The following is a 56,454-nucleotide window of genomic DNA, read 5'->3' on the forward strand; positions in this document are numbered from 1 at the left end:
GCCGTTGCCGACTGAGGGGCCGTTACCGCACTCTACCTGCGGTTTCTCACTGTGGGCGCGGACGGTTTCGAACCGCCGACATCTGCTTTGTAAGAGCAGCGCTCTACCCCTGAGCTACGCACCCGTGGAATGAGGCAACAGCGTACATGGCCCACCGGTGGGTCCCGCAAACCGGGCGGGTTCGGGGGTTAGCCCCACCATCGGGGCTGTGGGTCGCCGGATCGAATCGGGGTGGGGCGGGTCCGTACCTTGGGGGGACATCAGCGTGTTACCTGGGGGTTCTCGTCATGGCCGCTCGTCGTCGCAGCCGTATGTTCCTCGCCTCTTCCGGGGCCGTCGCCGTCGTGCTCGGGGTCGGTGGGTGTGGGAGTGCCGATGTCGACGGGGCTCCCGTCGAGCGGAAGAGCTTCGCCTTCTCCGGGGACGCGCTCACCGTCGACTCCGGCGACACCGACCTGGAGATCGTGCCCGCCGACATCGAGGAGGTGCGGGTCAGCCGGCAGGTCGACGGGTGGGTGTTCATGGGGGAGGGTCCCGACGCCACCTGGCGGCTCGAAGACGGGCGGCTCACCCTGCGGGTGGAGTGCGACGCCCTCGCCGCCGACTGCGACTCCCTCCACCGGGTCCAGGTCCCCCGCGGTGTCGCCGTGACCGTCGAGGACGACAACGGGAAGGTGACCGCCGAAGGGTTCGCGACCCCTCTGAAGGTGCGGTCCGACAACGGCGCCGTGCTCGTCCGTGGCTCCTCCGGCGCGCTCGATCTGACCAGCGACAACGGGGAGGTCGTCGTCGAGGGCGGCACCACCTCCGGGCAGATCGTCGCGCGATCCGACAACGGGTCCGTACGGCTCGCCCTGAGCGCCGCGCCCGGGCGCGTCGAGGCCGTCAGCAACAACGGCGAGGTCGACATCGCGCTGCCCGACGCCCCGGGCGCGTACGACGTCGACGGGCGCAGTGACAACGGCAGCGTCCGGATCGACGTGCCGACCCGCGAGGGCAGCCCCCACGTCGTCACCGCCCGCAGCGACAACGGGGAAGTCGTCGTCCGAAGCGCGAACTGACGGGCCCGTGTGTTCGTCCTTACCTGGTGGGACAATGAACCAGACCGGGCAGGGCGGACACAGCACGGGAGAGGGACGTGGCGGCGACTCACGCGAGGGGCGGTTTCACGAGCGCCGTGACGACGGGGGCTGAAGCGGAATCCGGGGCGGACGTACGACGCCGGGGCGGCGCCGGGCGGGTCGCGCTCGCGCTGCCGCTGCTCGCCCTCGCGCTTCTTCCCACCGCCTTCGCGAGCGGCGGGAGCGGCGGGTCACGGCGGTGGTTCGGCGGGCGCGGCGAGAGCCAGCGGGCCGAGGCGCAGGCCGCCAAGGACGCCGCGGCCGCCGCCTTCTACGAGCTGGACACCGCCCAGCGTGATCTGCGGATCTCCATCGAGACCATCACCGCCGTCGACAGCTCGCCCGGCGCCCGACGCGCCGTCGAGGGCTTCTCCGCCCTCGGGCAGCGGATCGACGAGGTCAGCCACGCCTACATCTCCGCCGTCGACGCCCATGACCTCGACCGTGACGAGCTCGACTCGGCCACCGCCAACCGCGCCCGCACCGAGCTCACCCGCGCCAAGGACGAGCTCGTACGGGTCAAGGGGGAACTGGACCGGTTCGAGCAGGGGCTCGGGCCGCTGCTCGACAAGGCGGAGACCCAGCTCGCCCGGCTCGCCCCCGCCGTCGAACGGGCGCGACAGGCGCTCCGGAACGCGAGCACCGCTCTCGAAACGGTGCGCCAGTCCGGTCTGCGAGCGGACGATCTCGCCGCCCGCCTCGCCGCCCTCGGCCCCGAACTGACCCGCCTGAACGAAGGCGCCGGCCGCCACGGCGTCCCCGAGACGCTCCAGCGCGCCGACCGCGTCCTGCGTGACGCCGAGGCCGTCCGCACCGAGGCCGAGCGGCTGCCCGAGCGGGCCGCCGAGACCGACAAACGCCTGGTCTCCCTCCGCACCCGCGCCGAGGCACTGACCACCCGGTCCGGTGCGGTCGAGCCTGTCCTGTCCGAGCTCCGCCGCCGGTTCTCCGCCGCCTGCTGGCAGGACCTCCAGCACGTCCCCGAGCAGGCCGGAGAGAACGTCCGGAGGGCCGAGGAGAAGCTCAAGGAGGCGGCCAAGGCCCGCGAGGAGCAGCGCTGGCCCGACGCCACCAGCCTGCTCTCCACGGCCCGCGCCCTGCTCAACACCACCGACGAGGCCGTCTCCGCCGCCGGCGACCGGCTCCGCCGGCTCGAAGCCGTCGCCAAAGACCCGCAACACGAGATCGACCGCACCCGCTTCGCCATCCGCGACGCCCAGCGCCTCGCCATGGACGGCCGCAACACCCCCGACCCCCGCCACGCCCGCCCCCTCGACGACGCCGTCGGCCGACTCGACCGGGCGATCGGCTCGCTGGAGCACCGGCATCCCGACTACTGGCACTTCCTGACCGAACTCGAAGCCGTCCGCTCCACCGCCGCCCACGTCGTCGAGCAGATCCGCGAGGAGCGCGGCGCCGGGCACCACTCCGGCTAGCCTGTCCGTATGCCTCGTTACGAATACCGCTGCCGGACCTGCGGCGACAGCTTCGAGCTCAGCCGCCCCATGGCCGAGTCCTCCGCCCCCGCCGCCTGCCCCGCCGGGCACGACGACACCGTCAAGCTGCTCTCCGCCGTCGCCGTGGGCGGTACGGCGACGGGATCGTCCGCGCCCGCCCCGAGCGGGGGCGGCGGCTGCTGCGGCGGAGGCTGCTGCGGCTGAACCCGATCAGGGTCCGTCACCGTCGGGGTTCGTCACCGTCGGGTCCGTCGCCACCGGGGTCCGTCACCATCGGGGTCCGTCACCACCGGGGTCCGTCACCATCGGGGTCCGTCACCATCGGGGTCCGTCACCGTCGGGGTCCGTCACCATCGGGGTCCGTCACCGTCGGGTCCGTCGCCACCAGGGTCCGTCACCATCGGGGTCCGTCACCGTCGGGTCCGTCGCCACCAGGGCGGCCTGTCGCCGTCAGGGCCTGCCGCCGTCAGGGCCCGTCGCCGGCAGGGCCCGTCGCCGGCAGGGCGGCCCGTCGCCGTCAGGGCCCGTCCGGGCCCCGAACAGCGCCGCCGCGTCAGCTCCCCAGGTAGCGCAGGATCGCCAGCACCCGTCTGCTGTAGCCCTCTCCCCGGCCCGTCAGCTCCAGCTTGTCGAAGATCGCGTTGATGTGTTTCTCCACCGCGCTCTGCGACACGTGGAGCTGCCCGGCGATCGCCGCGTTCGTGTGCCCCTGCGCCATCGCCGCGAGGACCTCGCCCTCCCTCGGTGTCAGCCGGGACAGCGGGTCGGCGTGGGAGGTGCGGACCAGGAGCCGGCGGACGACCTCCGGGTCGAACGCCGTCCGCCCCTCCCCCACCCGCTCCAGCGCGTCCAGGAACTCGTCGACCTGCGCCACCCGGTCCTTGAGCAGATATCCCACCGCCCCCGACTCACCGGTCAGCAGTTCGGTGGCGTACCGCCGCTCCACGTACTGCGAGAGCACGAGCACACCGACGTCCGGCCACTCCCGGCGGATCTCCAGTGCCGCCCGCAGCCCCTCGTCCGTGTGCGTCGGCGGCATCCGGACGTCGGCGACGACCACGTCCGGCGGATCCGCCGCCACCGCCGCCAGCAGTTCGACCGCGTTGCCGACGGCCGCCGTCACCTCATGGCCCTCCTCGGTCAGGAGCCGCAGGAGCCCCTCCCGCAGCAGGGTGGAGTCCTCCGCCAGCATCACGCGCACGGGAGCACCGCCCGTACCACCGTCGGGCCGCCCGCCGGGCTGTCCACGGCGAAGCGGCCGTCCAGGGCCGCCGTCCGGCTCGCGAGTCCGCCGAGACCGCTCCCCGAGGCGTCCGCGCCGCCCCCGCCGTCGTCCGTCACCCTCACGCTCAACTCTCCTTCCGTCAGGACCACATGGACGTCGATCCGGGTGGCGCCCGCGTGCTTGACCACATTCGTGACCGCCTCCGAGACGACGAAGTACGCCACCGTCTCCGCCGCCCTCGGCAGGGGTCCTTCCACCGTGTACGTCAGTCCCACCGGCAGCGGGCTCCGCTCGGCGACGCTCTCCAGGGCGGCGCGCAGGCCGGCCTCGTCGAGGACGGTCGGGTACACCCGCCATGCCACCTCGCGCAGTTCGGTCAGCGCGCGCCGGCTCTCCTCGTGGGCCTGGCGCAGCAGTTCGTCGGCGCGCTCCGGGTCTCGGGCGCGCAGCCGACGGGCCCGACCGAGCAACATGCCGAGGGCGACCAGCCGTTGCTGCACCCCGTCGTGCAGGTCGCGCTCGATGCGGCGCCGCTCGTCGTGCACGACGTCCATGACCTCGGCACGACTGCTCGCGAGTTGGGCGATCCGGGCCTCCAGCGCGTGGGCCTGACTCGGCCCGAGGAGGTGGCGGGCCAGCCGGCCCTCCAGGGAGACGACGCCGAGAGCCCCCTGGACGGAGAGGAAGAGCAGGAAGAACCCGGCGAGGCTGCCGACGGCGACGAGCCAGGGGTGGTCGATCTCGGTGATCAGCCAGCCGTAGAAGCCGAAGGTGCCGAGACCGAGCCCGTACGCGGCGCAGACCAGGACGACACCACCGAGGAGTCCGAGGGGCCAGCGCGCGGCGAGGTGGCGCAGGGCCGCGCCGTCCGCCTGGGCTCCGGGGAGTCTCACGCCGAGGAAGCGGTCGAGCCGCTTCCGCTCCAGTCCGCCGAGGGTGTGGGCGGTCGCGGTCAGGAGCCGCAGAACGGTGGCTCGTCCGCGCGGCCAGGCCAGTACGGGCAGCAGCGCGAGTCCGCCGACGATCAGGCACAGCAGCTCGACGACGGCGGTCGCGGTCCCGAGCGCGAGGCCGGTCGCCACGCGGAGCCAGCGCGTGACGTAACCGGCGAGAGTCCTCATGATCGGCCACGCTAAGGGCAGTCGCCCCCCGCCCGCACTGCGGAAAACCACAACCGGCAATCGAGGAGAGGGAATCCACGGCCGGAGATCCACCACCGGCGATCCCGCGACCGTGGTTCCCGGCCGGAGATCCACCACCGACGATCCGCGACCGAGGTTCCACGACCAGGGTTCCGCGACCGCGCATCGCCTCGCCCTCCCCCCACACCCCTGCGCGGTGCGGTGCGGTCACGAACACCGCCTTCGTGCCGTCCCGTTACGCGCTCGGCGACGACCGGAGGCAGATCACCGGCCAGGTGAGATCACCGGCCAGGTGCCGGTGATCTGCAAGGCGGTGCTCGAAAGCGGTGCTCGTGGCGACCGACCGCGGGTGCGGTGGTGTGCTCCGCGGGGCTGGGGCCGCTCAGGCCGGGTCGGGGAGCGCGGCGGGAGAACCGTTGAGCTGTGTCGGCACCGAGGCCCGGTGCTGGGCCACGGCCGCCCGGAAGCGGCGGAGGATCTCCTCTCCGGCCGCCACGCCGCGCTCGGTGAGGACGTCGACGTGGGGCGCGGTCCAGGCCGTGTCGGCGAGTTCTCCGTGGCCTGGCCGCCAGGCGCGTTCGGCGGCGAGCAGCAGGTCGGCGTCGAGGAGGGAGTCCCCGGCGGCCAGGGTGAGCGTGGCGCCGCAGCGGCGAGCGACCTCGTGCATCGCCGCGCTCTTGGTGAGCGGCTTCGGCACCGCGTAGACCTTGCGGCCCTGGAGGGATACCGTCCAGCCGCGGTCCTCGGCCCAGTCGCCGAACCGCTTCAGCCACTTCTCCGGCAGCCGCTCGCGCTCCACGACGAGGTACGCGAAGAGGTCCTCGGCGACCCGGTGCTTGCGCACCCAGGACAGGTCCGTGGTGGCGGTGAAGTAGGCGCGGATCTCGGCGAGCGGCGCACATTCCTCGGCCAGTCGGCGCACCACCTGCTGGTGCCAGTCGCGGTCGCTGACCCCGTCGACGAGGATGTGCCCGCCGTTGGCGCAGATCGCGTACTTCGGCGCGGGCCCGGGGAGCTGGATGCGCTGGTACTGCTTGCGGGTGCGGGTCGTGGTGGGGACGAAGACGGCTTCGGCGCCCAGCTTCTCCAGCAGCACCGCCGCGTCCTCGGTCATGTACGACAGCGGCTTGGACTCGTGCACCTCGATGCTGAGCAGCCGTGGCGCCTGCGCGTCGGGCATGCCGAGCGCGAGGGCGGCGGAGGAGTAGATCAGCGTACGGTCGAGGTCGCTCGCGACCATCACGGTGCCGGTCACTGGGAGACCACCGCCTTCCCGTCGGCGCCTGTGGCGCCTCTCGTGTACTGGGGGTGGATCAGTCCGACGCAGGTGTACGGGAGTCCGTCGACCTCCTCGACGGGCACCCCGCGCTGTTCGGCGAGCAGGCGTACGTGTGCGAGGTCGGCGCCGGCGCCGCGCTGGGCGAGGATCTTCCAGGGGACGCGGCGCAGCAGGACCCGGGTGGTCTCGCCCACGCCGGGCTTGACGAGGTTGACGTCGTGGATGCCGTACTCCTCGCTGATCCGCTCGACGGCCGCCCAGCCCTCCCAGGTGGGGGTGCGGTCGGCGGCGAGCAGTTCCTTGACGGCGGTGTCGACGTCGTCGGCGACCTCGTCGAAGTGGGCCGCGACGGCGTCGAGGAAGTCGTTGGAGACATCGGCTCCGGCGAGCTCGCGGTAGAACTTGCCGCCGTGGAAGTCGTTCGGGCCGACGAGGTCGGCGCGCAGGACCGTCCGCGATATCAGGCCGGAGACGGTGGAGTTGAGGCAGGCGGAGGGGATGAGGAAGTCCTCGCGGGTGCCGTAGGTGCGCACGCAGGAGCCGGGGTCGGCGAGGACGGCGATCTCCGGGTCGAAGCCGGTGATCCCGGTGGCGCGCTCGAACTCCTCGACAGCCTGGGCGAGTTCGCGGGTGATGGCGCCCTTGCCCGTCCAGCCGTCGACGAAGACGACGTCGGCGGGGTCGTGGTGGGCGGCGAGCCAGCGCAGCGCGTTGGCGTCGATGCCGCGGCCGCGCACGATGGAGACGGCGTAGTGGGGCAGGTCGAGGCCGTGGCGGGCCTGGGCCCAGCGGCGCATGAGGACGCCGACAGGGGTACCGGCCCGGGCGAGGGAGGCGAGCACGGGCGTGCCGGTCTTCTCGGCGAGCACGGTCTCGGTGACGGTGCCGACGGCGCGCGCGATACGGGCGGCGGAGGTCTCCAGGGCGGCGTGGAAGAGCTCCTGGTACCGGTCGCTCGGCTGGTACTCGACCGGCAGCGACTCGGCGTAGTGGGCGCCTCCGCTCTGGATCGCCTCCTCCCGCTCCTCGGTCGGGGCCTCCAACTCGACGTCCGAGAGGTCCTGGAGCAGCCAGCCGACCTCCTCCGGCGCGTACGAGGAGAAGGCGGGGCCGCGGAGGGGCTCGGGCAGCATGGAGCTCCTTTCGGGAGCTTCGGTGGCGGGAGCGGGAATGGCGGGGGCGGGAATGGCGGGAGCGGGAATCGAGGCGGGAGTGGGCCCGTACGAGGGGACGTACGAGGGGACGACGGCGAGGACCACGTGCGGGATGTGCTCCGCGAGCCGGGCCAGCAGGCCGTCGGGGGCGTGCAGTGCGGGGGTGTCGGCGACGGAGTCGACGACGGCGACGACGGCGTCGAAGCCGGCGCCCGCGACGTTGTAGGCGTACCGCTCGCCGGGCCCGTCGGCGGGCTCGTCGTGGGCGGGGAAGACGAGCCGGGTGCGTATGGCGTAGCCGGGGTCGTCCACGGCGAGGACGGGCGAGCGGGTGGTCGTGGAGTACGAGACGTCGAGTCCGCGCGCTTCGAGGGCGATCCCGAGCGCGAGCGGGGCGTACATCAGCTCTTCGAAGCCGAGGACGAGGACGCGTCCGGGCCCGGCGGGCGGGAGGGCGTCGGCGAGCCGGGCCGCCAGGGCCGGGAGGGACGTCTCCAGCCGGGAGCGGTGCTCGGGGGTGAAGCCGTGTCGTCCGCCGTCCGGCACGCCCTGCGGCCAGTCCAGGTCGACGCGGCCCGCGAAGGCGGTCTCACGCGGGCCGGAGTCGGCCGCCGTGTCACGCGGACCGGAACAAGCCGTCTGGGCGGGTCCCGCGGCCTTCTGGGCGGCTTCCGCAGCCGTCTGGGCGGCTTCCGCGGCCTCCTGGGCGCCTTCCGCAGCCGTCTGGGCGGGTCCCGCGGTCTTCTGGGCGGTCGGGTCGGACGCGGTCACCTCGTACCGCGCCACGAGCTCCTGGCCCTTCTCCAGGACGCCCTCCGGCAGGCCCACCGTGCCCGCGGCGAGGGTCAGCAGGTCCACGCGGGCGCCGATCTCGCCCGCGAAGGCCGTGAGCCGGTCCCGGTCGGCGGGGGTCCGCATGTCGACCAGGGCGACGATCACGTACCGGTCGCGCGGATAGCGTTCGTGCAGGTCACGGATGGTGTTGAGGACCGTGTTGCCGGTGGAGAACTCGTCGTCGACGAGGACCAGCGGGCCGTCGCCGGCCAGGAACTTGGGGTCCTCCGGGAGCAGCAGGTGCGAGGTGGCGTGCGAGTGGGACTCCTCGAAGCCGCCGGCCGGGGCGACGCCTGCCACGGGCCGCCGGGTGGAGTGCAGGTAGGGGGCGAGGCCGATGCCGTCGGCGACGCTGTGGCCGAGTCCGGTCGCCGTCTCCGCGTACCCGAGGACGACGGCCCGTGCCGCCTCCGCGTCGCCGAGCAGCTCACGTACGCGTACGCCCAGGTCGTACCCGGCGCCGTGGACCACCGAGGGGCGCTGCGGCACGTGCTTGCCGAGCACGTTGGAGACCAGCAGGTGCGCGCGCTTCGGGTTGCGGCGCAGTGCGAGGCCCAACAGGCCCGGGAGCTCCTCGCCGCCGATCAGTTCGACGCCCAGTCGCTCCGCGACCCACGTTCCCGACCACACCACGTCGTTCTTCACCTTCCGTCAGCCGGCCAGTCCGGCGGTGAGCAGATCGACGAAGCCGACGTCCTCCCGGGCGACGCCGAAGACCTCGGCGCGCAGAAGGGTCCGTTCGGCCCACGCACGATGCGGCTTCACTTCATTCATTTTGTTCGTATAAGCGGAGCGGAGCACCCCGCCACCGCCCCGTTCCGGCCGCAGGATGTCCTGGGCGTCGCTGTACTCCTCGTGGCTGACCACGGAGAGCGCATGCACGGGCACCACGTGCGTGGGGTGGATGCAGGTCTTGCCGAGCAGGCCGTTGGCCCGGTCGAGCTCGATCTCGCGCAGCAGCCCGTCGAGGTCGTGCTCGATGAGCGCGGTGCGCAGGTCCTCCGCGCGGCCTTCGAGGAAGGGGCTGCGGCGCAGCTGGGGCTTGAACATGCGCTCGCCGAGCCGGAAGTACTCCCAGACGGGCCCGGTGATGGTGAAGCCGGTGCCGTCGGAGCGGCCGAGGACGTTGACGACGTCGGCGATGACGTGGGCGACGAGCTGGACGTCGTAGGCCGTCATGTCGGGCGAGCGGCGCAGTCCGTACGCGGAGCAGAAGTCGGTGACGCCGAGCCTCAGGGCGAGGACCCGTTCCCGGTACTTGTCTACGGTCGCGGCGATCCCGGCGAGGGTCTCGGCGCGGGTCTCCAGGTGCAGGAGCTCGGGCGACTCGAGGACGGGCATGGCGAAAAGCCGCCGTCCGCTCGCCTTCTCGGCGGCCGTGAGGGCTTCCAGGAAGGCGTGTCCGCGGGCCTCGGTGAACTTGGGCAGCACGAAGCCGGACAGCAGCCGGACGCCGTCACCGAGCCGGGCGGTCAGGTCGGTGATCTGGTGGGGCTCACGGACCCGGATGAAGAGCAGGGGGACGTCCTGGGGCGCGTCCGCGGCCGCGAGGTCGGCGAACTGGCGGACGAGATTGGCCTCGGCCGCCTCCACGTCGGCGTCGTCGATGGAGTCCTCGAGGCACAGCACCATGGAGACGACCCCGCGGGCGGCCTGTTTGCGCACGTCGTCGGCGAGCCGCGGCCGGGTGGCCGGGCTGTAGAGGGTGGCTCCCAGGGCGACGGCGAGCGTGCTCGCGGGCGAGTCGGCGGTGAACTCCGCCGGCTCCTGATGGAACAGCCCGGCCCGCGACGCGGACGGGATGTGCCCGAAATGACGCAAAGTAACTCCCCCGACTGCCTCTGTGGGCCCTGACGACATGTGGCCGGTAATAGTACGTAGGTGCGGGTGTCCGTAGTTCCCTTCCAGCATGAAATCCAGGTAACTCATCCGCATCCGGCGCATCTCTCCCCGATCGCCACGGCCCCCGCGTTGTCCGCGGGTGGACCGGGAAGGCAGGATGACGGTCATGACGCACGCGATGCTGAAGGGCTCCAACGTCCCTCTCGACACCGCGGCCGTACGGGCCGTGCTCCGCTGGACCCCTGGACCGGGGGTCCCCGACGTGGATGCCTCCGCGCTGCTCCTCGGTGCCGACGGACGCGTGCGTTCCGACGAGGACTTCGTCTTCTACAACCAGCCGCGCCACCCCTCGGGGCTGGTGCGGCGGCTGCCGAAGAAGCGGGTGGCGGAGGGGCTGACCGACACGGTCGAGGCCGATCTCGGCGCGCTCGACCCCTCGGTCGACCAGGTGGTGATCGCCGCCTCCTCGGACGGCGACACCTTCCGTTCCGTCTCCGACCTGCGGATTCTGCTCTACGACGCGAGTGCGGCGGACGGGGAGCCGCTGGCCGTGTTCGACGTGAAGGCCGAGACGGGCCAGGAGACGGCGATCATCTGCGGTGAGCTGTACCGCCGCGGGGACGGCTGGAAGTTCCGCGCCGTGGGGCAGGGCTACCCGACGGGGCTCGTCGGGCTCGCCACCGACTTCGGGATCTCGGTGGACGAGGGCACGGACGACGCGACGACGTCCGAGCCGGGCGCCGGTGAGGCTCCGGCCGCCGCGGAGCCGGGGCTCGACGCGACGGTCGTCCAGCCTCCCGTGTCCGTACCGCCGCAGCCGACCTCTCCCCCCGCTCCCGTGCCGGGGTACGGCTATCCGCAGCCGGCCGCGCCCGCGCAGCCCGCCTACGGCTATCCGCAGCCCGCCTCCCCGGCGCAGCCCTCGTACGGCTATCCCCAGCCCGCCTCGCCCGCGCAGCCCGCCTACGGCTATCCGCAGCCCGCGGCGGCCGCCGCGCCCGCTCCGGACCCGAACTTCCGGATGCCTCCGATGGGGCCGCAGTTCGCCCGCCCGTAGGGCCGACGGCAGTTCGCCCGCCCGTAGGGCCGATGGCAGTTCGCCCGCCCGTAGGGCCGATGGCAGTTCGTCCGCCCGTAAGGCCGGCCTCGGCTCCGCCCGTGCGGCCACGGGTCAGGCCTTGGTCTTGTAGCCGCGCCCCCACTGCAGGCCCCATCCGTACAGCCGGTCCAGTTCCGCCTGGAAGCCGTACACGAACTTCACCTCGCGGCGGACGATCAGCTCGTCCTTGGCCTTCTCGACGGTGAACACGGCGCAGGAGCGGGCCTGCGGGGCGCGCTCGTCCAGTTCGATCTCGATCCGCGGCCCGTTGCTCGGGTAGAGCGTGACCTTGGCGTGGGTGCGGTCGAAGGCCGGGGTCTGGTCGTAGATGTAGACGAAGAAGAGCAGCCGTTTGATCTCGTCCCGGTGGTCGAGGTTGACGAAGATCGTCTCGCCGGACGAGCCGCCGAACCGGTCGTCGCCGCTCAGGTTCACGTACGGCGGTGCGTTCAGGGACCCGAAGAAGTGGCCGAGGGGCTGTACGACGCCCTTGCTGCCGTCCGCGAGCTCGTACATGCAGCCGAGGTCCAGGTCGACGTTGACCATGCTCTGGGTGTGCGCCTGGACGACCTCGGGCTTGAAGAGCTTCGAGGGATGGCGCAGGAGCCGGCCGCTCTGGCGCGAGCGGCCCTCGATGTCGGAGGTCCGCATCCGCCAGGAGAGGTTGACCCGGAGGTTTCCGGTGGCGGCTCCCTGTTTGGTCAGGGAGACCGTCGGGCGTCGCTTGGTCAGGTCGATGGAGTTGCTGGACGCGCTGCCCGAGTCGAACTGTGCGGCCCTGCCCGGAAAGAGGCCGTCCCAGAAGGCCATGTGCCCCCACCCCCCACTTGATGGCTGACATACGCGGCAGGGCGGCCGGGTGCACCGGCCGCCCCGCAGTGAAGCGTTCCTCGTTGCCGGGGGTGTCACACCCCGGACGACACCTCGGTCTTGCCCGAGGAGTCAGCTTTTCCCTCGGCCGCCAAAGCGCGGTTGCGGCGGACGGAGGACCAGAAGGACCAGCCGATGAGGGCGACACCGATGAGGCCGGTGACGAGCTCCGGGATCTGGTACCGGATGCTGACCATGAGGATCAGGGCCAGCGCGCCGATGGCGTAGTGGGCGCCGTGCTCCAGGTAGACGTAGTCGTCGAGGGTGCCCTGGCGGACCAGGTAGACCGTCAGCGAACGGACGTACATGGCACCGACGCCGAGGCCGAGGGCCATCAGGACGATGTCGTTGGTGATGGCGAAGGCGCCGATGACACCGTCGAAGGAGAAGGACGCGTCGAGGACCTCGAGGTAGAGGAACATGAAGAACGCGGCCTTGCCGGCCAGCTGCACGGCCGAGACCGGCTTGCCCTTGCGCTTGGCCTCCTCCTCGGCCTCGTGCTCGCGCTCCTCTTCCTCTTCCAGCTTGTTCTCGAAGAAGCCGGAGAGACCGCCGACGATGAGGTACGTGATGAGGCCGAAGACGCCCGAGAGCAGGACGGTCGACGTCTTGTCGGCGTGCCCGGCGTGCTGGTGGGCGTGGGTCGCGAAGGTCATGGCGCTGATCGCCAGGACGATCAGGGCGATGCAGACCGACAGCATGTCGATCTTGCCGAGCTTGGCCAGCGGGCGCTCCAGCCAGCCGAGCCACTTGATGTCACGGTCCTCGAAGATGAAGTCGAGGAAGATCATCAGCAGGAACATGCCGCCGAAGGCCGCGATCGACGGGTGCGCGTCGGTCACGAGCTGCTCGTAGCGCTCGGCGTCGTTGAAGGCGAGATTCACGGCCTCGATGGGGCCGATCTTGGCGCTGATGGCGACGATCACGACGGGGAAGACCAGCCGCATGCCGAAGACGGCGATCAGAATGCCGATCGTGAGGAAGATCTTCTGCCAGAAGGCATTCATCTTCTTCAGGATTCCGGCGTTGACCACCGCGTTGTCGAAGGACAGCGAGATCTCGAGGACGCACAGGATCGCGACGATCCCGAACGCTTCCCACCCCCCGTAGAGCACCGCTGCGACCAGACCGAGCGCCGTGATGGCGAACGACCAGCCGAAGGTTTTCAGAACCACTGTCTACCCCATCGTGTTAAGTACGCGGCTTTACGAAACGTTGACCCCGAAGTCTAGAGCGATGCCCCGCAGGCCCGACGCGTACCCCTGCCCCACCGCCCGGAACTTCCATTCACCCCCGTACCGGTACAGCTCGCCGAAGATCATCGCGGTCTCGGTGGACGCGTCCTCGGAGAGGTCGTAGCGCGCGAGTTCCTGCCCGTCCGCCTGGTTCACCACACGGATGAAGGCGTTGCTGACCTGGCCGAAGGTCTGACCCCGGTTGTCCGCCTCATGGATCGAGACCGGGAAAATGATCTTGTCGCAGTGTGCCGGGACCTTGATGAGGTCCACGATGAGCGACTCGTCGTCGCCGTCACCCTCGCCGGTGAGGTTGTCGCCGGTGTGTTCGACGGAGCCCTCGGGGCTCCTCAGGTTGTTGTAGAAGACGAAGTACTCGTCGCCGAGCACCCGTCCCGACTGGCACAGCAGGGCGCTGGCGTCGAGGTCGAAGGGCGCTCCGGTGGTGGAGCGCGCGTCCCAGCCGAGGCCGACCAGCACCTGGGTGAGGTTGGGTGCGGCCTTGGAGAGGGAGACGTTGCCTCCCTTGGCGAGCGTGACGCCCATGTGTGGTTCCTCCCCGGTGTGTACTGCCTGTGGAGCAGATGAGGCACGTCCGGCGCCGCACGAGAGGTGCGGCGCCGGACGGATGGGTGGTGCGTGACTCAGACGTTGACGCCGAAGTCCGCCGCGATACCCCGCAGGCCCGAGGCGTAGCCCTGGCCCACGGCGCGGAACTTCCACTCCGCGCCGTTGCGGTACAGCTCGCCGAAGACCATGGCGGTCTCGGTCGAGGCGTCCTCGGAGAGGTCGTACCGGGCGATCTCGGCGCCGCCGGCCTGGTTCACGACGCGGATGAACGCGTTGCGCACCTGGCCGAAGGACTGCTGGCGGTTCTCGGCGTCGTAGATCGACACCGGGAAGACGATCTTGGCTACATCGGCGGGCACCGTGGCCAGGCTGACCTTGACCTGCTCGTCGTCGCCCTCGCCCTCACCGGTGAGGTTGTCACCGGTGTGCTCGACCGAGCCGTCGGCGCTCTTCAGGTTGTTGAAGAACACGAAGTCCTGGTCGTTGCGGACCTTGCCCTCCGTGCTGACCAGAATGGCGCTGGCGTCGAGGTCGAAGTCCGTCCCGGTGGTGGTGCGGACGTCCCAGCCCAGACCGACCGTGACGGCGGTCAGGCCAGGGGCCTCCTTGGTCAGCGAGACGTTGCCGCCCTTGCTGAGGCTGACTCCCACGAGTCCCTCCATGTGGTTTTCAGGGGCAGCGCCCCCGTCGTGCGTTGGCATCGGATCAACGAGTGGATCCTAGTGACGGGTTCCCGGCCTGGACAGGCGATTCGCCCCGATGTTCAGAGAGTGTCGAGGGCCTTCACGTACTCGCCGAGGTCCCGGGCGTCCGGGAGGGCGTTCACGACGGTCCAGCGGACGACGCCCTCCTTGTCGATGATGAAGGTGCCGCGCACGGCGCAGCCCTTCTCCTCGTCGAAGACGCCGTACGCGCGCGAGGCCTCGCCGTGCTTCCAGAAGTCGGAGAGCAGCGGGTACTCCAGGCCCTCCTGCTCGGCGAAGACGCGCAGGGTGTGGATGGAGTCGTTGGAGACGGCGAGGAGCTGCGTGTCGTCGTTGACGAACTTCGGCAGGTTGTCGCGCAGCTCGCACAGCTCGCCGGTGCAGACGCCGGTGAAGGCGAAGGGGTAGAAGAGCAGCACCACGTTCTTCTCGCCCTTGAAGTCGGAGAGCCTCACGGTGCGGCCGTGGTTGTCCTTGAGCTCGAACTCCGGGGCCTTGGTGCCGACCTCGATCGCCATGGCGTGCGCTTCCCTTCACTGGACCGGACAGGTGAGGGGCCCAGCCTACGCACAGAGCCCCCGCCGGCTGTGCCGGCGGGGGCTCCTGCTGCTTGGGGATCAGCGCTTGGGGGCGACCAGTCGGCTGCCCGACCAGTCCTTGGCCACGCTGATGCTCTTGGTCTGGGAGAAGCCGGCGGTCTGCGCGGCGTCACTGATGTCGCTGGGCTCGACGTAGCCGTCCCGGCCCGTCTTCGGCGTCAGCAGCCAAACGACCCCGCCGTCCTCCAGCAGGCCAATGGCATCGACCAGGGAGTCCGTCAGATCTCCGTCCTCGTCGCGGAACCAGAGCACGACGGCGTCGGCGACGTCGTCGTAGTCCTCGTCAGCGAGGTCCGACCCGATGATGGACTCGATGCCTTCGCGGAGATCGAAATCGACGTCGTCGTCGTAACCGATCTCCTGGACCACCTGTCCGGGCTCGAACCCCAGCCTCGCTGCCGGGTTGGTCCGCTCCTCCGCGTGGTCCGCGGTCGCGCTCACGGCTTGCCTCCTGATCATGTATCGGAAAATGCTTGGGCCGCGCGCGTACGCGCGGCGCTGGCCGTAGTCCACACGGGCTGGGCGGATCGCGCAAGTACCCGGCCGCCGAGACCGCCGAAACGGTGACGTTTGGGGCCGTCTCGCCGCATCTTCCGGTCCGGTTCCACTTCGCTCCGTGACATAAGGCACACGCTTCGTCCAGCTTTGTATCCTTCCGCGGCTTCAGTCTGCCGAACGTGGTGACGAAACGCATGCGCGGGTTGGGCGTAAGGTTGCGATTTGACCCGACCAGGGGCCCGGCGGGGGTTACCCCTCGGTAGAGGTGACGTGTGACGCCGACGGGGTACACGATGGACTTCCCGGCCTTCCCGTGGGCTCCACCGAACAGCGAAGGAACAGCGTGGCTTCCGGATCCGATCGCAACCCGATCATCATTGGCGGCCTTCCCAGCCAGGTCCCTGACTTCGATCCCGAAGAGACCCAGGAATGGCTCGACTCCCTCGACGCCGCCGTCGACGAGCGGGGCCGTGAGCGAGCCCGCTACCTGATGCTCCGCCTGATCGAGCGGGCCCGCGAGAAGCGCGTGGCCGTGCCCGAGATGCGCAGCACGGACTACGTCAACACGATCGCGACCAAGGACGAGCCGTTCTTCCCGGGCAACGAGGAGATCGAGCGCAAGGTCCTCAACGCGACCCGCTGGAACGCCGCCGTGATGGTCTCTCGCGCGCAGCGCCCGGGCATCGGGGTCGGCGGTCACATCGCCACCTTCGCCTCCTCCGCCTCGCTGTACGACGTCGGCTTCAACCACTTCTTCCGCGGCAAGGACGAGGGCGACGGCGGCGACCAGATCTTCTTCCAGGGCCACGCCTCCCCCGGCATCTACGCGCGCGCCTATCTCCTCGACCGGCTCAACGAGACGCAGCTCGACGCCTTCCGCCAGGAGAAGTCGAAGTTCCCGAACGGGCTCTCCTCGTACCCGCACCCGCGGCTGATGCCGGACTTCTGGGAGTTCCCGACGGTGTCGATGGGTCTCGGCCCGCTCGGCGCGATCTACCAGGCCCGGATGAACCGCTACATGGAGGCGCGGGGCATCGCCGACACCTCCGCGTCGCACGTCTGGGCGTTCCTCGGCGACGGCGAGATGGACGAGCCGGAGTCGCTCGGCCAGCTCTCCATCGCCGCCCGCGAGGGCCTGGACAACCTGACCTTCGTCGTCAACTGCAACCTGCAGCGCCTCGACGGTCCGGTGCGCGGCAACGGCAAGATCATCCAGGAGCTGGAGTCGCAGTTCCGCGGCGCCGGCTGGAACGTCATCAAGCTGATCTGGGACCGCACCTGGGACCCGCTGCTCGCCCAGGACCGCGACGGCATCCTGGTCAACAAGCTGAACACCACGCCCGACGGCCAGTTCCAGACGTACGCGACGGAGACCGGCGCGTACATCCGCGACCACTTCTTCGGCGACGACCAGCGGCTGCGCTCGATGGTCGAGGGCATGTCCGACCACCAGATCCTGCACCTGGGCCGTGGCGGTCACGACCACAAGAAGATCTTCGCGGCCTTCGCGGCGGCCAAGGCGCACAAGGGCCAGCCGACCGTGGTGCTCGCGCAGACCGTCAAGGGCTGGACGCTGGGGCCGAACTTCGAGGGCCGCAACGCGACCCACCAGATGAAGAAGCTCACCGTCGACGACCTCAAGCGCTTCCGCGACCGGCTGCACATCCCCGTCACGGACGCACAGCTGGAGGGCGGCCTGCCGCCGTACTACCACCCGGGCCGGAACTCCGAGGAGATCCAGTACATGCACGACCGCCGCAAGGCGCTCGGCGGGTACGTCCCGACCCGTGTCGTGCGCGCGAAGCCGCTGGTCCTGCCCGAGGAGAAGACCTACGCCGCGGTGAAGAAGGGCTCCGGCCAGCAGTCGATCGCCACCACGATGGCGTTCGTCCGGCTGCTCAAGGACCTGATGCGGGACAAGGAGATCGGCAAGCGCTTCGTGCTGATCGCGCCGGACGAGTACCGCACCTTCGGCATGGACTCGTTCTTCCCGAGCGCCAAGATCTACAACCCGCTGGGCCAGCAGTACGAGGCCGTCGACCGCGAGCTGCTGCTCGCGTACAAGGAGTCCCCGACCGGCCAGATGCTGCACGACGGCATCTCCGAGGCGGGCTGCACGGCCTCGCTGATCGCGGCGGGCTCCGCCTACGCCACGCACGGCGAACCGCTGATCCCCGTCTACGTCTTCTACTCGATGTTCGGTTTCCAGCGGACCGGCGACCAGTTCTGGCAGATGGCCGACCAGCTCGCGCGCGGCTTCGTGCTGGGCGCGACCGCCGGCCGTACGACGCTGACCGGTGAGGGCCTCCAGCACGCGGACGGCCACTCGCACCTGCTCGCCTCGACGAACCCGGGCTGCGTCGCCTACGACCCGGCCTTCGGCTTCGAGATCGCGCACATCGTGCAGGACGGCCTGCGGCGGATGTACGGCCCGGACGCCGAGGACGTCTTCTACTACCTGACCGTCTACAACGAGCCGATCCAGCACCCGGCCGAGCCCGATGACGTGGACGCCGAGGGCATCCTCAAGGGCATCTACCGCTACAAGGCGGGCGAGGCCGGCGCGATCCCCGCACAGATCATGGCCTCCGGCGTCGCCGTGCCGTGGGCGGTCGAGGCGCAGCGGATGCTCGCGGAGGAGTGGAACGTACGGGCCGACGTCTGGTCCGCGACGTCCTGGAACGAGCTGCGCCGCGAGGCCGTCGACGTCGACCGGCACAACCTGCTCCACCCGGACGAGGAGCAGCGCGTCCCGTACGTGACGCGGAAGCTGTCCTCGGCCCAGGGGCCGTTCGTCGCCGTCTCCGACTGGATGCGGTCCGTTCCGGACCAGATCTCCCGCTGGGTTCCGGGCGCCTACACCTCGCTGGGCGCGGACGGCTTCGGCTTCGCGGACACGCGGGGCGCGGCCCGTCGGTACTTCCACATCGACGCCCAGTCGATCGTGCTCGCCGTCCTCACCGAGCTCGCCCGCGAGGGCAAGGTCGACCGGTCGGTCCTGAAGCAGGCGGTGGACCGCTACCAGCTGCTCGACGTCGCGGCCGCGGACCCGGGCCCCGCCGGCGGCGACGCCTGACGGCACCTCCGTGGGGTGCGGGGGCGCAGGCGCCCCCGCACCCGCCATACGATTCCCGGCATGAAGGAACGCTGGGAGAAGCGCACCCAGACGCCACTGCTGATCCTGGCAGTGGCGTTCGGCATCGCGTACGCCATTCCGATCGTGGCGCCTGATGCCGATCGCCTGGTCCACGAGCTGTGTCTGGCCGTGGAGTGGGTGGTGTGGAGTGCGTTCGCCGTCGACTACGCCGTGCGGCTGACGCTCGCCCCGGCGAAGTGGCAGTTCGTGCGCGGGCATCCGCTCGACCTCCTCGCCGTCCTGCTCCCGCTCGTACAACCGCTGCGGCTGCTGCGGCTGGTCTCCACGCTCCTCCTGGTGGGCAGGCGGGCCCGCATGGCACCGCAGATCACGCTGACCACCTACGTGGCGGGCGCGGTCGTCGGGCTGCTGATGTTCGGCTCGCTGGCCGTGCTGCACGTGGAGCGCACGGCTCCGAACGGCAACATCAAGACGCTCGGCGACGCGGTGTGGTGGTCCTTCACCACGATGACGACCGTCGGCTACGGCGACCACGCCCCGACCACGGGTCTCGGCCGCGTCCTGGCGGTGGGCCTGATGCTCTCGGGCATCGCCCTGCTCGGTGTGGTGACCGCCAACATCGCGGCCTGGTTCATCGCCCGCTTCGAGCGGGACGACGCCCAGGACCGCCGCCAGACGGAGCTCCTTGAGGCGCTGACCCGGGAGGTCCGGGAACTGCGCGACGAGGTGGCCCGGCTCTCCTCACCGGCCTCCGTGCCACCGCAGGGCGAGAGACCTACCGCTCCCAGATCTTGAAGGCTCTGACCTGGTAGGGACTCTGGGGCACCCAGGTCCCGCGCCCGGGATACGTCTCGAACTCCCCCGTCTCGGCGCACTCAGCGGACTGGTACGTCGTGACCGGCCGCCCCGTGCGGTTGGCGAGCGCCTGGGCGCTCGCGCCCTGCGGCAGGGCGACACAGCTCTCGACGTCCGTGTCGGCCAGCTCGTGCGTCCACACCGGCCCCCGGAAGTCCGCCCTGGGCCACAGACACAACTGACCGGTCGCGCAGGCCCCGAGCCGGGGCGACGGCGCGGCCTGGGCCGCTTGGGTGGTCTGCGCTGCTTGGGTGGTCTGGGCCGCTTGGGTGGTCTGCGCCGAGCGGACGGCCGTCGCCCGGGCCTGCGGGGCGGCCGCCGCGGGCACGGCGGGCAGGGCCGCGAGCGCGGTGGCCGCCAGCCCGGCCAGGAGGACGCGTGCGTGCTTCGTGAACATGTCGATGAACCCCCGTTTTGGTCACTCTCCGTAATCAGAAACTCTGACGGACGTCACAGCCCGTTGGGAAGAGGCCAAAGGTCGGTTCACCCGAAATGGTGACAGCCCCGCCGGACCGGTCCGGCGGGGCTGTCGTCTCACCGTGGAGAGGTCAGATGTGGGCGCCGCCCGCACCCGCCTCCGCGTTCGCGCCGCGCTTGGTGAGCGTGGCGACTCCGGCCGCGACGACGGCGACGACACCGGCGACGGTGAAGGCCAGGCCCATGCCGTCCATGAAGGTGTCGTGGATGACGCCTCCGATCACGTCGAGCATGTCGGGGGTCATGCCGGGCGTCTTCGCCAGCTCCGGCGGGACCATGCCGAACTCGGCGGCCTGCTCCAGACCCGGCGGGGGCGGGGCGGGGAGTCCGGCGGCGGTCCAGTTCAGCGGGAAGTCGCCGGAGACCTTGGAGGACATGACCGCGCCGAGCACGGCCGTACCCAGAGCGCCGCCGACCTGCATCGCGGCCTGCTGCAGGCCGCCCGCGACACCGGACAGCTCCAGCGGGGCGTTTCCGACGATCACCTCGGTGGCGCCGACCATGACGGGGGCGAGCCCCAGGCCGAGCAGGGCGAACCAGAGCGACATCGCGAGCGTCCCGGTGCCCTCGGTGAGCGTGATCATGCCGAACATCGCGGCCGCGGTGCACACCATGCCGCCGACCAGCGGGATCCGCGGGCCGAACTTGGTGATCAGGGCCCCCGCCAACGGCGAGGAGACGATCATCATCGCGGTGAGCGGCAGCAGGTGGAGTCCGGCGTCGATCGGGCCGAGGCCCTTCACGCCCTGGAGGTAGAAGGTGACGAAGAACAGGCCGCCCATGAACGCGAAGGCCATGAGGACCATCAGCACCACACCGGCCGACAGCGGCACGGAACGGAACATCCCCAGCGGGATGAGCGGCTCCTTGACCTTGGTCTCCCACAGGGCGAAGAGCAGGAAGAGCAGGACCGCGCCGCCGATGCAGCCCCAGGTGTTGCCGCTCGCCCAGCCCCAGTCCGCACCGGCCTGGATGATGCCCCAGATGAGGGCTCCCATCGCGCCGGAGAGCAGCAGGATGCCGAGGACGTCGAAGGAGCGCGGGGCGTTCTCGGCGCGGTGGTCCTTGAGGATCACCAGGCCGAGGACCAGCGCGAGCACGCCGACCGGCACGTTGATGAAGAAGACGGACTGCCAGCTCACGTGCTCGACGAGGAAGCCGCCGAGGATCGGACCGCCCGCCGTGGAGGCGCCGATGACCATGCCCCAGATGCCGATGGCCATGTTGAGCTTCTCGGCGGGGAAGGTGGCCCGCAGCAGGCCGAGCGCCGCCGGCATGAGCAGGGCGCCGAAGAGGCCCTGCAGGACGCGGAAGGCGATCACGAGCCCGATCGAGTCGGAGAGCCCGATCGCACCCGAGGCGGCGGCGAATCCGGCGATGCCTATCAGGAAGGTCTGGCGGTGGCCGAAGCGGTCACCGAGCTTGCCGGCCGTGATCAGGGCGACGGCGAGCGCCAGGAGATACCCGTTGGTGATCCACTGGAGCTGGTCGAGGGTGGCGCCGAGATCGGCCTGGATGGCGGGGTTGGCGATGGCGACGATCGTGCCGTCGAGCGCGACCATCATCACGCCGACCGCCACGGCGAACAGCGTCAGCCAAGGGTGGCCTCGCAGGCCCTTCGCCGGAACCGGCGCGGGGCTCCGGTCACCCCCCTGACCCTGCGGGGCCTTTTCCACGGTGGTCTGACTAGTCATGCGGCTGAGGCTAATGTCAGCCACTGACAATTGACAAAGCAATTCACACGACGGTAACTGTCACGTAGCTCACAGGTACCCTGAGCTGCACGAAGCCTCGGAAAGTGGCGAAAAGAGGGCCATGCGGTGACGGTTTCCGGTCTGCGGGAACGCAAGAAGCAGCGCACACGGGACGCACTGCTGCGTGTCGCCCTGGAGCTGTTCACGACCCAGGGATACGAGCAGACCACCGTCGACGAGATCGCCGACGCGGTCGAGGTCTCCCAGCGAACCTTCTTCCGCTACTTCTCCTCCAAGGAGGAGGCCGCCTTCGCCGTCCAGCAGATGGTGGAGGAGCGCTTCGTCCGGGCGCTGGCCGAACGGCCCGCCGAGGAGGGCCCGCTCGACGCGATGCGCCACGCCGTCCTCGCCGCCTGGGACACCATCGGTGAGGCGATCATGGAAGTCGTCCCCCTGGAGCTGTACCTGCGGACCTTCCAGATGATCGAGTCGACACCCGCGCTGCTCGCCGTCCACCTGCGCCGCTCCAGCGAGATGGAGGAGGCCATCGCCCGGCTGATCGCCGAGCGCGAGGGCCTGGACGTGGACGAGGACCCGCGCCCGCGGATCGCGGTGGCGGCGTTCAGCGGTGTCATGCGGGTGACCGGCCAGCTCTGGGGCCGGAGCGCGGACCCGACCCTGGAGGGGATGCGCGAGATGACCGGGTACTACCTGGACCACCTCGGCCCCGCGCTCGAACCGGAGTGGCGGAGCCGCTGACCGCGTCAGCACGGCGACGCCGCCGACTCCGTACGTGTGGGCTCGCGACGAGGGGCCCGCGGGCGCCCCGGAGCCGCCGACTCCGGCGGGCGAGGCGTACGCGGGCGCGTACGGAACGTCACCACGCCCCACCTCACAGGTGATCCACATCACTCGCCCGCCCGGCGTACCGCACCCGTCTCCTAGGGTGTGGCGCAGTGACTTCCTTCGACTCCTCCCCCACCCTCACCGTCTGGCGCATGACGCTCGCGCTGGCCGTCGTGTTCGTACTCCTGGCGACCACCGGCTGGACGACCATCCAGCATCAGCGCGGGCCAGGAGAGTCGCGGCAGGCCGCACTCGCCTCCTGGCTGCACGGCAGGATCGGCCACCGGGCGCTGCCCGACCCGGCCGCCCCCGCCCGCACGATCGCCGCGTTCTTCGATTCGATCGGCCCCACGCAGGGCGCCTTCCTCGCCGACGCGCACCCGCTCGTCGTCGGCAATCTCGACGGCGCCCCGGTCACCCTCCGCTACCGCGCCAACCGGCTCGCCCTCGCCCGCGCCCTGGAGTCCGAACGCGGCCGGGTCGAGGACTCCAGGCTCAGCGCCGACGGCCGGCACGAGGCGCTGCGCCGCGCGCACCGCTTCACCTCGCTGATGCGTCAGGACCGGCAGATCCTCGCCTTCGACCCGACCGGCGGCGGCCGGACGGCCGAGGTGCTCGGCGACCTCGACCGGGCCCGGCGGGTCTCGGTGATCGTGCCCGGCGTCGACACCAACCTGCTGACGTTCCAGAAGACCAGCCGCAAGTACACGGCCCCCGCGGGCATGGCGCAGTCGCTCTACGCCGCGCAGCGCAACGCAGCCCCCGGGAGCCGTACCGCCGTCATCGCCTGGGCGGACTACACGGCTCCGGTGGGCGTCGGCATCGACGCCGCGATGGGGCGCCTGGCCTCGGCGGGCGCGCTGCGGCTCGTCGACATGACCGAGGCCCTGCCCGGCACCTCCCGCGTCAGCCTGTTCTGCCACAGCTACGGCTCCGTGCTCTGCGGGGTCGCCGCGCCCCGGCTGCCCTCCCGGGTGACCGACGTGGCCGTCGCGGGGAGCCCCGGGATGCGGGTGGACCGAGCGGCCGAACTCTCCACCCGGGCCCGCGTCTGGGCGATGCGGGACGCGGACGACTGGATCGAGGACGTGCCGCACCTCGCGGTCGGCGGGGTCGGGCACGGGGCGGACCCGGTGGAGCCGGAGTTCGGTGCGCGACTGCTCTCGGCGGCCGGCGCGATCGGCCACACCGGCTATTTCGAGCCGGGCACCGAGAGCCTCCGCAACTTCGCGGCGATAGGCGTCGGCGCGTACCGGAGCCTGGCCTGTGCGAGCGTCGACAGCGCCTGTCGCCGGGGAATCTCCGGCGAGGAAGGTGTCTGACGCGCGTAGAGCACGGCACTTCGGCCTCCCGCACAGGGGCGACGCAGGGGCGCACGCCGCATACGATGAGGCACATGGGTGATGTGCTGGCCGGAATTCATGCCACCTGGGAGTTCGAGAGCGACGCCGTCGTCATCCGCTTCGATCGGGGGATCCGCACACCGAAGCTCTTCCAGACGCTGCGCGAACGACGCATCCCGCACGAGGCGTTGGCGTCGGTGACGCTGACCCCGGGCAAGCGGGGCACGGTCGTGCTGCACGCGGTGCCGAGACCGGGCGCCGATCCCCTGATGGAGGCGGCGGCGGGGCAGTTGAAGGAGGGGAGCGACCCGTACCGTCTGGTGCTGCCCGCCGAACGGGAGACGCTCGCGGAGTACTACCGGGACGAACTGCGGGCGCTGCTCCCGCCGGAGGACGGGCCGTCGGACGGCTTCCTCGTGGCGGCGCCGGAGGGGCCGCAGTCCTTCAAGGCGTACGACGGGAAGGCAAGCTTCGACGGTACGTCGCAGGTGTCGTTCCGCTGGTTCTGGACGGGCGCGTCCTCGGAGAAGTGGAAGGCGGGCGACCAGACCTTCCCGGTACGGGAACTGAGCGGGATCGAGTGGCGCTCACCGGACGTCTTCGACGGGTACCTCCGCCTGACGCCGCGGTCCGGGGAGCCTCGGCCGGCCCAGGCGGACCACGATCCGGCGGCCGTCGTCTTCGGCCTCGGCTACGGTCCGGTCCACGAGTCCCTGCCGTTCGCCGCGGCGGTCCTGTCGGCGGTCCGCGGCGCGGGCCGGGCGGCCGCGCTCCCTGAGGCGGAGCTGCGCGACCCGGCGGGGGTCGCGGAGCGGATCCGGCAGCTGGGGGAGTTGCACCGGGCGGGGCTGGTGACGGACGAGGAGTTCTCGGCGAAGAAGGCGGAGTTGCTGGCGGAGCTGTGAGGGCGTCGCCGCCGGACCGGTCGGCGGGGGACGGCTCGCGGTGCGGTGAGGCCGGGTGCCGGGGGCGGTGCGGGAGGCCGGGGGCGGTGCGGGAGGCCGGGGGCGGTGCGGGAGGCCGGGGTGCCGGCGGCCGGGCCGGGGGCGGTTCGCGGAGGGGGCGCCCTCGCCGTCATACCCCGGTATCACCCTCCGACCGAGCCCTCGGTATGACGCTCCCGGGCTGTCCGGCTGCCTAACCTGGGCGGGCCATGAACAAGACACCCTCCCCCGGAACCGACCGCCGCGTCGCTCGGATACTCGCACCTGTCCGAGGGGTGATGCGGTCCTTCGGCACCGCCCTCGCGACCCCGACGGAGCCGAGCGCCCCGCTGCTCGCCGAGGCGCGGTCGCGGTGGCTGCGGCTGCTCCCCTACGGCGTCGCGCTCGCCCTCGTCGCCTCGCTGCTCCCCGTCACCGTCACCGTCCTGCTCGACGACTACCAGGTCAACGGCGCCCTCGCCGGTGCCCTCGCCACCGCACAGACCGCGCCGCTGCTGCTCGCCGTGACCCGCCCGCTCCAGGCGTGGTGGATCATCGGTGTCGCCGATGTCGCCGGAGCCCTGGTGATGCTGTCCGCGGACGGGCTCGACGGCCGCAGCTGGCCGTGGACCCCGATGATCGTGGTCGGCTACCTCGCCCTGATGCTCGCCCTCGGGCTGCGCGAACCGCGCCGGACCCTGCTCGGTGTCTGGCTGGCGACGGGCGCCGCCGGTTTCGTCCTCACCGCGATCTCGTCGAAGAACGCCGACGGCATCCACATCCTCCTCTTCGTGCTGAGCGGAGGGATCCTGCTCCTCACGGCGGCGCTCCGCGAACGCGGGGACGCCGAGCGCCGCAGCGCCGCCGAACGGGCGCGCAGCACCCTCCTGGAGGAGCGGGCCCGGATCGCCCGCGAGCTGCACGACGTCGTCGCCCACCACATGTCCGTGATCACGGTCCAGGCCGACTCGGCGCCGTACCGGATCCCGGACCTGCCGGAGGCGGCGCGCGAGGAGTTCACCTCGATCGCCGCGAGCGCGCGGGAGTCGCTCGCCGAGATGCGGCGGCTGCTCGTGGTGCTGCGCAGCGAGGGCACGGAGGGCGAACGGGCCCCGCAGCCCGGCCTCGACCGGGTGCAGCAGCTGATCGAGGCGACGGTACGGGCGGGGGTGCCGGCCGAGATGTCGCTGGCGGCCGATCTCGGCGAGGTGCCGCAGGCGGTGGATCTGTCGGCGTACCGGATCGTGCAGGAGGCGCTGGCGAACGTGGTCCGTCACGCGCCGGGGGCGGAGACCCGGGTCTCGATCCGTTCGGACGAGGGCTGGTTGACGGTCCTGGTCGTCAACGCCCCGGTCGCCGGGCGCCATTCGCCGCTGGAGGGCGGGGACGGCACCGGGCACGGGCTGATCGGGATGCGGGAGCGCGTACGGTTGACGGGCGGCACGCTGGACACCGGGCCGCTGCCGGACGGCGGCTTCCGGGTCGCGGCCAGGCTCCCGCTGACCTCGAAGGACGTGCCGTGACCATCCGCGTGATCATCGTCGACGACCAGGCCATGGTGCGGGCGGGTTTCGCCGCGCTCCTCGCGGCGCAGGCCGACATCGACGTGGTGGGCGAGGCGCCGGACGGGAAGCGGGGCGTGGAGGTGGCGCGCTCGACGCACCCGGACGTGGTGCTGATGGACGTACGGATGCCGGAGATGGACGGGCTCGCGGCGGCGCGGGAGATCCTGAACCCGCCGGCGGGGGTCACGCACCGGCCGAAGGTGCTGATGCTGACCACCTTCGACGTGGACGACTACGTGTACGAGGCGCTGCGCGCGGGGGCGTCGGGCTTCCTGCTGAAGGACGCGCCGCCGGCCGATCTGATCGCGGCGGTACGGGTGGTGGCGGCGGGCGAGGCGCTGCTGGCGCCGTCGGTGACCCGTCGGCTGATCGCCGACTTCGCCGCGTCGAAGCCGGCGCCGCGCGCGGACCGGGCGGCGCTGCGGCTCAACGGTCTGACGCCCCGTGAGACGGAGGTCCTGGAGCTGATCGCGCGGGGACTCTCGAACCAGGAGATCGCGGACCGGCTGGTCCTGGCGGAGCAGACGGTCAAGACGCACATCGGGCGGGTGCTGGCCAAGCTGGATCTGCGCGACCGGGCGCAGGCGGTCATCTTCGCGTACGAGTCGGGTCTGGTGACTCCGGGGGACGCGGGGCGCTGACGCGGGCGGCCGGCTTCCGCCGCGCGGCTCCCTCCCCACGGCGGCGCCGGCCTCCGCCGCGCGGGCTCCCCCCACGCCGGGCTGGGGCGCGCGGGCCTCTCCCCCCACGGCGACCGGCTTCCGCCGCCCGAGCCCCCTCCCCCACCGCGGTCCGGGGCGCGCGGGCCTCTCCCGAACGGCGGCCGGGGGAAAACCCCACCCCCGGCCTGGTGCTCGCCCCTCGTCCACCCCCTACCCCGGTATCAGCGGGGAGTTGGCCCCTCGGTGTGACGTGGTGTCACCCGTCCTCTTCCTACCTTCCTCTCGCCACGGACGAGAGAGACGAAGAGGGAGGGCCCCCATATGCGCCGCTACACGAGGACCTTGGTCGCCGCCGCGCTCGCCACGACGGTGATCGCCGGGACGGCCGGCTGGGCTTCCGCCAGTGCGCAGCAGGCCGTCACCGGTGCCCCGGCCGGCACCGAGGCGTGGCGGGCGGACGGTCTGCCCGACCCGGAGCGGATGTCGCCCGCCCAAATCGCCGCGTTCTTCCAGGGCCTGACGCCCGGTCGGCAGCGGGAACTCGTGCGCGCGCACCCCTCCGTCGTCGGCAACCTCGACGGCGCCCCGCTGCGACTGCGGTACGAGGCGAACGCACGTACCCTCGGCGCACGGTACGCCGGGCAGCAGGTCCTCGCCTCCGACCCGCGCGGCAGGGGCCAGATCGTCCTCGTCCACGGCGACCTCACGACGGCCGAGAGCGTGGCCGTGATCGTGCCCGGCTCGGACATCGACGCCGGGAACGTACGGCCGCTCACCGACATGGCCGACGCCCTGCGCCGAGCCACCCACGGCCGCACCGCCGTCATCTCCTGGGCCGGATACACCACCCCCGTCGGCGTCGGCCTCGACGCCGCCACCGGCGACCTCGCCGAGGTCGGCGCGGAGCGGCTGACCCGGCTGACCGACGGACTGGCCGCGACCGGGGTCCCCGCCCCGTCGGTCTTCTGCCACAGCTACGGCTCCGTCGTCTGCGGCCTGGCCGCCCAGGACCTCAAGGCCAAGGACCTCGTCGTCTTCGGCTCCCCCGGGATGCGCGCCGCGAACGTCGGCGAGCTGGGCACCTCCGCCCGGGTGTGGGCCGCCAAGGACCCGTCCGACTGGATCGACCGGGTCCCGAACGTCGAGTTCGCCGGGCTCGGACACGGCGTCGACCCCGCCGACCCCGCCTTCGGCGCACGCCGTGTCCCCGCCGACGACGCGCGGGGCCACGACGGCTACTTCGCGCCCGGCACCCAGTCCCTCCGTACCTTCGCCGCCATCGCCCAGGGGGATGTCCGATGAGCGCTCTCGCCGCACGCATCGAGGCCCGCACTCCCGCCCACCGCGACCGGGCGATCGACGGACTGCGCGCCCTCGCCCTGCTCGCGGTGCCCACCGGGCACTGGCTGCTCGGCGGGTTCACGCTCTCCTCCGACGGGGCGCTCCACAACGCGAGCCCGCTCGGCACCTTCGGCGGACTCGCGCCCGTCAGCTGGATCCTGCAGATGCTGGGGATCTTCTTCCTCGTCGGCGGCTACGCCTCGGTGCTCTCGTACCGGAAGCGGAAGGGCTCCACCGGCGACTGGCTGAAGGGGCGCCTGGCCCGGCTCGGCCGGCCGGTCCTCGGGGTCACGGCCGTGTGGGCGGTCCTGCTGCCGCTCCTCCACTACGGGTTCGGTGTGCCGGGCGACACGCTGCGGACGGCGTCGACGCTCGTGATCCAGCCGCTCTGGTTCGTCGGGGTGTACACGGTCGTGACGGCCCTGACCCCGCTGTGCGTGCGTGCCGCCCGCCGGGCGGGCGTGTGGGCGGCGGCTCCGCTGCTGGCGTCGGTCGCCGTCGTCGATCTCCTGCGGTACGGGCCGTACGCCGACGCCGTGCCGTCCTGGCTGAGCCTGCTGAACATCCTTCCCGGCTGGCTCTTCGCGTACCAGCTCGGCGTCTCCTGGGGTGAGGGCCGGGTGACCCGCCGGCACGCCTGGGGTCTGCTGCTCGGCGGCGCGGCGCTCTTCGCCGCCCTGCTGCTCGCCTTCGGCTATCCCGCGTCGATGGTCGGCGTCCCCGGCGAGGCCCGGACCAACTCCCACCCGCCGTCGCTGCTCGTCCTCGCCCTGGCCGCCGCCCAGAGCGGGGCGGCGATCCTGCTCCGCGACCGGCTCGGCAGGCTGCTGAGGCGGCCCGCGCTGTGGGCGCCGGTCGTGGTCGTCAACCTGTCGGCGATGACGATCCTGTGCTGGCACCAGACCGCCATGCTCGCCGCCGCGATCCCGGCCTCGTACGCGGGTGAGGTCGCGGGCCTGGTCGGCGCGCCCGACACGGTGGGCTGGATCCTCGCCCGGCTGGCCTGGATGCCGCTGTTCGCGGGCCTGCTGGTCCTCATCGGCCGGTACGCGCGCGGCTTCGAGTCCCCGTGGACGGCCACGGGCCGGGCCCGGCGCGCCGCGGCGGGCCTCCTCGCGGCGGGGTTCGCGGTCTTCGCGCTGGGCCTGGCGTGAGGGGCGGCCGGTCGCGGGCGCCCCGCCGCCTACTCCCGCGCCGCCGACGTGGACCGCATGTCCGGGTAGCGGTCCCCCGCCACCTGCGCCGCGATCGGCTCCAGCGCCGCGAGTTCCGGCTCGGTCAGGGTGATCCGGGTCGCCGCCGCGTTCTCCTCCAGGCGGGTGCGCTTGCGGGTGCCCGGGATCGGGACGACCGTCAGGCCGTGGACCGCGGCGCGCTGCTGGACCCAGGCCAGGGCGATCTGCGCCGCCGACGCGCCGTGCGCCGCCGCGATCTTCTGGACCGGCTCCAGGAGCGCCGCGTTCCGCGTCGCGTTCTCGCCCGTGAAGCGGGGCTGGTACTGGCGGTAGTCGCCGCCCGACAGGTCCTTCGACGCGTCGGCGAAGGCGCCGGTCAGGAAGCCCCGGCCCAGCGGGGAGTACGGCACGAACGTCACGCCGAGCTCGGCCGCCGCGCCCACCGCGCTGCGCTCCACGTCACGGGAGAAGAGGGACCACTCCGACTGGAGGGCGGCGATCGGGTGCACCGCGTACGCCTCGCGCAGCTCCGCGCCGGTCACCTCGCTCAGGCCGAGCCGCTTGACCTTGCCCTCCCGCACGAGCTCCGCCATCGCCCCGACCGACTCGGCGAAGGGGATCTCCGGGTCGCGCCGGTGCATGTAGTAGAGGTCGATCGTCTCGACGCCGAGGCGGCGCAGGCTCCCCTCCACGGCCTGCCGGATGTACGCGCGGTCGTTGCGGATGCCCCGGTGGTGCGGGTCGTCGGCGCGCCTTTCGATGGCGAACTTGGTGGCGATGGTGATCTCGTCGCGGTGCGCGGCGACGAACGGTGCCAGGAACTCCTCGTTGGCGCCGCTGCCGTAGACGTCCGCGGTGTCGATCAGGGTGACGCCGGCCTCCAGGGCCGCGTCGAGCGTGTCGCGGGCGGCGGCCTCGTCGGTGTCGCCGTAGAACTCGCTGATGCCCATGGCCCCGAAGCCCTGGACGCCGATCTCGGGTCCTTCCTGGCCGCCGAGCCGTACGGTGTCGATCCTGATGGTCATGAGGTCGTGCCTCCGCAGGTGGTTCCGTAGTGCCCGATCTTGACGTCGAGCACGGCGAGCGCGTCCTGGAGCTCGGTGATCCGGGCGAGGACGTCCCGGCGGGTGCTCTCCAGGAGCTCGCGTCGTTCGTCCCGGGTGTGATCGCCCTCCCGCACCAGCTCCGCGTACCGCACCATCCCCGCGACGGGCATCCCGGTGAGCCGGAGCTTGCCGACGAACGCCAGCCAGTCCAGGTCGCGCTGGGCGAAGCGACGCTGGCCGGTGTGGGACCGGTCGACATGCGGCATCAGCCCGATCCGTTCGTACCAGCGCAGGGTGTGCGCCGACAGCCCGGTCAGGGCGGCCACCTCGCTGATGGTGTAGCGGGCGCTGCTCTCGATCACGCTCATGTCTCCACGCTAGAACCTTGGAGTGCACTCGAAGCAAGTAGGCTCGGTCACATGTTCCTGCAGAGCCTGGCGATGATCGAGAACTGGCCCGTCCCCACCGCGGCGGCCGCCGTCGTGCGCGCGGACGGCACCCTGGCCGGGTCCCACGGCCCCACCGGGCAGCGGTTCCCGCTCGCCTCCGTCACCAAGCCGCTGGCGGCCTACGCCGTCCTCGTCGCGTACGAGGAGGGGGCGATCGACCTCGACGAGCCCGCCGGGCCGGAGGGCGCGACCGTCCGCCATCTGCTGGCCCACACGTCGGGTCTGGCCTTCGACGAGCCGCGGGTCATGGCCGCGCCGGGCGCGCGCCGGATCTACTCCAACACCGGCTTCGAGGTGCTCGGCGACCATGTCGCCAAGGCGACCGACATCCCCTTCGCCGAGTATCTGCACCAGGCCGTCCTGGACCCGCTGGGCATGACCTCGACGTCGCTGGAGGGCTCGCCCGCCAAGGACGGCGTCTCGACCGTCGACGACCTGGTGCGCTTCGCGGCGGAGGTGCAGGCTCCGCGCCTGCTCGACGCGCGTACGGTGCTCGACGCGATGACGGTGACGCACCCCGGGCTGACCGGCATCCTGCCCGGTTACGGCCACCAGCGGCCGAACGACTGGGGGCTGGGCTTCGAGATCCGGGACTCCAAGTCGCCGCACTGGACGGGCGCTTCGTCCTCGCCGCGGACGTTCGGGCACTTCGGGCAGTCGGGGACGTTCCTGTGGATCGACCCGGACGCGCGCGCGGCGTGCGTGGCGCTGACGGACCGGGCCTTCGGACCGTGGGCGGTCGAGGCGTGGCCGCCGTTCACGGACGCGGTGCTCGCGGACCTCAGGGCGTAGGAGTCTGCCGGGGCTCGCCGGTCCGGGAGGGGACCGACCGCACGGCGCCCGGGCTCGGGGTGGCGTCCGGGTTCTCGGACGTGTCCTGCGCGGCGGAGCCGACCCGGACGTCGTCGCAGCGCTCGGCGGGGAGCGAGCCGCCGGGTCCGGTCAGGACGACGGACGCCCGGCCGTCGGTCTCCTCGTTGTAGGCGGCCGTGCACACCAGCTGGCGAATCGCGACGCCGTCCAGTTCGCCGACGGGGAAGGGGAGCCGGACCCGTAGCGTGTGCTCCGCGTCGGTCGTGTCGGTCCGCGGCAGCAGGTGCGGCGCCTCCTTGTCCGTCCACCCGCCCGGCCGCGGCCCCGGCAGCCGGGTGGCGAGGCCGGCCGCCCTCTCCTCCTTGTTCGGGCCTTCCAGCAGCGCGGCGAGCGCCTTGCCGCCGGGGATCCCGCTGCCGAGCGGGTAGGTGGGCGGCGGCTGGCCGTTCGGCATCCGGTAGCCGTCCCAGCCGTCGATCGGTCCGGCCATGTCGCGGGCGACCGGCATCAGCCTGCCGTCGGCGTCGACGTAGAAGAGCAGCATCCGGCTGGTCTCCCCCGGCGCGACCGCGACGGTCGCCGGTCCGCCGACCTCCACCACGTCGCTCTGCTGGATGCCACAGCCCGCGAGCGCCAGCCCGCCCGTGAGGAGCGCGCCGAGCCGCGTCGCGCGCCTCATCGCGGGATCCTCACCGTGAAGACGGCTCCGCCGTCGGGGTCGTTCGCGGCGGTGACGGTGCCGCCGTGCAGCCGGACGTTCTCCAGGGTGATGGCGAGGCCGAGGCCGCTTCCGGCGGAGCGCGCACGGGCCGGGTCCGCCTTGAAGAAACGGTCGAAGACGTGCGGCAGGACCTCTGCGGCGATGCCCGGCCCCCGGTCGGCGACCTCGGTCACCAGCAGGTCGCCCTCGGCCCACATCCGCACGGTCACCGGCGGTGCGCCGTGCTTGAGGGCGTTGCCGACGAGGTTGGCCACGACGAGGTCGAAGCGGCGCGGGTCGAGCCGGGCACGGACGCCGTCGGGCAGTTCGGCGCGGACGAGGGCCGGATCGTTCCAGTGACGGTGCTGGAGGGTCTTGCGGATGCTGTCGGCCGCGTCCACCTCGTCCACGTGGAGTTCGGCGGCGCGCGCGTCGAAGCGGGAGATCTCCATGAGGTCCTCCACGAGCACGGCCAGCTTGCCGGTCTCGGCGCTGATGAGCCGTACCGCCCGTGCGGTGTCGGTGTCGAGGCCGTCGGCGTCCTCGTCGAGGACCTCGGTGACCGCGAGCATCCCGGCGAGTGGGGTCCGCAGCTCGTGGGAGACGTCGGAGGCGAAGCGGCGGGCGCGGGCCTCGGCGTTCCGGAGCTCGACGACGGAGCGTTCGAGCGCGGCGGCCGATTCGTTGAAGGCGTGGGCGAGGTCGGTGAGTTCGTCGCTGCCCTTCGTCTCGATCCGGGTGTCGAGCCGGCCGCGTCCCATGGAGTCGGCGGCGCGGCGGAGTTCCCGTACCGGCCGGAGCACGCTGCGGGCGGCGAGGAGCGCCGGGATCAGGGCGACGGCGAGGGCGGGCAGGGCTCCGTCGCGGGCGGCGACGACCATCGCCTCGATGTTGGCCTCCTCCTCGTCGAGTTCCATGACGGCGTAGAGGACGACGCCGGTGCGGTGCACGGCGGTGGCCGGGGTGTGCGCCCTGAAGACGGTGGGGACCGCGATGGTGAGGTAGGGCCTGCCGTCCTTGACCACCCGCTGGAAGCTCCCGTGCGCGGAGTCCTTGGCGCGGGCGCGGAGCTCGGGCGTGATGACGGTGGATCGGGGGCGGTCGCCGGAGGAGACGCTGACGTTCCCGTACTCGGCGTAGACCCGCCACGGCCGGGGTTTGCCCTGCCGGGCGATCCGGAGGAGGTCGCCTCGCAGGGCCTCCGCCTTGAGCGGCATGTCGACGGTGATGCTGTCCACCTGCTCGCGGAAGGCGGAGACGGCCGTGTTCTGCGCCTGTTCGAGGATGGCGTTGCGGGCGGCCCGGTAGGTGAGGGCGGCGGTGGTGCCGCAGCCGACGGCGGCGACGAGGAGGAAGGCGAGGACCAGCCGGGTGCGGAGCCCGAAGGGCCTCATACGGCGTCGCAGCGCGCGCCGGCGGCTCACAGCGGCCCGAAGCGGTAGCCGAAGCCGCGCAGGGTCTGTATGTAGCGGGGGGCGCCGGGGGTGTCCTCGATCTTGTTGCGCAGGCGGCGGACGCAGGCGTCCACGAGGCGGGCGTCGCCGTGGTAGCTGTGCTCCCAGACGTGTTCGAGGAGCTGCTGTCGGCTGAAGACCTGCTCGGGGGCGGCGGTGAGATGGAGCAGGAGCTTGAGCTCGGAGGGGGCGAGGGCGAGGCGCTCGCCGGACTTGGCGACGGTGAGGCCGCCCCGGTCGATGGCGAGATCGCCGTGGAACTCGACGGCGGGCCTTCCGGCTCCGGGCTCCTCGATGCGCCGGAGCACGGCCCGGATGCGGGCTTCGATGACCTCGGTACGGGCGGGCTTGACGATGTAGTCGTCGGCTCCGGCCTCCAGGCCGACGACGACGTCGAAGTCGTCGCCGCGCGCGGTGAGCATGATGATCGGCAGCTGGCTGGTCTCCCGGACCTGGCGGCAGACCTGGACGCCGTTCATGCCGGGCAGCATCAGGTCGAGCAGCAGCAGATCGGGCCGGAACTCGCCGAGCAGGGCGAGTCCCGTCTCCCCGGTCGGGGCGGTCCGCACCTCGTGCCCACGGCGCCGGAGCCCGAGTTCGACCCCTTCGCGGACGGAGGGGTCGTCTTCTATGAGGAGCACGCGAGGCATTCGAGCAGTATCCCAAGGTGGGTCGAAGGGTCTCCCACCGGACGGGTGGGAGAGGGCGGGTCAGCGGCGCCGGGCGAGGGCGAGCAGCCGGTGGCGGGCACCCGTCAGGAGGGCCTGTACCTCGGTGAGCTTCAGCGGGCGGGCCAGCAGGGCGAAGACGGCGAGGATGGTGAGACCGCCGGCCGCGCCCGCCGCGGGAGCGCCCGCGGGGGCGGTCGCGCGGGCGACGAGCAGTCCGAGCCCGGCCGCCGGTACGGCCGCGGCCAGCAGCCGTGCGAGCGCCGACCCGGCCCGCTGCCCACCCGTCCCGGGACCGGACGGCCCACCCGTCCCGGACCCGGACGGCTGCCCGCCGGTCCCGGCCCCGGCCAGCCGTCGGCGCAGCGCGTACGCGGTGAGCGCCCAGCCCGCCCACAGCGCCAGGGAGTACGCGGCCGCCACGCCCGCCACCGCCCAGGTCGGCGGAAGGACGGCGTAGGCGGTCAGGGACAGACCCGCGTTGAGGCCGGTGATGACCAGGTTCAGCAGGAACGGCGTGCGGGTGTCCCGCAGGGAGTAGAAGGCGCGGGTGCAGACGTACTGTCCCGAGAGGGCGACCAGGCCCGGGGCGAAGGCCATCAGGATCCAGGCCATCGCCCGGACGTCGTCGGCGCTGGTGGCTCCGTACTGGAAGACGGCGCTCATCAGCGGCACCGCGAGCGCGAACAGCGCGCAGGCCGCCGGTACGACGGCCGCCGCGCTCGTCCGGAGCGCGTAGGAGACGTCCTTCCGCACCCTCGCCAGATCGCCGTCCGCCGCCGCCCCGCTCATCCGGGGCAGCAGGGCGGTCATCAGGGAGACGGTGACGATGCCGTGCGGCACGACCCACAGCAGATAGGCGTTGTTGTACGCGGCGAAGCCGAAGCCTCCGCCCGCCCCCAGCTCCTCCGCCCGCGTCCCCGCGGCCGTCGCGAGCTTCGTCGTCACCCAGTACGCGGCCTGGTTGGTGAGGACGAGGAGCACCAGCCAGCCCGCGGAGCGCAGGGGCGCCGTGAGTCCGCTGCCCCGCCAGTCGAAGCGCGGGCGCCAGCGGAAGCCGGCCGCCCGCAGGGAGGGGACGAGCGCGAGGGCCTGGACCGCGATGCCGGCCGTCGTGCCCCAGCCGAGCAGCGCCGTCTCCCGGCCGGTCAGCGCCCCGCCGTCGGCCGTCACCAGGTAGAGCCCGAAGACGGCGATGACGACGACGTTGTTGAGGACGGGGGTCCACATCATCGCGCCGAACCTGCCCCGCGCGTTCAGCACCTGCCCGAGCAGGGTGAAGAGCCCGAGGAAGAAGATCTGCGGCAGGCAGTACCGGGCGAAGGCGACCGTCATCGACTCCTGGGCACCGGTGTAGTCGGTGTACGCGTCGATGACGGCGGGCGCGGCGAGCACCGCGCCCGCCGTCAGCGCGAGCAGCGCGAGGACGCAGACCGTCAGGAGACGGTCGGTGTAGGCGACGCCCCCGTCCTCGTGTTCCTTGGCCGCCTTGACCAGTTCGGGCACGAAGACGGCGTTGAGGGCGCCGCCCAGGAGCAGCATGTAGACGATGGTGGGGATCGAGTTGCCGACCGCGTATCCGTCGGCGATCGCTCCGACGCCGAGGGCCGCGGCGACGATCGCCGAGCGGACGAAGCCGGTGGCGCGCGAGACCAGCGACCCGGCGGCCATCAGCGCGCCGCTGCGCAGCATCGAAGGCGTGCGCGGCTTCGACTCCGTGAGCGTCGCCGTCATCGGCGGGCCAGATACGCCTGGAACGCCCGGTACAGCGCGTGGTTGGTCGTGCCGTCCAACGGTGTCTCCCACTCCCCCAGCGTCTCGACGGCCTGCCCGCCCGTGCCGAGCTTCCAGCGCAGCAGACCGTGGGCGCGGTCGTCCGGATCAAGAGTGGAGGGTATCCCGCGCATGTCGTAGACGTCGGCCCCGGCGGCGTGGGCGTCGAGCATCATGCGCCACTGCAGGGCGTTGGACGGGCGGACCTCGCGACGGTGGTCGGCGGAGGCGCCGGTCTGGTACCAGACCCGCCGGCCCACCGTGATCATCGTGTGGGCGGCGAGGATCTCGCCCTCGTGACGGGCGAGGTAGAGCCTCATCCGGCCGGGTTCCTCGGCGTTGAGGACCGCGTACTGCCGCTCGTAGTAGGCGAGGGAGCGGCCGAGCCGGAAGCCGTCGCGCCGTTCGGTGATCCCGAGGAGCCGGTAGAACTCGGGGAGGTCGGCGGCCGAGCCGACGACGGTCTCGACGCCGGACCTGCGGGCCTTGCGGATGTTGCGCCGCCACTCCTGGTTGAGGCCGTTCCAGAGGTCGTCGGTGGTGCGGCCGGCGAGCGGGACCCGGTAGCCGTGCCGGGGCTGGGCGTCGGCGCCGTCGGAGTCACCGGTGGAGTCGCCGCCGCAGCGGCGCCAGCCGCGGGAGCGGAGCCGTTCGGCGACGGCGGTGCCGAGGGGGTCGACCTCGTCGGCGAGGACGTCGGCGAGACGACGCCCGGTCCCGGTGTGCGCCTTGAGGGTGCGGGCGTTCCAGCGGCGGAAGGCGGGCGAGGGCCCGATGCGTACGGCGAAGGCTCCGGCGGCCCGCAGGTGCTGGAGCAGCGGGGTGAGCCAGCCGTCCAGGTCGGGGTCGGACCAGTCGGCGACGGGTCCTTCGGGGAGGTAGGCGAAGTACTTGCGGGTGCCGGGGAACGGACGCAGCAGGACGAGGGCGACCCCGGTGAGGGTGCCGTCCCCCGGCCCCCAGCCGAGGAACCGGGGTCGCCAGCCGTCCTTGACGTCCGCCCAGGAGGGCAGTTGGAGGAAGCTGGGGCCGTGCCCCGCGCCCGCCGTCGCGAGGAAGGTCCGGTACGCGTGGGGGGTGACGGGCTCCAGCCGGGTGGTCCGCGGGGGTGCGGCCGTCACGAGCAGGGCTGACACAACGTGAGCCTCCTTGTTCCGCCCCTCGGTCGTGGGGCGCACAGGAGCCTCACAGCGGAGCTTGACCGTGCCGCGCGGCGCGTGTGACCGGACGATGACCGTTCCTCTGCAGCCCTTGTCACAAAGGGTTCGCCGTGCTTTCGGCGGCCTACAGTCCGGGCATCCCACATCTTTTCCGGAGGCTTCCGTGATGTCCGTACGCACCCGTGCCCGCACCCGAATACGCCCGGCGCTGGCGGCCCTCGCCCTCTGTGGCTCGCTGGCCGCCTGCTCGGCGGGGGCGGTGGGCGCGCCCCGTGACGAAGGCGGCGCGGAGTCCCCGGAGACGCCGGCGAAGGTGACCGTCACGACACCCGCGGCGGGCCGGACGGTGACGGTCACCGCCACGGGCGGCACGCTCACGACGGTGCGGGTCGTCGACGCGGAGGGCAGTGTGCTGGCGGGCCGTACCGCGGCGGGCGGGGCGTCGTGGGTCTCGGAGCGCAAGGCGGTGCCGGGCACGTCGTACCGCGTGGAGGCGACGGCCCGCACGGCCGGGGGGAAGGAGACGACGGCCAGGTCGACGTTCTCCACGGCGAAGCCCGCGCTGGTCAACAAGCTGACGCTGGCGCCGGGGAAGGGCGCCACGGTCGGGATCGGCCAGCCGCTCTCCGTCGTCTTCGACCGGCCGGTGACCAACAAGGCGGACGTGGAGAGGCAGTTGAAGGTGACGACGTCGAACGGGACGGTCGGATCCTGGGGCTGGCTGAAGGACTGGTCGGGCAAGGACCGGGTGGACTGGCGGCCGCGGGAGTACTGGAAGCCGGGTACGAAGGTCACGCTGGACGCGACGCTCGACGGGACGGACTCGGGCGGGGGCTGGTTCGTACGGGACTACCGCACCGGCTTCACGGTCGGAGGCGGGGCGCAGGTCGTCAAAGTCGACCTCGACCGGAAGCGGCTGGTGCTGGAGAGGGACGGCCGAGAGGTGCGCGCGATTCCCGTGTCGGGCGGGACGCCCGGCGGCGACAAGCGGTCGTGGCGGGGGACGGCGGTGCTGATGGCGAAGGAGGGCACGATCAACATGAACTCGGAGACGGTCGGCCTCGGCGACGCCTACGACAAGATGGTCGACCACTCGATGCGGCTGACCTGGTCGGGCATGTACGCCCACGCGGCGCCGTGGAACGCGCAGCACTTCGGCCGCGCGAACCGCAGCTCGGGCTGCATCGGCATGAGCGACGCGGACGCCGCCTGGTTCTACGCCCAGGTCCGGCCGGGCGACCCCTTCGAGATCCGCGGCGCGGACACGAAGGGCACGGTCGCGGAGGGCAACGGCTACGGGGCGTGGAACGTGAGCTGGGAGAAGTGGCGCGCGAAGAGCGCCGTGGGCCGCTGAGGGCTCAGGAGCCGCGCATCTCCCACAGGAGGAGTTCCGCGTCCGACGTGGCCATGATCGCGAGGTCGCGCGCGCCGGTGACGCGGGCCGCGTCGCCGGGGGCCAGCTCCTCCCCGGCCAGGCGGACGGTACCGCGCGCGACATGGGCGTAGACGAAGTCCGCGTCCGGGACGGCCGTGCGTTCACCGGCCTCCAGACGGCGGACGTGGAGCATCGAGCCCGCCTCCGGGAGCGCGTACGGGGTCGAGTCGGCGATGCCGCGGACGATCTCGTACGAGGGGTCACCGCCGGGCTCCAGCGGTGCGAGCCACATCTGGACGAAGACCAGCGGCGCGTCCCCGTCGTTGCGCTCCTCGTGCCGCACGCCCGCGCCCGAGCCGAGCCGCTGGACGTCCCCGGGGCGGACGACGGTGGTGCGGCCGGTCGAATCGCGGTGGGTCAGCTCGCCCTCGACGACCCAGGTGACGATCTCGGTGTGGCTGTGCGGGTGCTCGTCGAACCCGGCGCCGGGAGCGAGCCGCTCCTCGTTGCAGGCGAGGATCGCGCCGAAGCGGAGGTTGTCGGGGTCGTAGTGCGCGCCGAAGGAGAGGGCGTGGCGGGTCTCGATCCCGGCGGCGGGGTCGCCGCCGGGATAGCGGTCGGCGGCGCGGTGGATACGGATCACGGGGTCACGGTATCCCCGGCCCGCCCGGTCGTGGGCGTGCGTTCCGCCCCGGCGGCACGCGGGGCGGCCGGCCCGCACCGGCCCTGCCGTACGCGGGGGGCGCGGGTCCCGAACGGCGCCGTCGAGGCGGGTCGCGCCCGCCTCCGTCCCGGCCGGCGGGACGATCGGCCGCAACCCCCGGCCACAGATCGGCGGCCCGATGAGGCACCCTTAGTCCGTGTCTGAACCCACGAACGCCTCCCATCCGCACTCCGCGACCCTGAAGCGCCTCGAACAGTCCTCCGGGCGGCTCGCCGCCAACGCGATCGCGCGCATGGACGAGACGCTGCCGTGGTACCGGGCGATGCCGCCCGAGAACAGGTCGTGGATCGGTCTGGTCGCCCAGGCCGGCATCGCCGCGTTCACCGAGTGGTTCCGGCACCCGGAGACCCCGCAGGCCATCTCCACCGACGTCTTCGGCACCGCGCCCCGCGAGCTGACCCGCGCCATCACCCTGCGCCAGACCGTCGAGATGGTCCGCACCACCATCGAGGTGATGGAGGCCGCGATCGAGGAGGTCGCCGCCCCCGGCGACGAGTCGATCCTCCGCGAGGCGCTGCTCGTGTACGCCCGCGAGATCGCCTTCGCGACCGCCCAGGTCTACGCCCAGGCCGCCGAGGCCCGCGGCGCCTGGGACGCCCGCCTGGAGTCCCTGGTCGTCAACGCGGTCCTCTCGGGCGAGGCCGACGAGGGCGCCGTCTCCCGGGCCGCCGCGCTCGGCTGGAACTCCCCCGAGCACGTCTGTGTCGTCCTCGGCACCGCCCCCGACGGCGACAGCGAGCTGACCGTCGAGGCGATCCGCCGTGCCGCCCGCCACGCCAAGCTGCAGGTCCTCACGGGTGTCCTCGGTGACCGGCTCGTGGTCATCGCCGGCGGCAACGACAACCCGCTGGCCGTGGCGAAGGCCCTGATCGGCCCGTACGCGGCCGGGCCGGTCGTCGCGGGGCCCGTCGTCCCCGACCTGCTGGCGGCGACCCGCTCCGCGCAGGCCGCCGCGGCCGGACTCAAGGCGTGTTCGGCGTGGCAGGACGCGCCGAGGCCGGTTCTGGCGGACGATCTGCTTCCGGAGCGTGCCATCGCCTCCGACCCCGCGGCCCGCGAGCAACTGGTGGAGGAGATCTACAGACCGCTGGAAGAAGCGGGCTCGGCGCTCCTGGAAACACTGAGTGTCTATCTGGAGCAGGCGAGCAGCCTGGAGGGCGCCGCACGGATGCTCTTCGTCCACCCCAACACCGTGCGCTACCGGCTTCGACGTGTGACAGACGTCACCGGCTGGTCACCCTCCGATGTCCGCTCCGCGTTCACGCTGCGGATCGCCCTCATCCTGGGGCGCTTGGCCGACGGAGATTCGCAGTCCTAGACTTTTGTCGAACACCAACAATTCCCCTGACGGTTCTTCGTCCTAGTCCCCACGGGCGCCGAGAGCCGTCCCCAAGAGAGAGTGTGAGGGTGCTCGTACTCGTCGCTCCCGGCCAAGGCGCCCAGACGCCCGGCTTCCTGACTCCCTGGCTCGAACTCCCCGGTGCCGCCGACCGCCTCGCGGGCTGGTCCGACGCCATCGGGCTCGACCTCGCCCACTACGGCACGAAGGCGGACGCGGACGAGATCCGTGACACCGCCGTGGCACAGCCGCTGCTCGTGGCCGCCGGACTGCTGTCCGCCGCCGCGCTGGGTGACGTGTCCCCCGGCGCCGTCGCCGGTCACAGCGTCGGCGAGATCACCGCCGCCGCGTTCGCCGGCGTCCTCGACGACACCGCCGCCCTGGGTCTCGTACGGACGCGCGGTCTCGCGATGGCCGAGGCCGCCGCGATCACCGAGACCGGCATGTCCGCGCTCCTCGGCGGCGACCCCGAGGTGAGCGTCGCGCACCTCGAGAAGCTCGGCCTGACCCCGGCCAACGTCAACGGCGCCGGCCAGATCGTGGCCGCCGGCACCCTGGAGCAGCTGGCCGCCCTGGAGGCGGACAAGCCCGAGGGTGTCCGCCGGGTCGTCCCGCTGAAGGTCGCCGGCGCGTTCCATACGCACCACATGGCTCCCGCGGTGGCGAAGCTGGAGGCCGCCGCGAAGGAACTGACCGTGTCCGCCCCGACGGTGCGCTACGTCTCCAACAAGGACGGCCGGGTCGTCACGGAGGGCGCGGAGGTCATCGCGCGCCTGGTCGGCCAGGTCGCCAACCCGGTCCGCTGGGACCTGTGCATGGAGACCTTCCAGGAGCTCGGCGTCACCGCGCTGATCGAGGTGTGCCCGGGCGGCACCCTGACCGGTCTCGCCAAGCGCGCCCTGCCCGGTGTTCCCACCGTCGCCCTGAAGACCCCCGACGACCTCGACGCGGCCCGCACGCTCGTCGCCGAGCACGCAGCCTGAGTAAGGAGCCGTAGAGCATGTCGAAGATCAAGCCCAGCAAGGGCGCCCCGTACGCGCGGATCATGGGTGTCGGCGGCTACCGCCCCACCCGGGTCGTGCCGAACGAGGTGATCCTCGAGACGATCGACTCGTCCGACGAGTGGATCCGCTCGCGCTCCGGTATCGCCACCCGTCACTGGGCCTCCCCCGAGGAGACCGTGACCGCGATGTCGGTCGAGGCGTCCGGGAAGGCCATCGCCGACGCCGGGATCACCCCCGAGCAGATCGGTGCCGTGATCGTCTCCACGGTGTCGCACTTCAAGCAGACCCCCGCCGTCGCCACCGAGATCGCCGACAAGATCGGCGCCGGCAAGCCGGCCGCGTTCGACATCTCCGCCGGCTGCGCGGGCTTCGGCTACGGCCTGACCCTCGCCAAGGGCATGATCGTCGAGGGTTCTGCGGAGTACGTCCTCGTCATCGGCGTCGAGCGGCTGAGCGACCTCACCGACCTGGAGGACCGCGCGACGGCCTTCCTGTTCGGCGACGGCGCCGGCGCGGTCGTCGTCGGTCCCTCCGACGTGCCGCACATCGGCCCCTCGGTCTGGGGTTCGGAGGGCGACAAGTCCGAGACCATCAAGCAGACCGTCCCCTGGAACGAATTCCAGGGGGGCGACGTCTCGAAGCTCCCCCTCAACCAGCAGGGCGAGATCAAGTTCCCCGCCATCACGCAGGAGGGTCAGGCGGTCTTCCGCTGGGCCGTCTTCGAGATGGCGAAGGTCGCCCAGCAGGCGCTGGACGCCGCCGGAATCACGGCGGACGACCTGGACGTCTTCATCCCGCACCAGGCGAACATGCGGATCATCGACTCGATGGTGAAGACTCTGAAGCTGCCGGAGCACGTGACGGTCGCCCGTGACGTCGAGACCACCGGCAACACCTCGGCCGCCTCGATTCCGCTCGCGATGGAGCGGCTCCTGGCGACCGGGAAGGCGAAGAGCGGCGACACCGCGCTCGTCATCGGCTTCGGGGCGGGTCTCGTCTACGCCGCGACGGTCGTTACCCTCCCCTAGGCACTCCGGGTCCTCCGGAAGCCCCTTATTTCAGTCATCACAGAAGGAGCGCCACCATGGCCGCCACCCAGGAAGAGATCGTCGAAGGTCTCGCCGAGATCGTGAACGAGATCGCCGGCATCCCGACCGAGGACGTCGCGCTCGAGAAGTCCTTCACGGACGACCTCGACGTCGACTCGCTGTCCATGGTCGAGGTCGTTGTCGCCGCCGAAGAGCGCTTCGACGTCAAGATCCCGGACGAGGACGTCAAGAACCTCAAGACGGTCGGCGACGCGACCGCCTACATCCTGAAGCACCAGGGCTGATTCGGCCCCTGCTGACTCGGTCAGCCACCCGGCGGTGGCGCCGTTTTTCGACCATCACACACGTGGAGAAAGAATTCCTGTGAGCTCGACCAATCGCACCGTGGTCGTCACCGGTATCGGCGCAACCACACCGCTGGGTGGCGACTCCGCATCGACCTGGGAAGGTCTGATCGCGGGACGCTCCGGCGTCAAGCCCCTCGAGGGCGAACGATTCGCCGAACTGCCCGTCCAGATCGCGGCCCCCGTCGCGGTCGACCCGGGCGACGTTCTGCCCCGCCCGCTCGCCCGCAAGCTGGACCGCTCGGCGCAGTTCGCGCTGATCGCGGCCCGCGAGGCATGGGCCGACGCGGGCTACACCGCCCCGGCCGGTGACGACGAGAGCGTGGCGCCCGAGCGCCTCGGCTCCGTCATCGCCTCCGGCATCGGCGGCGTAACGACTCTGCTCGACCAGTACGACGTGCTGAAGGACAAGGGCGTCCGCCGTGTCTCCCCGCACACCGTGCCGATGCTGATGCCGAACAGCCCCTCCGCCAACGTCGGCCTGGAGGTGAACGCCCGGGCGGGCGTCCACACCCCGGTCTCCGCGTGTGCGTCGGGCGCCGAGGCGATCGGCTACGCCGTCGAGATGATCCGTACCGGCCGGGCCGACGTGGTCGTGGCCGGCGGCACGGAGGCGGCGATCCACCCGCTGCCGATCGCGGCCTTCGCCAACATGATGGCGATGTCCAAGAACAACGACGAGCCCACGAAGGCCTCCCGTCCGTACGACACGGGCCGTGACGGCTTCGTGCTCGGCGAGGGCGCGGGCGTGGTGATCCTCGAGTCCGAGGAGCACGCGAAGGCCCGTGGCGCCCGCGTCTACTGCGAGGTGCTGGGCCAGGGCCTGTCGGCCGACAGCCACCACATCGCGCAGCCCGAGCCGACCGGCCGGGGCATCGCCGCCGCGATGCAGAACCTGCTGGACTCGACGGACCTGAAGCCCTCCGAGGTCGTCCACCTCAACGCGCACGCGACGTCGACCCCGCAGGGTGACGTGGCGGAGATCAAGGCGCTCCGCAAGGTGCTGGGCGACGACCTGGACCACGTCGCGATCTCGGCGACGAAGTCGATGACGGGTCACCTCCTGGGTGGCGCGGGCGGTATCGAGACCGTCGCGACGGTCCTGGCGCTGCACCACCGTCTGGCCCCGCCGACGATCAACGTCGACGACCTGGACCCGGCCGTGGACGCGGACATCGTCCGCGGCGAGCCCCGCGAGCTGCCGCAGGGCACGATCGCCGCGATCAACAACAGCTTCGGCTTCGGCGGCCACAACGTGGTCCTGGCGTTCCGCACGGTCTGACCCTCACTCACGTCTGAGGCCCACCCCCTCCGGAGGGGGTGGGCCTCGGACGTGTCCGGGGGCTGCCACGGCAGGCCGGACCCGCCCGCCGCGCGCGGACGCGCCGGCCGCCGGGCCGGTGCGGGGGCTCAGACCACCTGGTGGAGCCAGCGGACCGGAGCGCCCTCACCCGCGTACCGGAAGGGCTCCAGCTCGTCGTCCCAGGGCTTGCCGAGGAGCTTGGCGATCTCCGCCTCCAGCTCCGTCTCCCCGCGCGTCGAGCGGGCCAGTGCGGCGCGCAGACGGTCCTCCGGGATCAGGATGTCGCCGTGCATTCCGGTGACGGCGTGGAAGATGCCCAGTTCCGGCGTGGCGCTGTAGCGCTCGCCCTCGGCCGTGGGGCAGGGTTCCGCGGTGACCTCGAAGCGGAGCATCTGCCAGCCGCGCAGGGCGGAGGCGAGCTTGGAGGCGGTGCCGGTCTCGCCCTGCCAGGAGAACTCGGCTCTCCAGGTGCCGGGCGACGCCGGCTGGCGGATCCAGTCGAGCTGGACTCTCGCACCGAGGACACCCGCGACCGCCCATTCGACGTGCGGGCACAGCGCGCGCGGTGCGGAGTGAACGTACAGAACTCCACGTGTCGTCACCGGGACCTCCAGTGTGGGACGAGGTTCGCCTTTCCCAGCGGCCTCAGTAAACAGCATCGGGCGGAAAACTCCACAAACCCCCGAAAAAGGGACAGCATGTGACGTGATGTAATTTACCGGAGCCGGTCGGCGAAGGCGCCTCTGGTTCGACGGGGGAAAAGCTACCGTGCCGCACCGCCCTTGGGGTGACGTACGGTCGGTCCGGGGGTGGGTGGACACCAAGCTTTCACTCGCCAGGACGCCGAACGGACGCCGGAGGAGGGGCCGAGGGATGCACGGCAGACAACGTTTTCGTACCACCGTCGCCTCCGCCGCGGCCGCACTGCTGCTGTGCGCGGGCACCCTGACGGGGTGTGAGACGGCCGGCCCCGCGGCGACCGCCCCGCCGAAGCCCACACCGACCCCGAGACCCACACCGGTCTGGGACCGCTCCCCCGCCTCCCTCGCGGCCGTCGGCGACTCCATCACCCGCGCCTTCGACGCCTGCTCGGTCCTCGCGGACTGCCCGGAGGTCTCCTGGGCGACCGGCACCGACACCACCGTCAACAGCCTGGCGCTGCGGCTGCTCGGGGCGCGGGGTACGGCCGCGCGCAGCTGGAACCTCGCGCGGACCGGGGCGCGGATGGCGGAGCTCCCCGCCCAGATGGCACGGGCGGCCGCCGAGCGGCCCGAGCTGGTGACGGTGATGATGGGCGCGAACGACGCCTGCCGGGACCGGCCCGAACTGATGACCCCGGTCGAGGAGTTCCGCGCCGACTTCGAGGCGTCCCTGGTCGCGCTGCGCAGGACGGCGCCGAAGGCGCAGGTGTACGTGTCGAGCCTGCCGGACCTGAAACGCCTCTGGTCGCAGGGCAAGGACACCCCGATGGGCCGCCAGATCTGGAAGCTGGGGATCTGCGCCTCGATGCTGGCCGACGCCGAGGACCTGAGCGCGCCCGCCGAGCAGCGCCGGAACCGGGTGCGGGACCGGGTGGTGGCGTACAACGCGGCCCTGGAGCAGGTCTGCGCGAAGGACCCGCGCTGCCGGTACGACGGCGGAGCGGTGTTCGGCTTCCGGTTCGACGGCGCGCAGCTCAGCCCGTGGGACGGCTTCCATCCGAGCAAGAACGGCCAGGCGCGGCTCGCGGAGATCGCGCATCGCCAGGTGACGGCCCCGGAGCCGCCCGCGTAGGGTTCCGGATCATGAGGATCACGAGTGAGCCCTTCGGTTCGGTCGACGGCACGGACGTCTCGCGCTGGACGCTCCAGCGGGACGCCGTGCGGGTGCGGGTGCTGACCTACGGCGGCATCGTGCAGTCGGTCGAGACGCCGGACCGGGACGGTGTCCCGGGTGGCGTGGCCCTCGGTTTCCCCGATCTGGAGGGGTATCTGAAGCGTCCGGAGCCGTATTTCGGTGCCCTGGTGGGGCGTTACGCCAATCGGATCGCGGGCGGTGTCTTCGCCCTGGACGGCACGGTCCACCGGCTGCCCCGCAACGGCGGGCCGAACTGTCTGCACGGCGGGGAGCGCGGCTTCGACAAGCGGGTGTGGGAGGCGGAGGAGGTCGGGTCCGGGGTACGCCTCTCCCGGGTGAGCCCGGACGGCGAGGAGGGCTTCCCGGGCCGGCTGGAGGTCTCGGTGACGTACACGCTCGACGCCGACGGGGCCCTGCGGATCGGCTACCGGGCGGAGACGGACGCTCCGACGGTGGTGGCGCTGACGAACCACTCGTACTGGCGGCTGGGAGACGGGCCGCAGGAGCTGCGGGTGGCCGCCTCGCGCTTCACGCCGACCGACGCCACGGGCATCCCGACCGGAGCGTTCGCCGAGGTCACGGGCACGGAGCTGGACTTCCGCACCGGCCGGGCGCTCACCGTCCCGCTGGACCACAACTTCGTCCTGGACGGCACGGGTTCGGCGGCGGCCGAGCTGTACGCGCCGGGAAGCGGCCGCACGGTGACGGTGGAGACCACCGAGCCCGGGCTCCAGGTGTACGCCGGCCCGGGGCTGGGCGGGGTGGCGCTGGAGGCGCAGGCGTTCCCGGACTCGCCGAACCGGCCGGAGTTCCCCTCGGCGGTGCTGCGGCCGGGCGGGGTGTACGACTCGACCACCGTCTTCCGCTTCGGGGTTCGCTGAACGACGGGGTGGAGCCCCGGGGCGGCTGTCAGGTTCCGCCCCGGGGCCGATCATGGGGTCAGACCTCCAGCGCGGCGGTCAGGCGCGTGTCCGCCAGCGAGTGGGCGGCCCTGACCTCGTACGCGCCGGGGACGAAGGCCCAGTCGTTCTTCTCCTCGTCCCAGACCTCGAAGGCGCGGCGCGGCAGCGCGATCCGGACCTCGACGGATTCTCCGGCGCCCGCCTCGACGGAGCCGAAGCCGGCCAGCCAGCGTGCCGGACGCTCCACCGCCGTGTCCCGCGCGCCGGGCGTCGCGGTCGGCGCCAGGTAGATCTGGACGACCTCACGGCCGGTGCGGGTGCCGGTGTTGGTGATCCGGACCGTCGCCGCGTCCGGGGTGACCTCCAGGGAGTCGTAGTCCCAGGCGGTGTAGCCGAGGCCGTGACCGAAGGCGTACGCGGGGACGGCGCCGGCCTTGTCCCAGGCCCGGTATCCGATGAAGACGCCCTCGGTGTAGGCCAGTCGCCCGTCGGTCGGGGTGGACTCGGTGACGGGGACGTCGGCGAGCGCGACGGGCCAGGTGGTGGGGAGCCGGCCGCCGGGCTCGGCGGCGCCGGTGAGGACGTCGGCGAGCGCGGCGCCGCCCTCCTGGCCGGGGAACCAGCTGAGCAGGATCGCCGCGACGTCGTCGCGCCAGGGCATCTCGACCGGGGAGCCCGCGTTGACGACGACGATGGTGTGGGGGTTGGCGGCGGCCACGGCCCGGACGAGATCGTCCTGGCGGCCGGGGAGCGCGAGGTCCGTGCGGTCGAAGCCCTCGGACTCGACGCGCTCGGTGGTGGCGACGACCACGACGGCGGTGTCGGCGGCGCGGGCGGCCTCGACGGCTTCGGCGATCAGTTCGTCGGGGTCTCGGCGCGGACCGAGGTGGACGAAGGAGAACATGACGGCCGGCAGCGGGGCCGCGAACTCCTTGTCGAGGGGGTGGAGCAGGGACACCTCGACGGGCTCGCCCGCCGTGAGGGCGACCTTGGCGCGCTCGACGGGGGCGCCGAAGAACGCCTCGAAGGGGTCGGCCTCGGAGCCCATCGCCTGGACGCCGTCGAAGACGGTCTCGCCTCCGATGCGCAGGGTGAAGGCGCCCAGGCCCCGGGTGCCGAAGGAGTGCTCACCGGACTCGCGCGGGGTGAACGTGCCGGTGACCTCGATGGAGGCGAGGGTCTCGTGGGTGACGCCGGCCGGGAGGTCGTCGCCGATCCACTGGACCTGGCCGTTGGGCAGGGTGCCCTCGCCGAGGACGGCGCCCTCGGCGTCGCGGCAGACGGCGCGGAGGGTGAACCCGGACGAGACCGAGCCGGCGGGGGTCAGTTCGTCGCTGGGGTCGGCGCCGAGGGTGAAGGTGAGGGCGCCTTCGGGGAGGGCGGCGGTGAGGCCGTCGAGCGGGGAGACGGTGTGGTCGGGGAAGACCTGGGCCGAGCCGCCGCCGAGGATCCGGGCGTCGCGGGCGCCGGCTCCGGAGAGGGCGACGGTGCCGCTCCCGGCCAGCGGCAGCGCGTCGTTCTCGTTGCGTACGAGGACGAAGCCGCGGTGGGCGACCTCGCGGGCGAGGGCCTCGCCGTCGATCGTCCCGGGCTGCTCGGTGACGACGGGCGGGGCTCCTTCGAGGGCGCCGACGCGGGCGGCGAGCCGGAGCACGTTCCGTACGGCCGCGTCGACCGCGGACTCCTCGACCTCGCCGGCCCGGGCGGCGGCGGCGAGCGCCTCGCCGTAGACGGTCTGCGGGCCCGGCATGGCGATGTCGAGGCCGCCCTCGATGTCGCCCTTGGTGGAGCGGGCGGCCATCCAGTCGGAGACGTTGCAGCCGTCGAAGCCCCACTCGCCGCGCAGGACCTCCTCGACGAGGTGGCGGTGCTCGGTCATCGTCACGCCGTTGATCTGGTTGTAGGCGGTCATGATGCCCCAGGGGTGGGCGTTCTTGACGATGGCTTCGAACGGGGCGAGGTAGAGCTCGCGCAGCGGGCGGGGGGCGATCGTGTTGTCGACGGTGAAGCGGTCGGTCTCGGCGTCGTTGCCCACGAAGTGCTTGACGGTCGTGCCGACGCCGCCGTCCTGCACGCCCTGGACGTAGCCGGTGCCGATCTCGCCGGTGAGGTACGGGTCCTCGGAGTAGCACTCGAAGTGGCGGCCGCCGAGCGGGGTGCGGTGCAGGTTGACGGTGGGTGCGAGGAGGACGTGGACGCCCTTGCGGCGGGCCTCCTGGGCGAGGAGCCGGCCGGCGCGGCGGGCGAGGGCCGGGTCCCAGGCGGCGGCGAGCGCGGTCGGGGACGGCAGGGCGACGGAGGGGTCGTCGGCCGTCCAGCGGACGCCCCGGACGCCGATCGGGCCGTCGGACATGACCAGGGACGCCAGCCCGATCTCGGGCAGGGCGGGGAGGGACCACATGTCCTGGCCGGCGAGCAGCCGCGCCTTGGTGTCCAGGTCGAGCTTGCCGAGCGCCGCCTCGACGGCCTGCTCACGAACGGTCTCCGCGCTGATCTCCGCCACGGCCGTACCTCCTCGTAGAAGTCCTTGTGGCGCCCATGGTGGACTCGATACCTGTAGATCGGTAGGTTACGTTATCTTTTCGTTACAGCGAGATGTCGTACGGTCCTGGGGGAAGGGACGTCAGGCGAGCGGCGACAGGGAGAGGGGGCCACGGCGATGGTGCGGGCCAGGAGCGAGGAACGGCGGGCGGACATCGTGGGCGCGACCCTCGAGGTGATCGCCGAGCGCGGCTACCGGGGGGCGTCGCTCGGCGCCGTCGCCGAGCGCGTCGGGCTGACGCAGCAGGGGCTGTTGCACTACTTCCCCACCAAGGAGGCGCTGCTGGTCGCGGTCCTCGCGGAGCGCGACAAGTGGGACACGAGCGGGGCGGGGTCGCGGGAGGGCTGGCGGCTCGACCTGCTCGACTCGCTCGTCGAGTACAACGCGATGCGGCCGGGGATCGTGCAGACCTTCTCGGCCCTTCTCGGCGAGAGCGTGACCGAGGACCATCCGGCGCGCGCGTTCTTCACCGAGCGCTACACCCAGGTCCGCCAGGAGATGGCGAACGTCCTGCGCCTGGAGTTCGGCGAGCGCCTGCCGAGCGGACTGACCCCGGAGCGGGCGGCCCCGATCCTGACGGCCGTGATGGACGGACTGCAGTACCAGTGGCTGCTCGACCCGGCGGCGGTGGACATGCCGGAGGCGTTCCGGGACTTCCTGCGGCTCCTGTACGGAAGCGACAAGTGAGGGCCCCGTAGCGGGAGTCACGGGTGGGTCGGGATACTGCCCGGGCCGGTTCCCGACCCGACGGAAGGCTCACCTGTGCTGTCCCGGATACGCCACGCCTCGCTCGGTCTCGCACTGATCACCGCCACGCTGGTCGCGGCGACACCCCCCGCCTCGGCCGACGCGGGCTGCGCGTGCACCACCGAGGAGGCCCGACTCGACCGCGCCGCACCCCAGGAGATCCTGCGCAGGGCCGGATTCGACTCCGTGGCACCGGAGTTCGCCGGCGCGCTCGCCGGCGCCGGGTCGTACCGGGAGGCCGAGGGGATCGTCGCCCGGCACGGGGAGCGGCTCTGGCGGGACGCCGTCGACCGGGCGCAGGGGCGTCGCGTGCGGGGCGATCTGAGCAGGGACGACGATCGGCCGCTGTACTGGGCGCGGCTGGGCCTGACCAGGGAACTGCGCTCCTGGCGGCCGGAGTTCGCCCTGTCGGGCGAGGCGCGAGCCCGGCTGCTCGACCGGCTGGAACGTTCCTCTCGCGGCCAGGACGCGATCCGCTTCCCCGCGGGCAAGGGGGTGAAGCGGATCCTGATGACCGGGTTCGACCCCTTCACACTCGACCGGGACGTCCGGATCAGCAACCCGTCCGGGGCCACCGCGCTCGCCCTGGACGGCACCTGGATCCGCACGGCCGACGGAACCCCGGCGAGGATCGAGACGGCCGTCTTCCCGGTCCGCTGGCAGGACTTCGCCGGGGGAACGGTCGAGCGGACCCTGCGGGACCAGCTGCCGAAGGCGGACCTCTTCACCACGGTCAGCCAGGGCCGGATCGGCCGCTTCGACATCGAACGGTTCAACGGCGCCTGGCGGGGCGGGTTCCCCGACAACGAGAACCTCTCGCGCACGGAGACCGTCCCGGTCGACGATCCCGCCACCCAGCCCCAGTGGACGGCGACCACCCTCCCGTACGCCTCGATCGTCGCCGCGCACACCGGGCGCTTCCCCGTGTACGACAACACGGCGGTGACCGAGATCCCGGCCGGGTCGAGCACCCCCGTGGCCCGCCCGGACGGCCCGACGCCGGGCTCCACGGCCCGCTCGGGCGGCGGCGGGGACTACCTCTCCAACGAGATCGCCTACCGCGCCACCCTGCTGCGCGACCGGCTCGGCCTGCGGGAACTGCCCGGCGGCCACGTCCACACGCCGGTGCTCCAGTTCGGCGCGGGCAACACGGACCCGGCGACGGGCGCGGTCACGGACCCGGAGTTCGTGCGCAACCGGCTGGACATCATCGCCCAGGTCCGGTCGATCATCGCCGTGGCCGCGTCCCGATAGGCCCCGGGGGTAGCCCGCCGGCCGGGGCGCACGGGATGATGACGGTCATGATCGTCGCAGCCGCGCAGTTCGCCCCGGTCGCCGGGGACATCGACGCCAACGTCCGGACCGTCGCCGGGCTGATCAGGGACGCGGGCGCCGACGGCGCCCGGCTGGTCGTCTTCGCCGAGCTCTGCCTGACCGGCTACGAGCCCAGCCTCATCAGGGACACCCCCGCGCTGGTGCTCTCCGAGGACGACGCCCGCCTCGAACCGGTCCGGGACGCCTGCCGCGCGGTGGGCGCGGCGGCCGTCGTCAACGGACCCGTGCGGACCGCCGACGGCTCGACCGGGGTGACCTCACTGGTGATCGACGCGGACGGCTCCCTGCTCGCCCGCTACGACAAGCGGCATCTGTACGGCATCGAGCAGGAGGTCTTCGCGCCGGGCGGGTCGGACGGCCGCTTCACCCTCGACGGGGTCCGGTTCGCCACGGCCACCTGCTACGACAACCGGTTCCCGGAGTTGGCGGAGCGGGCCGCGGCCGACGGCTGCACGGTCTATCTGGCGAGCTCGGTGCTGGTCGCCGGCAACGACTCGTTCGAGAAGGTCTATCCGGTACGGGCCCGGGACTTCGGCCTGCACGTGGTGCTCGGCAACGCGCTGGGCCCCAGCGAGGAGGGCGTGGCCTGCGGCGGAGCCGGAGCCTGGGGCCCGGACGGCGAGCGCCTCGCCGACGCGGGGAGCGAGCGGCAGGGGTACGCGCTGGCCGAGGTCGGCTGAGCCCGCACCCGCCGGTCCCGGGGCGGCCTGCGGAAGCGGCACGCTACCGCTTCCGGAACGGGTCGCCCGGGGTCGGGACGGGGGTGGGCGCCGCGGGGAAGGGCGCCGCGGCCGGCTGGTCGTCGCTGTCGTTCTCGCCGCGCAGGTCCCGGACCATCAGCGTCGCGCCCGCGACCGCGCCGGGCATCAGGAAGACGGCCACGAACGGCACCAGGAACGCCAGGGTCAGCGGGACGCCGAAGCCCAGGGTCAGCATCCGGCGGCCGCGCAGCATCCGCAGCCGCTCCTTCAGCTCGACGCTGCGGCGCTGGAGGGCGACGGCCGTGAGTTCCTCGGCGAGGAAGAAGCCGGAGACGCAGAAGCCGATCACCGGCACGACGGTCTGACCGACGACGGGGATGAAACCGCAGGCGAAGAGCAGCACTCCGTAGAGCGCGACCCGCAGCACGACCTTGAGGCTGTCGCGCGCGGAGATCCACAGCTCGCGCCAGAGCGGCAGGCCGGACTCGGGGACGTCTCCGCCCTCGGCGCGGTCGACCGCCTCGGACAGCGACTCGTAGAAGGGCTGGCCGACCAGCAGGGTCACGGCGGTGAAGGTGACGACGGCGAGGAAGAGCCCGAAGCCGAAGGTCAGCACGGTCAGGGTGGTGCGCAGGAGCCCCTGCCAGGGCGAGGACCAGTCGTCGGCGAACGGGGTCGCCCAGGCCGTCAGGTCGTCCGCCCCGTAGCCGAGTCCGACGAGGGCGCCGATGTAGAGCGCGAGGGTCACCAGACCGGGCAGCAGCCCGAAACCGAACCATCGGCCGTGCCGGCCCACCCACTTCTGACCCTGTACCAGATAACCGAGACCGGCCCCGAAATCACGCATGGGATCACCCTATCGGGCCTGCGTCGGAGGCCCTCTTGTTGTCCGGGGCACGACAGGGTAGACCCCTGCGTACTGATCACTCACGGAGGTTGCGTACGTATGGCGAAACCCGGACCCGTCCTGATCACCACCGTCTGCGGCGCGCTCCTCGGCGCTCTCGTCCTCACCTCGCTGCCCGCGAGCGCCGCGCCCGGCCCGCCGGCGTACGGGCCCGGCGCCGCGCACGAGCCCGGTCCCGTCCGCGACGGGGGCGGGCGTGAGACCGCGGCCGCGCCGCCCCGCGCGTTCGCGGCGCGCTCCTCCCTCACCCCGGCCGACACCCCGCTCCGCCCGGGCACCGGCTATCCGCGGCGGACCGACCTCACCGTCCCGCCCGTCGACCCTGCCGACAAGTCGATCAAGCTGGGGCTGGCCCCGTACCACTCCCTCGCCCCGCGCCTCAACGCGCTGCAGGGGCTCGGCGACCGGGTGAGCGTCGAGGTCGCCGGGCGGTCGGCCGGCGGTCACGAGCTGTATCTGGTGACCGTCACGGCCCCGGAGAGCGCCCGCGAGGCCCGCGAGCAGGAGCGGATGCGCGAGCTGATCGAGAACGCGCCCGCCGCCGCGGCCGAGGACGCCCGGCTGAAGGCCGCGTACAAGACGCCCGTCTTCATCAACAACAACATCCACGGCAACGAGTGGGAGGGCACGGACGCGGCCCTGGAGCTCATCGAGGAGCTGGCCACCGCCACCGACCGCAAGACCGCCGGGCTGCTCGCGAGGACCCGGGTCTACCTGAACGTCACGGCCAACCCGGACGGCCGGATCGCCGGAACCCGCGCCAACGGCAACGGCTTCGACCTCAACCGCGACTTCGTCACCGCCTCGCAGCCCGAGGCCCGGGCGATCCGGCGGATCGCCATCGACAAGCAGCCGGCCGTGATGCTGGACCTGCACGGATACGTCAACGGCACGCTGATCGAGCCGACGACCCCGCCGCACGGCGAGAACTACGAGTACGACCTGTTCCTGAAGAACGCCTACGCCAACGCTCTCGGCATGGAGAAGGCGGTCAACGGTCTCGGCTACACGCCCGCGAAGGACGGGGTCCGCCCGGCGGTCATCCCCTTCCGCGACGAACAGGAGGGCTGGGACGACTGGCCGCCCATCTTCACCCCGCAGTACATGCCGTTCCAGGGCGCGGTGGCCGCGCACACCATCGAGTTCCCGATGACGGTGAACAACCAGGCGTACGACACGCTGCCGGAGGCGGAGCTGCGCCGCCGGGCGGCGATCAACGTCGACATCGCGGGCGCCGCGATGCGGGCCACGCTCGATCACACGGACACCCATCGGGCGTCGGTGCTCGCCGACCAGATCGAGACGTTCCGGCGGGGCGCGGCGGGCGAGGCGCAGCGGCCGGTCTCCGAGGAGACGGTCCCCGGAGTGCCGGGGATCGGCCCGGAGGACGTGTACACGACCACGTTCCCGCGCGCGTACGTCATTCCGGCGGGGCGGTCCCAGAGCTCGGCGGTGGCGGCGGCGCGGCTGGTGGACCATCTGGTCGCCAACGACGTGCGGGTGGGCCGGGCCGTGGACGGCTCGTACGTGGTCGACATGCGCCAGCCCAAGCGCGGAATGGCGAACGTGATCCTGGCGGAGGGCCGCGACATCAGCGCGGACGTGTCGACGATGTACGACATCTCGGGCTGGAGCCTCGGTCTGCTCTGGGGCGCGACGGTGCGCAGGATCGAGCACGGTCCGGTACCGCGCGTGGTACGCCCGGTGCACGCGGCGGCGCCCACGGGCTCGGTCGCTCCCTTCGGGGACCTGCTGCTGCGGCTCGACGACCCCAAGGAGCTGGCCGCGGTGAACTCGCTGCTCGCGCAGGGGGTGAGGGTGCGCGCGACGGCCGACGGAGCGGCGGTCGTGCCGGCGTCGGCGCGGAGGGCCGCCCGGGTGCTCGCGGACCGGTACGGGGTGGTGTTCCGGGCGACGAAGCAGCGAGGCACGGCGCCGCTGGAACGGACCAGGGTCGCCGCCTCGGTGACGGCCGGCGAGCTGTTCGCGCTGCGCGAGATGGGCTTCGAGGTCGTCCCGGTGTCGACGGAGATCCTGAACGCGGGCTTCGACTGGTCGACGGCCGACGTGCTCTTCGTGTCGCGGGGTCTGGAGTACGGGAAGCTCGTCCCGGCGGCGCGGGAGGCCCTGCGGGCCGGCGGTGCGGGTGTCGTGGGGATCGGACCCGCGGGAGCGGCGTTCAACGCGGCGGCGGGGCTGCTCCCCGCGACCGCGGTGGAGGGCAACGGGGACGCGAACGGTGTCGTGACGGTCCGCAACGCGGGCGGAGCGATCACGGGCGGCGCGCCCGGGCACAGCTTCGTCTACGCGCCGATGTGGTTCACCGGGCTGGGGGCGGGGGTGCGGACCGAGCAGTCGTACGCGGCGGTCGATCCGCTCGTCTCCGGGCACTGGCGTCCGGGTGCGGACGGCCGGGGCGGTCCGGGCGACGCGGCCGGGCGGGCCTCGGTGGTCAGCGGGACGGCGGCGCATGGCGCGCCGGTGGTCCTGTTCGGCACGGAGCCGCTCTTCCGGGACCATCCGAAGGGGGTGTTCGCGCAGGTCGGCCGGGCTCTGCTGGCGCGCTGACCGGCGCGCCCCGCGAGGCGCCGACGCGAGAGGGCCGCACCCCGGTCGGTCGGGGTGCGGCCCATGTCAAGCCTACGCGGAAAATCAGACGGCCAGCTCGACCGTGAT

At 72.3% G+C, this 56,454-nt stretch carries 51 protein-coding genes and 1 tRNA gene (1 of these 52 only partly in view); 26 read left to right on the forward strand and 26 right to left on the reverse strand.

What is annotated here, in order from left to right; translation table 11 throughout:
- Positions 1–52: 52 nt before the first annotated feature.
- Positions 53–124 (reverse strand) — tRNA-Val (locus AB0D99_RS25680).
- Positions 125–287: 163 nt separating this feature from the next.
- Between AB0D99_RS25680 and AB0D99_RS25685 the strand changes: the two genes are divergently transcribed.
- The 3 genes from AB0D99_RS25685 (at position 288) to AB0D99_RS25695 (ending at position 2,782) form a co-directional block, all read left to right on the forward strand.
- Positions 288–1,061: a DUF4097 family beta strand repeat-containing protein gene (locus AB0D99_RS25685; RefSeq protein ID WP_362366723.1), complete on the forward strand. Its 774-nt coding sequence runs from the start codon at positions 288–290 to the stop codon at positions 1,059–1,061.
- A 191-nt stretch (positions 1,062–1,252) separates the two neighbouring features.
- Positions 1,253–2,557: a hypothetical protein gene (locus tag AB0D99_RS25690; protein ID WP_362366926.1), complete on the forward strand. Its 1,305-nt coding sequence runs from the start codon at positions 1,253–1,255 to the stop codon at positions 2,555–2,557.
- 9 nt (positions 2,558–2,566) lie between these two features.
- The gene (locus AB0D99_RS25695) at positions 2,567–2,782 is read left to right on the forward strand and encodes a zinc ribbon domain-containing protein (protein WP_362366726.1); all 216 of its coding nucleotides are present in this window, start codon (positions 2,567–2,569) and stop codon (positions 2,780–2,782) included.
- 349 nt (positions 2,783–3,131) lie between these two features.
- On the opposite strand, the gene AB0D99_RS25700 is transcribed toward AB0D99_RS25695, so the two are convergent.
- The 5 genes from AB0D99_RS25700 to AB0D99_RS25720 form a co-directional block, all read right to left on the reverse strand.
- Complete coding sequence (locus tag AB0D99_RS25700; protein WP_362366929.1) at positions 3,132–3,770, reverse strand: response regulator transcription factor; 639 nt, start codon at positions 3,768–3,770, stop codon at positions 3,132–3,134.
- Positions 3,770–4,924, reverse strand: coding sequence for a histidine kinase (locus tag AB0D99_RS25705; protein ID WP_362366729.1), 1,155 nt, complete (start codon positions 4,922–4,924; stop codon positions 3,770–3,772). The genes AB0D99_RS25700 and AB0D99_RS25705 overlap by 1 nt, the downstream gene beginning before the upstream one ends.
- A 403-nt stretch (positions 4,925–5,327) precedes the next feature.
- A complete protein-coding gene (locus AB0D99_RS25710) occupies positions 5,328–6,185 on the reverse strand; it encodes an HAD family hydrolase (RefSeq protein ID WP_362366932.1) in 858 nt (285 codons plus the stop codon).
- An 11-nt stretch (positions 6,186–6,196) separates the two neighbouring features.
- Positions 6,197–8,845 (reverse strand): phosphoribosyltransferase, encoded by a 2,649-nt coding sequence (locus tag AB0D99_RS25715; protein ID WP_362366732.1) that lies wholly within the window; start codon positions 8,843–8,845, stop codon positions 6,197–6,199.
- An 18-nt stretch (positions 8,846–8,863) separates the two neighbouring features.
- A complete protein-coding gene (locus tag AB0D99_RS25720; protein WP_362366735.1) occupies positions 8,864–10,033 on the reverse strand; it encodes an HpcH/HpaI aldolase/citrate lyase family protein in 1,170 nt (389 codons plus the stop codon).
- A 178-nt stretch (positions 10,034–10,211) separates the two neighbouring features.
- Between AB0D99_RS25720 and AB0D99_RS25725 the strand changes: the two genes are divergently transcribed.
- Positions 10,212–11,111 (forward strand): TerD family protein, encoded by a 900-nt coding sequence (locus AB0D99_RS25725; protein WP_362366738.1) that lies wholly within the window; start codon positions 10,212–10,214, stop codon positions 11,109–11,111.
- Positions 11,112–11,225: 114 nt separating this feature from the next.
- On the opposite strand, the gene AB0D99_RS25730 is transcribed toward AB0D99_RS25725, so the two are convergent.
- From AB0D99_RS25730 to AB0D99_RS25755, 6 genes are all read right to left on the reverse strand, one after another.
- A complete protein-coding gene (locus tag AB0D99_RS25730) occupies positions 11,226–11,963 on the reverse strand; it encodes a Tellurium resistance (protein ID WP_362366741.1) in 738 nt (245 codons plus the stop codon).
- A gap of 95 nt (positions 11,964–12,058) precedes the next feature.
- The gene (locus AB0D99_RS25735) at positions 12,059–13,198 is read right to left on the reverse strand and encodes a DUF475 domain-containing protein (RefSeq protein ID WP_362366744.1); all 1,140 of its coding nucleotides are present in this window, start codon (positions 13,196–13,198) and stop codon (positions 12,059–12,061) included.
- A gap of 30 nt (positions 13,199–13,228) precedes the next feature.
- Positions 13,229–13,804 (reverse strand): TerD family protein, encoded by a 576-nt coding sequence (locus AB0D99_RS25740; RefSeq protein WP_362366747.1) that lies wholly within the window; start codon positions 13,802–13,804, stop codon positions 13,229–13,231.
- Between the two features lie 98 nt (positions 13,805–13,902).
- Complete coding sequence (locus tag AB0D99_RS25745) at positions 13,903–14,478, reverse strand: TerD family protein (RefSeq protein WP_362366750.1); 576 nt, start codon at positions 14,476–14,478, stop codon at positions 13,903–13,905.
- Positions 14,479–14,591: 113 nt separating this feature from the next.
- Positions 14,592–15,050: a peroxiredoxin gene (locus AB0D99_RS25750; protein ID WP_362366753.1), complete on the reverse strand. Its 459-nt coding sequence runs from the start codon at positions 15,048–15,050 to the stop codon at positions 14,592–14,594.
- A gap of 99 nt (positions 15,051–15,149) precedes the next feature.
- Positions 15,150–15,572 carry a DUF3052 domain-containing protein gene (locus AB0D99_RS25755; RefSeq protein WP_137989507.1) on the reverse strand — a complete coding sequence of 141 codons (423 nt, stop codon included), beginning with the start codon at positions 15,570–15,572 and terminating at the stop codon, positions 15,150–15,152.
- Between the two features lie 400 nt (positions 15,573–15,972).
- Between AB0D99_RS25755 and aceE the strand changes: the two genes are divergently transcribed.
- Positions 15,973–18,705, forward strand: coding sequence for a pyruvate dehydrogenase (acetyl-transferring), homodimeric type (aceE, locus tag AB0D99_RS25760; protein WP_362366757.1), 2,733 nt, complete (start codon positions 15,973–15,975; stop codon positions 18,703–18,705).
- A gap of 60 nt (positions 18,706–18,765) precedes the next feature.
- Entirely contained in the window at positions 18,766–19,521 is a 756-nt protein-coding gene (locus AB0D99_RS25765; RefSeq protein ID WP_362366760.1) for a potassium channel family protein, read from the forward strand.
- Here AB0D99_RS25765 and AB0D99_RS25770 read toward each other — a convergent pair.
- Together AB0D99_RS25770 and AB0D99_RS25775 are read right to left on the reverse strand one after the other, a co-directional pair.
- A complete protein-coding gene (locus AB0D99_RS25770; RefSeq protein ID WP_362366763.1) occupies positions 19,502–19,978 on the reverse strand; it encodes a peptidase inhibitor family I36 protein in 477 nt (158 codons plus the stop codon). The genes AB0D99_RS25765 and AB0D99_RS25770 overlap by 20 nt on opposite strands.
- A 151-nt stretch (positions 19,979–20,129) precedes the next feature.
- The gene (locus AB0D99_RS25775) at positions 20,130–21,752 is read right to left on the reverse strand and encodes an MFS transporter (protein WP_362366766.1); all 1,623 of its coding nucleotides are present in this window, start codon (positions 21,750–21,752) and stop codon (positions 20,130–20,132) included.
- 126 nt (positions 21,753–21,878) lie between these two features.
- Between AB0D99_RS25775 and AB0D99_RS25780 the strand changes: the two genes are divergently transcribed.
- The 7 genes from AB0D99_RS25780 to AB0D99_RS25810 all read left to right on the forward strand — a co-directional run bounded on the left by AB0D99_RS25780 (position 21,879) and on the right by AB0D99_RS25810 (position 29,586).
- A complete protein-coding gene (locus tag AB0D99_RS25780; RefSeq protein ID WP_362366769.1) occupies positions 21,879–22,511 on the forward strand; it encodes a TetR family transcriptional regulator in 633 nt (210 codons plus the stop codon).
- Positions 22,512–22,708: 197 nt separating this feature from the next.
- Positions 22,709–23,920: an alpha/beta hydrolase gene (locus tag AB0D99_RS25785; protein ID WP_362366772.1), complete on the forward strand. Its 1,212-nt coding sequence runs from the start codon at positions 22,709–22,711 to the stop codon at positions 23,918–23,920.
- A 65-nt stretch (positions 23,921–23,985) separates the two neighbouring features.
- Positions 23,986–24,846 (forward strand): DUF4429 domain-containing protein, encoded by an 861-nt coding sequence (locus AB0D99_RS25790; protein ID WP_362366775.1) that lies wholly within the window; start codon positions 23,986–23,988, stop codon positions 24,844–24,846.
- A gap of 317 nt (positions 24,847–25,163) precedes the next feature.
- Positions 25,164–26,387 (forward strand): sensor histidine kinase, encoded by a 1,224-nt coding sequence (locus tag AB0D99_RS25795; RefSeq protein WP_362366935.1) that lies wholly within the window; start codon positions 25,164–25,166, stop codon positions 26,385–26,387.
- Complete coding sequence (locus AB0D99_RS25800; RefSeq protein ID WP_362366778.1) at positions 26,384–27,070, forward strand: response regulator transcription factor; 687 nt, start codon at positions 26,384–26,386, stop codon at positions 27,068–27,070. The genes AB0D99_RS25795 and AB0D99_RS25800 overlap by 4 nt, the downstream gene beginning before the upstream one ends.
- A 342-nt stretch (positions 27,071–27,412) precedes the next feature.
- On the forward strand, positions 27,413–28,393 hold the full coding sequence (locus AB0D99_RS25805) for an alpha/beta hydrolase (RefSeq protein ID WP_362366780.1): 981 nt from the start codon (positions 27,413–27,415) through the stop codon (positions 28,391–28,393).
- A complete protein-coding gene (locus AB0D99_RS25810) occupies positions 28,390–29,586 on the forward strand; it encodes an acyltransferase (protein WP_362366782.1) in 1,197 nt (398 codons plus the stop codon). Before AB0D99_RS25805 ends, AB0D99_RS25810 begins: the two co-directional genes overlap by 4 nt.
- A gap of 29 nt (positions 29,587–29,615) precedes the next feature.
- Here AB0D99_RS25810 and AB0D99_RS25815 read toward each other — a convergent pair whose 3' ends face one another.
- Together AB0D99_RS25815 and AB0D99_RS25820 are read right to left on the reverse strand one after the other, a co-directional pair.
- Complete coding sequence (locus AB0D99_RS25815; protein ID WP_362366785.1) at positions 29,616–30,632, reverse strand: aldo/keto reductase; 1,017 nt, start codon at positions 30,630–30,632, stop codon at positions 29,616–29,618.
- Positions 30,629–31,021 carry a MerR family transcriptional regulator gene (locus AB0D99_RS25820; protein ID WP_362366787.1) on the reverse strand — a complete coding sequence of 131 codons (393 nt, stop codon included), beginning with the start codon at positions 31,019–31,021 and terminating at the stop codon, positions 30,629–30,631. The genes AB0D99_RS25815 and AB0D99_RS25820 overlap by 4 nt, the downstream gene beginning before the upstream one ends.
- 51 nt (positions 31,022–31,072) lie before the next feature.
- Here AB0D99_RS25820 and AB0D99_RS25825 point away from each other — a divergent pair, with 51 nt between their 5' ends.
- Positions 31,073–31,894 (forward strand): serine hydrolase domain-containing protein, encoded by an 822-nt coding sequence (locus AB0D99_RS25825; RefSeq protein ID WP_362366790.1) that lies wholly within the window; start codon positions 31,073–31,075, stop codon positions 31,892–31,894.
- Here the strand turns inward: AB0D99_RS25825 and AB0D99_RS25830 are convergent.
- The 5 genes from AB0D99_RS25830 to AB0D99_RS25850 are packed head-to-tail and all read right to left on the reverse strand — an operon-like array spanning position 31,884 to position 37,646.
- Positions 31,884–32,594: a hypothetical protein gene (locus AB0D99_RS25830; protein ID WP_362366793.1), complete on the reverse strand. Its 711-nt coding sequence runs from the start codon at positions 32,592–32,594 to the stop codon at positions 31,884–31,886. The genes AB0D99_RS25825 and AB0D99_RS25830 overlap by 11 nt on opposite strands.
- Positions 32,591–34,009, reverse strand: coding sequence for a HAMP domain-containing sensor histidine kinase (locus AB0D99_RS25835; protein ID WP_362366796.1), 1,419 nt, complete (start codon positions 34,007–34,009; stop codon positions 32,591–32,593). Before AB0D99_RS25835 ends, AB0D99_RS25830 begins: the two co-directional genes overlap by 4 nt.
- Positions 34,010–34,035: 26 nt before the next feature.
- Positions 34,036–34,719 carry a response regulator transcription factor gene (locus tag AB0D99_RS25840; RefSeq protein WP_362366798.1) on the reverse strand — a complete coding sequence of 228 codons (684 nt, stop codon included), beginning with the start codon at positions 34,717–34,719 and terminating at the stop codon, positions 34,036–34,038.
- Between the two features lie 60 nt (positions 34,720–34,779).
- Positions 34,780–36,471, reverse strand: a complete 1,692-nt coding sequence (gene murJ / locus AB0D99_RS25845; protein ID WP_362366801.1) for a murein biosynthesis integral membrane protein MurJ — start codon at positions 36,469–36,471, stop codon at positions 34,780–34,782.
- The gene (locus AB0D99_RS25850) at positions 36,468–37,646 is read right to left on the reverse strand and encodes a peptidoglycan bridge formation glycyltransferase FemA/FemB family protein (protein WP_362366804.1); all 1,179 of its coding nucleotides are present in this window, start codon (positions 37,644–37,646) and stop codon (positions 36,468–36,470) included. Before AB0D99_RS25850 ends, murJ begins: the two co-directional genes overlap by 4 nt.
- A gap of 190 nt (positions 37,647–37,836) precedes the next feature.
- On the opposite strand from AB0D99_RS25850, the gene AB0D99_RS25855 reads away from it, so the two are divergent.
- Positions 37,837–39,024: an Ig-like domain-containing protein gene (locus AB0D99_RS25855; RefSeq protein ID WP_362366808.1), complete on the forward strand. Its 1,188-nt coding sequence runs from the start codon at positions 37,837–37,839 to the stop codon at positions 39,022–39,024.
- A 4-nt stretch (positions 39,025–39,028) separates the two neighbouring features.
- Here the strand turns inward: AB0D99_RS25855 and AB0D99_RS25860 are convergent, their stop codons facing one another.
- Positions 39,029–39,688, reverse strand: a complete 660-nt coding sequence (locus tag AB0D99_RS25860; protein WP_362366811.1) for a pirin family protein — start codon at positions 39,686–39,688, stop codon at positions 39,029–39,031.
- Between the two features lie 217 nt (positions 39,689–39,905).
- Here AB0D99_RS25860 and fasR point away from each other — a divergent pair, with 217 nt between their 5' ends.
- The 5 genes from fasR (at position 39,906) to fabF (ending at position 44,787) form a co-directional block, all read left to right on the forward strand.
- On the forward strand, positions 39,906–41,087 hold the full coding sequence (fasR, locus tag AB0D99_RS25865) for a fatty acid biosynthesis transcriptional regulator FasR (RefSeq protein WP_362366814.1): 1,182 nt from the start codon (positions 39,906–39,908) through the stop codon (positions 41,085–41,087).
- A gap of 89 nt (positions 41,088–41,176) precedes the next feature.
- Positions 41,177–42,091, forward strand: a complete 915-nt coding sequence (locus AB0D99_RS25870; protein ID WP_362366817.1) for an ACP S-malonyltransferase — start codon at positions 41,177–41,179, stop codon at positions 42,089–42,091.
- A 17-nt stretch (positions 42,092–42,108) separates the two neighbouring features.
- The gene (locus AB0D99_RS25875; RefSeq protein ID WP_362366820.1) at positions 42,109–43,140 is read left to right on the forward strand and encodes a ketoacyl-ACP synthase III; all 1,032 of its coding nucleotides are present in this window, start codon (positions 42,109–42,111) and stop codon (positions 43,138–43,140) included.
- Positions 43,141–43,196: 56 nt separating this feature from the next.
- A complete protein-coding gene (locus tag AB0D99_RS25880) occupies positions 43,197–43,445 on the forward strand; it encodes an acyl carrier protein (protein WP_362366823.1) in 249 nt (82 codons plus the stop codon).
- Positions 43,446–43,524: 79 nt separating this feature from the next.
- Positions 43,525–44,787: a beta-ketoacyl-ACP synthase II gene (gene fabF, locus AB0D99_RS25885; RefSeq protein WP_362366826.1), complete on the forward strand. Its 1,263-nt coding sequence runs from the start codon at positions 43,525–43,527 to the stop codon at positions 44,785–44,787.
- A 128-nt stretch (positions 44,788–44,915) separates the two neighbouring features.
- Here fabF and AB0D99_RS25890 read toward each other — a convergent pair whose 3' ends face one another.
- On the reverse strand, positions 44,916–45,410 hold the full coding sequence (locus AB0D99_RS25890; protein WP_362366830.1) for a DUF3145 domain-containing protein: 495 nt from the start codon (positions 45,408–45,410) through the stop codon (positions 44,916–44,918).
- A gap of 271 nt (positions 45,411–45,681) precedes the next feature.
- Between AB0D99_RS25890 and AB0D99_RS25895 the strand changes: the two genes are divergently transcribed.
- Positions 45,682–46,581: an SGNH/GDSL hydrolase family protein gene (locus AB0D99_RS25895; RefSeq protein WP_362366833.1), complete on the forward strand. Its 900-nt coding sequence runs from the start codon at positions 45,682–45,684 to the stop codon at positions 46,579–46,581.
- 11 nt (positions 46,582–46,592) lie between these two features.
- Positions 46,593–47,525 carry an aldose epimerase family protein gene (locus AB0D99_RS25900; RefSeq protein WP_362366836.1) on the forward strand — a complete coding sequence of 311 codons (933 nt, stop codon included), beginning with the start codon at positions 46,593–46,595 and terminating at the stop codon, positions 47,523–47,525.
- Positions 47,526–47,583: 58 nt separating this feature from the next.
- Here the strand turns inward: AB0D99_RS25900 and AB0D99_RS25905 are convergent, their stop codons facing one another.
- Positions 47,584–50,049 carry a glycoside hydrolase family 3 C-terminal domain-containing protein gene (locus AB0D99_RS25905; RefSeq protein ID WP_362366839.1) on the reverse strand — a complete coding sequence of 822 codons (2,466 nt, stop codon included), beginning with the start codon at positions 50,047–50,049 and terminating at the stop codon, positions 47,584–47,586.
- Positions 50,050–50,205: 156 nt separating this feature from the next.
- Here AB0D99_RS25905 and AB0D99_RS25910 point away from each other — a divergent pair, with 156 nt between their 5' ends.
- From AB0D99_RS25910 to AB0D99_RS25920, 3 genes are all read left to right on the forward strand, one after another.
- Positions 50,206–50,775 (forward strand): TetR/AcrR family transcriptional regulator, encoded by a 570-nt coding sequence (locus tag AB0D99_RS25910; protein WP_362366842.1) that lies wholly within the window; start codon positions 50,206–50,208, stop codon positions 50,773–50,775.
- Between the two features lie 78 nt (positions 50,776–50,853).
- Complete coding sequence (locus AB0D99_RS25915; RefSeq protein ID WP_362366938.1) at positions 50,854–52,089, forward strand: pyroglutamyl peptidase; 1,236 nt, start codon at positions 50,854–50,856, stop codon at positions 52,087–52,089.
- A gap of 47 nt (positions 52,090–52,136) precedes the next feature.
- Entirely contained in the window at positions 52,137–52,850 is a 714-nt protein-coding gene (locus tag AB0D99_RS25920; RefSeq protein ID WP_362366846.1) for a carbon-nitrogen hydrolase family protein, read from the forward strand.
- Between the two features lie 43 nt (positions 52,851–52,893).
- On the opposite strand, the gene AB0D99_RS25925 is transcribed toward AB0D99_RS25920, so the two are convergent.
- A complete protein-coding gene (locus AB0D99_RS25925; RefSeq protein ID WP_362366849.1) occupies positions 52,894–53,718 on the reverse strand; it encodes an EI24 domain-containing protein in 825 nt (274 codons plus the stop codon).
- 99 nt (positions 53,719–53,817) lie between these two features.
- On the opposite strand from AB0D99_RS25925, the gene AB0D99_RS25930 reads away from it, so the two are divergent.
- Positions 53,818–56,346: a M14 family zinc carboxypeptidase gene (locus AB0D99_RS25930; protein WP_362366852.1), complete on the forward strand. Its 2,529-nt coding sequence runs from the start codon at positions 53,818–53,820 to the stop codon at positions 56,344–56,346.
- An 84-nt stretch (positions 56,347–56,430) separates the two neighbouring features.
- On the opposite strand, the gene AB0D99_RS25935 is transcribed toward AB0D99_RS25930, so the two are convergent.
- Positions 56,431–56,454, reverse strand: partial view of an organic hydroperoxide resistance protein gene (locus AB0D99_RS25935; protein WP_086831271.1) — the final stretch only. 399 nt of this gene lie beyond the right edge of the window; the window shows 24 of its 423 coding nt (coding positions 400–423); its start codon lies off the right edge, out of view; the stop codon is at positions 56,431–56,433.

Origin of the sequence: Streptomyces sp. NPDC047971 (assembly GCF_040653355.1) — a bacterium.
Lineage (GTDB): Bacteria > Actinomycetota > Actinomycetes > Streptomycetales > Streptomycetaceae > Streptomyces.

Coding starts and splice junctions, on each gene's coding strand:
- AB0D99_RS25685 (WP_362366723.1), top strand. CDS start 288: ATGGCCGCTCGTCGTCGCAGCCGTATGTTCCTCGCCTCTTCCGGGGCC.
- AB0D99_RS25695 (WP_362366726.1), top strand. CDS start 2,567: ATGCCTCGTTACGAATACCGCTGCCGGACCTGCGGCGACAGCTTCGAG.
- AB0D99_RS25700 (WP_362366929.1), bottom strand. CDS start 3,770: ATGCTGGCGGAGGACTCCACCCTGCTGCGGGAGGGGCTCCTGCGGCTC.
- AB0D99_RS25705 (WP_362366729.1), bottom strand. CDS start 4,924: ATGAGGACTCTCGCCGGTTACGTCACGCGCTGGCTCCGCGTGGCGACC.
- AB0D99_RS25710 (WP_362366932.1), bottom strand. CDS start 6,185: ATGGTCGCGAGCGACCTCGACCGTACGCTGATCTACTCCTCCGCCGCC.
- AB0D99_RS25725 (WP_362366738.1), top strand. CDS start 10,212: ATGACGGTCATGACGCACGCGATGCTGAAGGGCTCCAACGTCCCTCTC.
- AB0D99_RS25730 (WP_362366741.1), bottom strand. CDS start 11,963: ATGGCCTTCTGGGACGGCCTCTTTCCGGGCAGGGCCGCACAGTTCGAC.
- AB0D99_RS25740 (WP_362366747.1), bottom strand. CDS start 13,804: ATGGGCGTCACGCTCGCCAAGGGAGGCAACGTCTCCCTCTCCAAGGCC.
- AB0D99_RS25750 (WP_362366753.1), bottom strand. CDS start 15,050: ATGGCGATCGAGGTCGGCACCAAGGCCCCGGAGTTCGAGCTCAAGGAC.
- AB0D99_RS25765 (WP_362366760.1), top strand. CDS start 18,766: ATGAAGGAACGCTGGGAGAAGCGCACCCAGACGCCACTGCTGATCCTG.
- AB0D99_RS25770 (WP_362366763.1), bottom strand. CDS start 19,978: ATGTTCACGAAGCACGCACGCGTCCTCCTGGCCGGGCTGGCGGCCACC.
- AB0D99_RS25775 (WP_362366766.1), bottom strand. CDS start 21,752: ATGACTAGTCAGACCACCGTGGAAAAGGCCCCGCAGGGTCAGGGGGGT.
- AB0D99_RS25790 (WP_362366775.1), top strand. CDS start 23,986: ATGAGGCACATGGGTGATGTGCTGGCCGGAATTCATGCCACCTGGGAG.
- AB0D99_RS25795 (WP_362366935.1), top strand. CDS start 25,164: ATGCGGTCCTTCGGCACCGCCCTCGCGACCCCGACGGAGCCGAGCGCC.
- AB0D99_RS25805 (WP_362366780.1), top strand. CDS start 27,413: ATGCGCCGCTACACGAGGACCTTGGTCGCCGCCGCGCTCGCCACGACG.
- AB0D99_RS25810 (WP_362366782.1), top strand. CDS start 28,390: ATGAGCGCTCTCGCCGCACGCATCGAGGCCCGCACTCCCGCCCACCGC.
- AB0D99_RS25815 (WP_362366785.1), bottom strand. CDS start 30,632: ATGACCATCAGGATCGACACCGTACGGCTCGGCGGCCAGGAAGGACCC.
- AB0D99_RS25820 (WP_362366787.1), bottom strand. CDS start 31,021: ATGAGCGTGATCGAGAGCAGCGCCCGCTACACCATCAGCGAGGTGGCC.
- AB0D99_RS25825 (WP_362366790.1), top strand. CDS start 31,073: ATGTTCCTGCAGAGCCTGGCGATGATCGAGAACTGGCCCGTCCCCACC.
- AB0D99_RS25830 (WP_362366793.1), bottom strand. CDS start 32,594: ATGAGGCGCGCGACGCGGCTCGGCGCGCTCCTCACGGGCGGGCTGGCG.
- AB0D99_RS25835 (WP_362366796.1), bottom strand. CDS start 34,009: ATGAGGCCCTTCGGGCTCCGCACCCGGCTGGTCCTCGCCTTCCTCCTC.
- AB0D99_RS25840 (WP_362366798.1), bottom strand. CDS start 34,719: ATGCCTCGCGTGCTCCTCATAGAAGACGACCCCTCCGTCCGCGAAGGG.
- murJ (WP_362366801.1), bottom strand. CDS start 36,471: ATGACGGCGACGCTCACGGAGTCGAAGCCGCGCACGCCTTCGATGCTG.
- AB0D99_RS25855 (WP_362366808.1), top strand. CDS start 37,837: ATGTCCGTACGCACCCGTGCCCGCACCCGAATACGCCCGGCGCTGGCG.
- AB0D99_RS25875 (WP_362366820.1), top strand. CDS start 42,109: ATGTCGAAGATCAAGCCCAGCAAGGGCGCCCCGTACGCGCGGATCATG.
- AB0D99_RS25880 (WP_362366823.1), top strand. CDS start 43,197: ATGGCCGCCACCCAGGAAGAGATCGTCGAAGGTCTCGCCGAGATCGTG.
- AB0D99_RS25895 (WP_362366833.1), top strand. CDS start 45,682: ATGCACGGCAGACAACGTTTTCGTACCACCGTCGCCTCCGCCGCGGCC.
- AB0D99_RS25900 (WP_362366836.1), top strand. CDS start 46,593: ATGAGGATCACGAGTGAGCCCTTCGGTTCGGTCGACGGCACGGACGTC.
- AB0D99_RS25910 (WP_362366842.1), top strand. CDS start 50,206: ATGGTGCGGGCCAGGAGCGAGGAACGGCGGGCGGACATCGTGGGCGCG.
- AB0D99_RS25920 (WP_362366846.1), top strand. CDS start 52,137: ATGATCGTCGCAGCCGCGCAGTTCGCCCCGGTCGCCGGGGACATCGAC.
- AB0D99_RS25925 (WP_362366849.1), bottom strand. CDS start 53,718: ATGCGTGATTTCGGGGCCGGTCTCGGTTATCTGGTACAGGGTCAGAAG.
- AB0D99_RS25930 (WP_362366852.1), top strand. CDS start 53,818: ATGGCGAAACCCGGACCCGTCCTGATCACCACCGTCTGCGGCGCGCTC.